General features: G+C 42.0%; 41 protein-coding genes. 18 read left to right on the top strand and 23 right to left on the bottom strand.

Features of this window, described 5'->3' with window-relative positions:
* Positions 1-210: 210 nt before the first annotated feature.
* Positions 211-807, bottom strand: a complete 597-nt coding sequence (locus HWQ42_RS27185; protein WP_094351107.1) for a glyoxalase-like domain protein — start codon at positions 805-807, stop codon at positions 211-213.
* Positions 808-1,003: 196 nt separating this feature from the next.
* On the opposite strand from HWQ42_RS27185, the gene HWQ42_RS27180 reads away from it, so the two are divergent.
* Entirely contained in the window at positions 1,004-1,642 is a 639-nt protein-coding gene (locus HWQ42_RS27180; RefSeq protein WP_292817383.1) for a sigma-70 family RNA polymerase sigma factor, read from the top strand.
* Positions 1,643-1,730: 88 nt separating this feature from the next.
* A complete protein-coding gene (locus tag HWQ42_RS27175) occupies positions 1,731-2,810 on the top strand; it encodes a tetratricopeptide repeat protein (protein ID WP_292817381.1) in 1,080 nt (359 codons plus the stop codon).
* Between the two features lie 122 nt (positions 2,811-2,932).
* On the opposite strand, the gene HWQ42_RS27170 is transcribed toward HWQ42_RS27175, so the two are convergent.
* The 3 genes from HWQ42_RS27170 to hisG form a co-directional block, all read right to left on the bottom strand.
* Positions 2,933-3,649 (bottom strand): hypothetical protein, encoded by a 717-nt coding sequence (locus HWQ42_RS27170; protein ID WP_334954894.1) that lies wholly within the window; start codon positions 3,647-3,649, stop codon positions 2,933-2,935.
* A 429-nt stretch (positions 3,650-4,078) separates the two neighbouring features.
* Positions 4,079-5,533 carry a HAMP domain-containing sensor histidine kinase gene (locus HWQ42_RS27165; protein ID WP_292817379.1) on the bottom strand — a complete coding sequence of 485 codons (1,455 nt, stop codon included), beginning with the start codon at positions 5,531-5,533 and terminating at the stop codon, positions 4,079-4,081.
* Between the two features lie 472 nt (positions 5,534-6,005).
* Complete coding sequence (gene hisG / locus HWQ42_RS27160) at positions 6,006-6,650, bottom strand: ATP phosphoribosyltransferase (RefSeq protein WP_292817377.1); 645 nt, start codon at positions 6,648-6,650, stop codon at positions 6,006-6,008.
* A gap of 76 nt (positions 6,651-6,726) precedes the next feature.
* On the opposite strand from hisG, the gene rppA reads away from it, so the two are divergent.
* Complete coding sequence (gene rppA / locus HWQ42_RS27155; protein ID WP_292738486.1) at positions 6,727-7,434, top strand: two-component system response regulator RppA; 708 nt, start codon at positions 6,727-6,729, stop codon at positions 7,432-7,434.
* Between the two features lie 211 nt (positions 7,435-7,645).
* Here rppA and HWQ42_RS27150 read toward each other — a convergent pair whose 3' ends face one another.
* Positions 7,646-8,677: a lysophospholipid acyltransferase family protein gene (locus tag HWQ42_RS27150; protein WP_292817375.1), complete on the bottom strand. Its 1,032-nt coding sequence runs from the start codon at positions 8,675-8,677 to the stop codon at positions 7,646-7,648.
* 431 nt (positions 8,678-9,108) lie between these two features.
* Here HWQ42_RS27150 and HWQ42_RS27145 point away from each other — a divergent pair, with 431 nt between their 5' ends.
* The 5 genes from HWQ42_RS27145 to HWQ42_RS27125 all read left to right on the top strand — a co-directional run bounded on the left by HWQ42_RS27145 (position 9,109) and on the right by HWQ42_RS27125 (position 14,884).
* Positions 9,109-9,429, top strand: a complete 321-nt coding sequence (locus HWQ42_RS27145; RefSeq protein WP_334813010.1) for a helix-turn-helix transcriptional regulator — start codon at positions 9,109-9,111, stop codon at positions 9,427-9,429.
* A 1-nt stretch (position 9,430) separates the two neighbouring features.
* A complete protein-coding gene (locus tag HWQ42_RS27140) occupies positions 9,431-13,549 on the top strand; it encodes a PAS domain S-box protein (RefSeq protein ID WP_292817373.1) in 4,119 nt (1,372 codons plus the stop codon).
* A 406-nt stretch (positions 13,550-13,955) separates the two neighbouring features.
* Positions 13,956-14,174, top strand: coding sequence for a hypothetical protein (locus HWQ42_RS27135; RefSeq protein WP_292817371.1), 219 nt, complete (start codon positions 13,956-13,958; stop codon positions 14,172-14,174).
* Positions 14,171-14,440 (top strand): hypothetical protein, encoded by a 270-nt coding sequence (locus tag HWQ42_RS27130; protein WP_292817369.1) that lies wholly within the window; start codon positions 14,171-14,173, stop codon positions 14,438-14,440. Before HWQ42_RS27135 ends, HWQ42_RS27130 begins: the two co-directional genes overlap by 4 nt.
* 60 nt (positions 14,441-14,500) lie before the next feature.
* The gene (locus tag HWQ42_RS27125) at positions 14,501-14,884 is read left to right on the top strand and encodes a type II toxin-antitoxin system HicB family antitoxin (RefSeq protein ID WP_292817367.1); all 384 of its coding nucleotides are present in this window, start codon (positions 14,501-14,503) and stop codon (positions 14,882-14,884) included.
* A gap of 1 nt (position 14,885) precedes the next feature.
* On the opposite strand, the gene HWQ42_RS27120 is transcribed toward HWQ42_RS27125, so the two are convergent.
* From HWQ42_RS27120 to HWQ42_RS27110, 3 genes are all read right to left on the bottom strand, one after another.
* Complete coding sequence (locus HWQ42_RS27120) at positions 14,886-15,317, bottom strand: NUDIX domain-containing protein (protein WP_292817365.1); 432 nt, start codon at positions 15,315-15,317, stop codon at positions 14,886-14,888.
* 8 nt (positions 15,318-15,325) lie between these two features.
* Positions 15,326-15,778 carry a DUF3531 family protein gene (locus HWQ42_RS27115; protein WP_292738492.1) on the bottom strand — a complete coding sequence of 151 codons (453 nt, stop codon included), beginning with the start codon at positions 15,776-15,778 and terminating at the stop codon, positions 15,326-15,328.
* Positions 15,779-15,852: 74 nt separating this feature from the next.
* Positions 15,853-16,809 carry a Sll0314/Alr1548 family TPR repeat-containing protein gene (locus HWQ42_RS27110; RefSeq protein ID WP_292817363.1) on the bottom strand — a complete coding sequence of 319 codons (957 nt, stop codon included), beginning with the start codon at positions 16,807-16,809 and terminating at the stop codon, positions 15,853-15,855.
* A gap of 309 nt (positions 16,810-17,118) precedes the next feature.
* Here HWQ42_RS27110 and HWQ42_RS27105 point away from each other — a divergent pair, with 309 nt between their 5' ends.
* Positions 17,119-17,793: an ABC transporter ATP-binding protein gene (locus tag HWQ42_RS27105; RefSeq protein WP_292817361.1), complete on the top strand. Its 675-nt coding sequence runs from the start codon at positions 17,119-17,121 to the stop codon at positions 17,791-17,793.
* A 103-nt stretch (positions 17,794-17,896) separates the two neighbouring features.
* Positions 17,897-18,631, top strand: a complete 735-nt coding sequence (rsmG, locus tag HWQ42_RS27100) for a 16S rRNA (guanine(527)-N(7))-methyltransferase RsmG (RefSeq protein WP_292817359.1) — start codon at positions 17,897-17,899, stop codon at positions 18,629-18,631.
* A gap of 344 nt (positions 18,632-18,975) precedes the next feature.
* Here the strand turns inward: rsmG and HWQ42_RS27095 are convergent, their stop codons facing one another.
* From HWQ42_RS27095 to HWQ42_RS27075, 5 genes are all read right to left on the bottom strand, one after another.
* Complete coding sequence (locus tag HWQ42_RS27095) at positions 18,976-19,767, bottom strand: superoxide dismutase (RefSeq protein WP_292817357.1); 792 nt, start codon at positions 19,765-19,767, stop codon at positions 18,976-18,978.
* 111 nt (positions 19,768-19,878) lie between these two features.
* Positions 19,879-21,000 carry an ABC transporter ATP-binding protein gene (locus HWQ42_RS27090; protein WP_292738500.1) on the bottom strand — a complete coding sequence of 374 codons (1,122 nt, stop codon included), beginning with the start codon at positions 20,998-21,000 and terminating at the stop codon, positions 19,879-19,881.
* 57 nt (positions 21,001-21,057) lie between these two features.
* Positions 21,058-21,306: a hypothetical protein gene (locus HWQ42_RS27085; protein ID WP_292817355.1), complete on the bottom strand. Its 249-nt coding sequence runs from the start codon at positions 21,304-21,306 to the stop codon at positions 21,058-21,060.
* Between the two features lie 31 nt (positions 21,307-21,337).
* Positions 21,338-21,487: a type II toxin-antitoxin system HicB family antitoxin gene (locus HWQ42_RS27080; protein WP_292817353.1), complete on the bottom strand. Its 150-nt coding sequence runs from the start codon at positions 21,485-21,487 to the stop codon at positions 21,338-21,340.
* Between the two features lie 25 nt (positions 21,488-21,512).
* The gene (locus tag HWQ42_RS27075) at positions 21,513-22,241 is read right to left on the bottom strand and encodes a GUN4 domain-containing protein (protein WP_292817351.1); all 729 of its coding nucleotides are present in this window, start codon (positions 22,239-22,241) and stop codon (positions 21,513-21,515) included.
* 276 nt (positions 22,242-22,517) lie between these two features.
* Between HWQ42_RS27075 and HWQ42_RS27070 the strand changes: the two genes are divergently transcribed.
* Positions 22,518-23,939, top strand: a complete 1,422-nt coding sequence (locus HWQ42_RS27070; RefSeq protein WP_163939025.1) for an NADP-dependent isocitrate dehydrogenase — start codon at positions 22,518-22,520, stop codon at positions 23,937-23,939.
* Between the two features lie 858 nt (positions 23,940-24,797).
* Here HWQ42_RS27070 and mtnA read toward each other — a convergent pair.
* Entirely contained in the window at positions 24,798-25,877 is a 1,080-nt protein-coding gene (gene mtnA / locus HWQ42_RS27065; RefSeq protein ID WP_292817350.1) for an S-methyl-5-thioribose-1-phosphate isomerase, read from the bottom strand.
* A gap of 456 nt (positions 25,878-26,333) precedes the next feature.
* Between mtnA and HWQ42_RS27060 the strand changes: the two genes are divergently transcribed.
* The 3 genes from HWQ42_RS27060 (at position 26,334) to HWQ42_RS27050 (ending at position 30,600) form a co-directional block, all read left to right on the top strand.
* A complete protein-coding gene (locus HWQ42_RS27060) occupies positions 26,334-27,341 on the top strand; it encodes a DUF2235 domain-containing protein (RefSeq protein ID WP_292817349.1) in 1,008 nt (335 codons plus the stop codon).
* Between the two features lie 78 nt (positions 27,342-27,419).
* Positions 27,420-29,051 carry a peroxidase family protein gene (locus HWQ42_RS27055; RefSeq protein ID WP_292817348.1) on the top strand — a complete coding sequence of 544 codons (1,632 nt, stop codon included), beginning with the start codon at positions 27,420-27,422 and terminating at the stop codon, positions 29,049-29,051.
* A gap of 367 nt (positions 29,052-29,418) precedes the next feature.
* Positions 29,419-30,600: a catalase gene (locus HWQ42_RS27050; RefSeq protein WP_292817347.1), complete on the top strand. Its 1,182-nt coding sequence runs from the start codon at positions 29,419-29,421 to the stop codon at positions 30,598-30,600.
* 94 nt (positions 30,601-30,694) lie between these two features.
* Here HWQ42_RS27050 and dxs read toward each other — a convergent pair whose 3' ends face one another.
* From dxs to HWQ42_RS27035, 3 genes are all read right to left on the bottom strand, one after another.
* Positions 30,695-32,602: a 1-deoxy-D-xylulose-5-phosphate synthase gene (gene dxs / locus HWQ42_RS27045; protein ID WP_292817346.1), complete on the bottom strand. Its 1,908-nt coding sequence runs from the start codon at positions 32,600-32,602 to the stop codon at positions 30,695-30,697.
* Between the two features lie 935 nt (positions 32,603-33,537).
* Entirely contained in the window at positions 33,538-33,984 is a 447-nt protein-coding gene (locus HWQ42_RS27040; protein ID WP_292817344.1) for a hypothetical protein, read from the bottom strand.
* Between the two features lie 235 nt (positions 33,985-34,219).
* Positions 34,220-34,594, bottom strand: coding sequence for a hypothetical protein (locus HWQ42_RS27035; protein WP_292817342.1), 375 nt, complete (start codon positions 34,592-34,594; stop codon positions 34,220-34,222).
* A 125-nt stretch (positions 34,595-34,719) separates the two neighbouring features.
* Here HWQ42_RS27035 and HWQ42_RS27030 point away from each other — a divergent pair, with 125 nt between their 5' ends.
* Entirely contained in the window at positions 34,720-34,899 is a 180-nt protein-coding gene (locus HWQ42_RS27030) for a hypothetical protein (RefSeq protein WP_292817340.1), read from the top strand.
* A 45-nt stretch (positions 34,900-34,944) separates the two neighbouring features.
* On the opposite strand, the gene HWQ42_RS27025 is transcribed toward HWQ42_RS27030, so the two are convergent.
* The 5 genes from HWQ42_RS27025 to HWQ42_RS27005 all read right to left on the bottom strand — a co-directional run bounded on the left by HWQ42_RS27025 (position 34,945) and on the right by HWQ42_RS27005 (position 40,514).
* The gene (locus HWQ42_RS27025) at positions 34,945-35,907 is read right to left on the bottom strand and encodes an aldo/keto reductase (protein ID WP_292817338.1); all 963 of its coding nucleotides are present in this window, start codon (positions 35,905-35,907) and stop codon (positions 34,945-34,947) included.
* Positions 35,908-36,293: 386 nt separating this feature from the next.
* Entirely contained in the window at positions 36,294-36,599 is a 306-nt protein-coding gene (locus tag HWQ42_RS27020) for a DUF4090 family protein (protein WP_100898458.1), read from the bottom strand.
* Between the two features lie 137 nt (positions 36,600-36,736).
* Positions 36,737-36,991 (bottom strand): hypothetical protein, encoded by a 255-nt coding sequence (locus tag HWQ42_RS27015; RefSeq protein WP_292817336.1) that lies wholly within the window; start codon positions 36,989-36,991, stop codon positions 36,737-36,739.
* 79 nt (positions 36,992-37,070) lie between these two features.
* A complete protein-coding gene (locus HWQ42_RS27010; RefSeq protein ID WP_292817334.1) occupies positions 37,071-40,163 on the bottom strand; it encodes a phosphoenolpyruvate carboxylase in 3,093 nt (1,030 codons plus the stop codon).
* An 84-nt stretch (positions 40,164-40,247) separates the two neighbouring features.
* Positions 40,248-40,514 carry a hypothetical protein gene (locus HWQ42_RS27005; protein ID WP_292817332.1) on the bottom strand — a complete coding sequence of 89 codons (267 nt, stop codon included), beginning with the start codon at positions 40,512-40,514 and terminating at the stop codon, positions 40,248-40,250.
* Between the two features lie 445 nt (positions 40,515-40,959).
* Between HWQ42_RS27005 and HWQ42_RS27000 the strand changes: the two genes are divergently transcribed.
* From HWQ42_RS27000 to psbA, 3 genes are all read left to right on the top strand, one after another.
* Positions 40,960-43,977, top strand: coding sequence for a DUF1574 family protein (locus HWQ42_RS27000; RefSeq protein WP_292817330.1), 3,018 nt, complete (start codon positions 40,960-40,962; stop codon positions 43,975-43,977).
* A gap of 130 nt (positions 43,978-44,107) precedes the next feature.
* Positions 44,108-45,607, top strand: coding sequence for an MBOAT family protein (locus tag HWQ42_RS26995; protein WP_292817328.1), 1,500 nt, complete (start codon positions 44,108-44,110; stop codon positions 45,605-45,607).
* A gap of 352 nt (positions 45,608-45,959) precedes the next feature.
* Entirely contained in the window at positions 45,960-47,042 is a 1,083-nt protein-coding gene (gene psbA, locus HWQ42_RS26990; protein WP_292817326.1) for a photosystem II q(b) protein, read from the top strand.
* A gap of 62 nt (positions 47,043-47,104) precedes the next feature.
* Here the strand turns inward: psbA and HWQ42_RS26985 are convergent, their stop codons facing one another.
* Positions 47,105-48,238 carry a PepSY domain-containing protein gene (locus tag HWQ42_RS26985; RefSeq protein ID WP_292817324.1) on the bottom strand — a complete coding sequence of 378 codons (1,134 nt, stop codon included), beginning with the start codon at positions 48,236-48,238 and terminating at the stop codon, positions 47,105-47,107.
* Positions 48,239-48,440 lie beyond the last annotated feature (202 nt).

Genomic DNA, 48,440 nt, shown 5'->3' with positions numbered 1-48,440 from the left:
ACGACCTATATTCATCAATTCACTATTTTGTTATTCTGTCAATGCGTAAGTCCTATAGATTTGTAGGAATTTGCTCAATTGACTACTGCTGAGACATTGCGTCTTCTCCTCTGTCAATTACTAAAATAAAATCTAAAAATATTGGGTGGAGCGATGTCTACGGCGACAAGCTACGCTCCACCCAACCTAAAATAATCTAATCATTAACTGCTAATTCGCTACTTCAGCCACTTCGATAACGCGCCCTTCATAGTCCTTGACTAAAAAGTTCAGGGGTTTGTGATTACGAATCTTCAATTTCAAACCGCGCATTTCGACTCGCATTAAAATCATTTCCAGGCAGTCGTGGTCAAAACAAACGTGGCGTTGCTGATTTTTGCTACCTAAACTCGCACCAGTAATGACGTGTAGCTGGGTGTTTTTCTTCAATTGATACCACAGCCCATCATTGGCGTTATTCATCATTTTGCTAGACAAGCTTGGCCCAGTAGACATATATAACGGATCGATGCCAGTTGCGCCTATAGTTTGTTCGTAGTTGTAGTAGTAGTGCAATGGCACCTCAGCTGCTGGCAAATCTAGCAGTCCTTCATACAACTGTCGGGCAATCTCCAAATCTGACACCATTACAGTGTGTACTTTTGGGGCACTGGTGAGAAACATCCACATGGCACCAGCGTAAGCTGCTAGCAGCATTACCATAATGCCTTGGGTGGAGAACAGGCTATCTAAGGGCAAGGAAGGCAGAAAGGAGCCTAAAGTAAGGGGACTGAGCAGGAACGAGATCACACTAACTGCTATAACCATGAACAAATAAGGATTCTTTAAGAGAGTTGATTTTATGATTGTCGATTAAGACTAAAATTAAGTCCTTGTTTTTAGTTTATCAATACTCAACTAGTCTGAGTCTTATCTACAAACTGAGCAACACCAAGATATTATGCGATTAACTAGGGGAGTGCAATTCCCAAAACTATTTTAACAATTATCAACTCCAAGACTTGTGCAAATTCCTCATTTTCCCGAAGCTAATCACCCACTGGTGAAGTCGCTGTTCCATCACAGTGACCATGAACTACTGACTCTGTTTCAGCGCTATCCAGATGCCGGAAAGTACTTTACGGTGATTTTTTGCCGCTATAGCCCCATAGTCTACACCTTAATTCGGCATTCGGCGCGATCGCCTGTGCAAGCAGATTATCTGTTTGCCCTCACCTGGCGACATATCTATTACGAACTCGGTGGACTAAGGTTAACTGACTCTGAATCAGGTGAGGAAGCTTTAACCATGCAGAATTGGTTAATTAATATGACAGCTTTCTGTATAAATGAGATTAAACTACCACCCACAGAAGCAATTCATTATTCTCTGCAAGCGACTTCACCGCCGCTATGGTGCTATGTACAACAGGCGTTAGACCAACTGCCGCCAGTTTTACGATTAATTGTATTAATGGCGCAAACTTTCCACTGGAGTGAAACTAGAATCGCTGCTTATCTACAAGCTGAAGGAGAAGCGATCGCTCCTTATGAAGTAGCCAATTTTCTCCAGGAAGGCTATCGTATGCTAGAGGACAAATTGCCCACAGATATCCGCACCATATACTTTGGGGAAGATTTAGCTCAATCAGAACTTAAGTAGAAATGCGTATATTAGTTGTCTTCAATTTAAAACTTAAAACTTCTTCTTAGACCTTCTACTTAAACCCGCAACTTTACGGGTAATTCTTATGAAACAACGACTTGTATTTCCCTACCAAAAGGTAGGCTTAATTTGTGTCGGTGCGATTTATCGTCCCCAGGTTCTTTTACACAGCTTTTTACTGTTTGCTTTTTTGCTGAGTCCTGTAGCGGGTGCGGTTGATATTTCCGAACAACTCCATCGCCCTTTAAATAATTCCGTTGGGCGACAATCAAGAGATGAAGCAGACAGCTTGTTGCGTATTGGTCAACAAGAATACGCTTCAGGACATGCCGACAAAACAATTACGTCTTGTTTGCGAGCATTAGAACTATATCATTCCATTGGCGACCTGAAAGCACAAGGTCTGACGTACAATTTGCTTGCTAAGGCTTATGTGCAGCTTGGTAGTTCAAAAGAGGCAGAAGATGCTTTCAGGAGAGGATTAGCGATCGCTCGTGATACTAAAGACTTTCAATCTCAGATTTTTGTGCTGAATAATATTGGTACATTTCTGCTGCAAAAAGGCGAATTTGCTGCTGCTGGTAAAACAGTTGAAGATGCCCTTGCAATTGCTCACGGGGTGAAAAATATTGAAGGTGAAGGACTGTCTTTGAGTAATTTGGGCTTGGTAAGTGCCAGGTTGGGAGATTATAACAAGGCGATTAAACTGTACGAAAATGCTTTAACTTTCCGCCGTCAGACTGGCGATGCCATCGGTGAAGCAAATACCTTGAATAATTTAGGAGATGCTTATTTAGCATCTGGAAATTATCAAGATACCATTGCTACTTATGGTGAAGCAATGCGCACAGCTAAAACCAACCGCGATCGCACTAATGAATTACGGGCAATTGACGGTTTAGTTACGGCTCACACTGCTGTAGGACGTTACGAACGCGCCTTTGACTTACTAGAGCAGCGTTTAGCACTCGCTAAAGAATTACAAAATTTACACGAAGAATTAAAATCTTTTGAATCTTATGCCCAGCTATATAAGCAACAAGGTAACTACCTAACTGCCCGCAATTTTTACGAAAGGGCAATTATACTGGCGCGGACATTGCAAGATAGCAGGCAAGAAGTGCAATTGCGGGATCAATTAACTAAAATGCTTCAGCGAAAGTAGCAGTCAATTTTATATTACAAGGGATTACAAGGGCGGTTGGAAACCGCGTCTACACAGGCAAAACCCAACTACGTGGGTTATAAAAGTAGCCGCGAATTACCTTCGCCCTAGCTCTAAATTAATTAATTTAAGAACACTGAACCGTTTCGTTCAATTCTCATCGCACTTCTACCTTGTGCTGCATTGGTGGCTTCCTTAAATGTGACTTCCAAGCTTCCTGGTTCTGAAGAACCTTGTGGAGTCACTATTAATTGTCCGCCATCTTGTCGTTCAAATGTTACTGTTACTGGTGCTTTTAAAGCTTGCAGCGTTACATCTGACTTCCCTTCTAGGGAGCGCGGTGCCGTATCGCCAATCACTTGAAAAGTTATCTTAGCCGCAGTATTATTAACCAACCTGATATTAACCATCCCATTAGTGAGTGCGATCGTCGCACTGGGGGTTTGCCGTGGTTCTACCAGTGGTTGTTGGTCATTGGAAACCGCAGGTGGTGAAGGCTGTTGAGTTCGATCGCCAGGAATTGGGCGTAGTGGTCTAGCACCTGGTTGTGGTGGTAGGGGAGACACTTGCCCCTCAGCCGGAGGAACTGGTTGTGGTGGTACGGGAGACAGTTGCCCTTCAGTCGGCGGAACTGGGCGTGCTGGTCTAGCTCCTGGCTCTGGTGACACGGGAGCCTGAGAGCGGTTGTAGGGTGGTTCGCTAAAAATACTGGGTCTTGGGTTAACCTTGACAGTAGATTCTTGTGCTAATGCTTGAGGAATTGCTGGCAGACTAATTAGTAATCCCCCACAAAGAGCGCCAAATAATTTGCTAGACTTGCGAAAATTTTGAGACTTCATATTCATTCTTGACTCCTAGAAAAGCTTCATTTTTTTTCTTACTAAAGATTTCTCCAGCCGGAAATTAAATTAGGTTTTATAGGTCGTTGAGTACATCTAAACATTTAGCAAACTAATTGATTTGTCGCATCTAGCTAAGGATACGTAAATAATCTAAAAAACTTGAAATATCTCATTCTCAAGATTTACAATCTTAACCATTGTCATTAAGCAGATTTTTGTAACAGTCAAATTCAATATCCCGCTAGAAAATAAGTTTATTCACTAAGAATTAAAGTCCACTTGAATGGACTAGTACAGCAAGGCGGAATTAAAAATTAAAAATGAATACAGCATTAGGGTTTCGTTGATTTGGAATGATTGTTTTATTTCCGCCGTATTGTACTAGAATCTTACATCTATCACAGGAAATAAAAGTTTATTATCAAATTAAGACTCAAGAGTTATTGGTAAAGTGATAGTAAAGGTAGTGCCAATGCTTTGGGTACTTTCAACTTGAATATGACCGTGATGATGTTCGACAATAGCTTGAGCGATCGCTAATCCCAATCCTGAACCAGTAGCGCTGGCTGTAGCTGTATTCCCCGTCCTATGAGTACGTGCCGGATCTACTCGATAAAAGCGGTCAAACAAGCGTGGTAGTGCTTCCGCTGGAATTCCAACTCCGGTATCACTCACCTTAACTTGCAACTGGGAACTGGTGTTACGTAGTCCAGAAACACGGTTTATTCCTTCTATCCGCGCCAATTCCACTTTCACCCGTCCACCTGCTGGAGTGTAATGCAAAGCGTTAGCAATTAAATTTGTGAACAGCCGCACCAATTGATCCCAATTACCTAGAAGAGTAAACCAATTCTCCAGTAATTCGGGACTAGTTTCAGAGGCTGGAGGGTCAACTAAGTCTAGAGAAAGGGTGATTTCTTTTTCAGGGACTAACAATTGTTGTTCTTCAACCACCTCTATTAGCAAAGCATCCAGCGGACAAGGTGAAAAAGTATCTTTGCTAATACCACTATCCTGTCGTGCAAGAAAGAGTAAGTCATTGACTAACTTACCTAAACGCTGCGTTAACCGTTCCACTACCTTTAACTGTTGTCGATATTGCAAAGAACTAGTCGTTTCTGTCTCCGCTAAATCCAAGTCAGCAAGCGCAACTTGCACATTAGTTTGAATCAAAGTGATAGGACTTCTAAGTTCGTGGGAAGCATCAGCAGTGAATTGTTTAAGACGTTGATAAGATTCACCTACAGGTTCCATCGCTTTACCCGAAAGAAACCAACCACTCGCGCCTACGGAAAGCACCATTAACCCAATACCTAAAGCCAAATCAAATATTAACTGGCGACTAGGTTTAGTAACTTCAAACCAGGGATGACTAACGCGCAGATATCCTAATACTTGTCGTTTTACTTCTACTCGTTCGGTGACTTGTCGCAATAAGAGTGGGGAGTTAGGAATTTTAAATTTTGAATTTTCATTCTCTCTCTTGACTACGCGTACAGTTTCACCAGTGCGATTAGCACGAATGGGAATATTTAGTGGTTCAGATAGCGTTGACCAAAGTAATTTACCAGTTGGACTAAACCATTCTAGGTCAATGTGGTCATCTTCTACAGTGTCGCTATTATCGCCAAAACTGGCTTCTACGTTAATGCGAAATTTATCTGCATCAGCATTAATTGGCTCAAATATGAGCGTAGATGCACAACCACTGGTTGTCAGGCAACGCTCTACTATTTCTACTACATGGTTAAGGGTGTCATCAATCCGCTCAATCAACGTACTGCGGACGTATAAATAAACGCCACTGGCAAACATTAGTAGTAATACAGCAGTGACGGCAGTGTACCAAATTGCAAGACGGCGGCGAGTAGCTTGAAACATATTTCCACCTACTTCGTGTTAAGAATAATTGTAAAGTGCTTTTTATGATTAACAATTTTGCTCAAAACAATGCGAGTTTAGTTTTTTGCGATCGCATCAAATTTTAACGCTCAAAAAATAATATAAATATAACTTTGATTCCATTTACTGAAGGGTTAAATAAAAAATTCAATATTTGTATGCCGTGAGTTTCTACGCGTCTTATGCAACAAAGGGTAAAGGCTTTTAGAACCTAGTTTTTAACCAAAAGTTATACCAATTTGAAAAAAGAATGCAACAAATAGACCATTTGTAGAGACGCGATGAATCGCGTCTTTACCCAAGGATGTGTTGCAATCATTAATTGAATTGGTATAACAGTTGAGTATTTTTTATCTGCAAGTCACTTGAATACGAGACGCTGTACAAACGAATCGTGCAGCGTTAGTTAGGAACGAGCATCTGGAGAAGCGTTATTACGAATTACATGATATTAAACCTCTACCAAAACGGTCTCGCGCAGCTTGCTAATCACATCACTCAGATTACCCGTATTCAGGCGGTAACTTAGAGGATGGGCAATCAACCGCGCCGTGCTTTGATACAGACTAGCAATTTCAATCAAACCATTTTCGCGCAAAGTCCGCCCTGTAGAAACCAAGTCTACGATCGCTTCTGACATGCCAGTAATTGGGCCTAGCTCTACTGAACCATACAATGGCACTATTTCCACAGGTAAATCCAGACTATGGAAATATTCACGAGCGCAATTCACATATTTTGAAGCAACTCTACCATGCGGTGGTAAATCTAAAGGCGATCGGTAAGCACTTGATGCTTTTACCGCCACTGACATCCGACAATGCCCAAACTGTAAATCTACCAAGTGGGCAACTTGCGGCTGCTTCTCCCGCAACACATCGTAACCGACAATGCCCAGTTGTGCCTGACCATATTCCACATAAACGGGCACATCTTGCGCCCGCACCAGTAAAGCTTTCGCAACTCCCTTAGTGTCAGGAATTTGAAGTTGGCGAGTTCCTGAATCTAAAAAAGCACTAAAATCTAATCCGACAGCTTGTAGCAAGCGGATGCTATTTTTAAGTAGTTCCCCTTTTGGCAATGCAACAGTCAGCATTTTTTTTATTGGTATCCTTAGCGTCTTGGCAGTTGAATAATATTGAGAATATCTCTATATGCTTACCACAAGCAGCATGAGAATTTTATTAGTTGATGATGAAGTTGAACTGACTCAACCCTTGAGCCGCTTGTTAACTCGTGAGGGTTACGCTGTAGACGCTGTTTATGATGGGACATCTGGCAGCGAACTTGCACAAGCAGGCAGTTATGACCTACTTATTTTAGATTGGATGCTGCCGGGAAAAACGGGGTTAGAGATTTGTCAGGAATTGCGACGCCAAAGCAAAACCACTCCCGTTCTGTTTCTCACAGCTAAAGATACTCTCGATGACCGCGTACAAGGTTTAGATGCTGGTGCTGATGACTATTTGGTTAAACCTTTTGAACTGCGGGAGTTATTAGCAAGAGTCCGTGCTTTATTGCGTCGTTCCGGTTCTCAAATTTATGAAACCACCAGCGGACGTTTAACCGTTGCTGATTTAGAACTCGATTGTGAAAATCAAGTAGCCTATCGCCAAGGACGAATAATTGAGCTATCGCAAAAAGAAAGCCAGTTGTTGCAATACTTTATGGAACACACTGGACAACTTCTGACTCATGCTCAAATTATGCAAAATTTGTGGCAAGAGTCAGAACAACCCAGTAGTAATGTAATTGCGGCATTAATTCGTTTGCTGCGCCGTAAGATTGAGGTAGGTAGAGAAACTGCGCTGATTCACACAGTTTATGGCAAAGGCTATCGTTTCGGTGCTTCTTCAATGGAGTCAGTTACTAACGGATAAGCATTGGTAACGAAACAGGTTATGTTAGTAACAAACGGGCAATCTGTCGTTACTAACGAATAAGTGTTGGTAACAAAACAGGTTGTGTTGGTAAGAATGCATAAGTTGTCGTTACTAACGGATAAGCATTCGTAACAAAACAAGTTGTGTTGGTAACGAACGGGGATCTAAAACTTTTTGTTACCCAGAAGAGGACTTTTCAAACAACCTCTTAAGATTTACCCAAAAAATGATTAATTTGGAGTTGCAGTTTTTCTCGTAATTTTTGCGCCTGTTGATAGGCTACTGTACGCCCTTTCTTTGAGTGGTTGTCCAATTCTGCTGGTTGCAAAGGGCTAATAAAGTAACGCAAACGAGTTCTCATTGCCCAAACTCCCATTGAGGGAAACAGAAGTAAGGCAAACATCAAAGGCGACAAAGGTAAGAATGGTAGTTTAATTAATCGTTGTAATCTGGTGAAATTAACAGCCCAAGGATGCAAAGATTCACTGCCGATGCAAACTACTGGCAGAATGGGAATATGATAGCGATCGCTCAACTGAATAAAGCTCATATCAAACTTTTCTAGTTTATAGCGTCTTCTCCAACCTTTCAAAGGCCCGCGAATACCTTCGGGTGCATATAAGAGAATTTTACCTTGAGCGAGCGCACCCTCAAAATCATCTAATTCGGCTCGCACACCACCTAAAACCTGCGACCATTGAGGTGGTAGCCACCAAATCACCCAAGGATGCTCAAATAATGTTGGACTTGCTATGGGTTGGACTACCCATCCTTTGGCTTCACTTAATAAATAAGCCAAGGTTAAAAAGTCCCAAGGAAAACACATCCCGGCATGATTCATTGCCACAATCAATGGCCCTGTTGGCGGCAAGTTTTCAACTTGTTGCAACTCTCCCCGAAAATAGTATTTAACGATAGGGGCCAGAATTTCTTTGCCAAAAACTTGTTGATATTTAGGATCGAATTCACTAACTCCTTTTCGAGGTGAACGAAAACCCAGACGCAACCAGCGACTCAGCAACGCTAGATAAAATCCGCCAGGAATTAAAAATAATCCATATTCTAGCCAATTCCAACCATCTGGCTCTGGGTGATAGTGCTGCCAATGGCGATTGAATAAAATTAGCCACCCTGGAGGATACCAAAGACAAAACCAATCAAACCAGTTAAATATATAGCCTTCACCTGGTGCATTTTCTTGTTGACTGTTTAATAAATTTTCGGAGTGTTGATTAATCAAAACAGTTAAAGATTAGGATTAGGCAAAATTTCTATTAAATAGCGAATTGTAACTTGCTGGTTTTTTGAATGACATCCTACCATAGAAGTAAAACTAACTGCATATTTGGGAATCTATTTTATATTTAGTTGTTAAACTAACGATGCTTTAAAAGTTTTTATCAAAATATAGAGAGATGCTTTACTCTATATATAAAAAATTAATTTTCATATAAATAATTAAATTAAAACATCACACACCTCCAATTATTTGGTTGGGTGCGAGCGCTGATAATAATTAATTAAATTGCCTTAGATAATACTCTTGGGAATCTCATATCAGACAAAACTTAATGTTTATTTTAGATATAGCTTCGACAGCGAGCAGTAAGCGGTGAACACTGATAACTGAAATATTGGTGTTTCGCCAAAAGATGAAATTGATAACGACTGATGATTATTCAAATTCATCCTCAAGCTGGAGACGAATGGCGAGACATCTGTCCTACTCTTCGTACTATGGAACTAAGAATGCCACTCAAAATTTCAGATTTGATCCGTGAACTTCGGCAGCAACTCGATCTATCTCAAGAAAAGTTTGCAGCCAAGTTAGGAGTTTCCCTAAGAACAATCAATCGCTGGGAGAACGGATCTACAGTGCCTTCACCGATGGCACTAAAGCTGATTGAAGAAATGTTAGAGAAGATGGGCGAAGCAGACAAAAGATTAGTGAACGAGTATCTCCCAAAATCGGAGCAACGGGAGGACTCTTAGGATGACGGTGAAAGTACCTGAAAAAATTTTGATAATGCGTTATCGGTTCATAGCTTTTAGTGTGATGATTTTGGCAGTCATAACGGCACTACTTTTAACAAAAGTCTTACTGCCAGTTTTTGATCCGAGCGTATTCACTTTATTTTATGCTGCTGTGGCAGTCAGCGCTTGGTATGGCGGTATGAGGCTTGGAGTACTAGCGATCGCTTTATCTGTGACAACTGCGCTCTATTTTTTGATCGATCCAGTCTACTCTTTCGATTTCCTCAGCCTGAAAGTTCTGGTACGATTAACTACATTCTCACTAGTATCCTTCTTAATTACTGCGCTCTCTTCAGAGTTGCGAACTGCTAGACGCAAGGCAGAGACAAGCCTTAAGTTGTTGCAAAATAGCGAAATGCGGTTTAGCCGACTGGCAGAATCCAACATCATTGGGGTAATTGTAACTGATATGAACAACGGCTTCATTATCGAAGCCAATGATGCTTTTCTGAAGATGATCGGCTATACGCAAGAAGATTTCTCTGCTAACCAAATCAACTGGCGCCAGATTACTCCGCCTGAGTATCTTCTTTTGAGCGAACGTTCAGTGGAAGAAGTAAGAACTACTGGAATATGTAAGCCTTTTGAAAAAGAATACATTCGTAAAGATGGCGATCGCATTCCTGTTCTGCTCGGTTCTGTGATGCTGGGAGACACTCAAGAAACGGTCATTGCCTTTGTTATTGATTTGAGCCAACAGCAAGCAGCGCTACACGATCGCAAACAAGCAGAAGCGGCATTACAGCAAGCTAATCAGCGGAACACACGCACTCTAGAAAACATGAGTGATGCATTTATTACTCTAGACCGGGACTGGCGAATCATCTACCAAAATGCCGAAGCAGAGCGAATTAACGGTAAATCCCGGACAGAGGTCATTGGTAAGTCGCACTGGGAGGAGTGGCCTATATCATTAGGTACGAATGTCGAGCGTCAGTACCGACGGGCGATGGCAGAGCAAATTCCCGTCCATTTCGAGCATCACTACTACTTACCACCCAAGTATGACTTGTGGCTGGAGATTCACGCCTACCCTAGTGAAGATGGTCTTGACATTTTCTACCGCGACATCAGCGATCGCAAACAAATAGAACGAGCTTTGCGACAGAAAGAGGAACGTCTCAAGTTAGCTAACGAACGGTTTGAGTTAGCAGCATCTGCGGTCAACTGTCTGATTTATGACTGGAATATAAAACAGGATAGCGTTGAAAGAACTGATGGGTTAACCCGAATTTTGGGCTATTCCCTCCCAGAAGCTGAAGCAACTGGTAATTGGTGGTGTGAGCTTGTCCATCCAGAAGATTTGCCAAGCGTACAAGAGGCGATACTTGCTTTGGTAAATAGCGATCGCTATGCTGCCGAGTACCGAATTCGCCACAAAAATAATCAGTATATCTATGTATTAGATCAAGGGATAGTGGTGCAACGGGATGCTGATGGAAACCCGTTACGTTTAGTTGGCAGCACTACAGATATCAGCAAACGCAAACAGGCAGAGAAGGCAGTCCAAGCAAGTGAGGAACGGCTCAGGAGTTTTGTGAAAGCGAATATAGTTGGCATTCTCTTTGGTGATGTGAATGGTAGCATCACTGAAGCCAACGACGAGTTTTTGCGAATTGTCAGCTATACCCAAGAGGATATTCAAGCAGGTAGATTACGGTGGGCTGATATCACGCCATCGGAGTACCAATATTTAGACGAACTGGCTATTGCCGAGGCAACAGCGAAGGGAACCTGTACTCCTTACGAGAAGGAATTTATTCGCAAAGATGGTTCTAGCGTACCAGTTGTAGTTGGCTACTCACTTTTAGGAGAATCTCGGCACAAATCAGTTGCATTCATTCTGGATATTAGCGATCTCAAACAAGCTAAAAAAGCGCTGAGTCAGAGTCAAGAACAATTTCAAGCTTTTATGGACAATATTCCCGCTGCTGCATGGATTACGAATGCAGAGGGACGTGTACTTTACCTCAGTCCAACTTATTTCAGCACATTCAATGTGCCAATAAATAAAGCGATCAATAAAAACATTTTTGACTTATACCCAGTCCAAATTGCTCAACCCCTCTTGGATAACATTAGAATAGTTGCCGGGACTAATCAGGTTGTTCAAACGATTGAGTCTGCCTCACGCACAGATGGCACTCTTGGCGAATTTTTGGTCTATAAGTTTCCCATTGCCGATGCGTCTGGGCAATGCCTGGTAGGAGGGGTTGCAATTGACATTACCGAACGCGAACGCGCCCTTCGCGAACGTCAGCTTGCAGAACAAGCCTTACAAGAGCGCAGTGAAAGACTCAAACTACTTTCGGAAACGACTAGTGATTTGCTTTCAACCGAGCGCCCCTTGGATCTAATGAACAGCTTGTTTAGCAAACTCTCGGCGCAAATGGATTTACATTGTTACTTTCACTATTTAATCGATACACACGAAAATAAGCAGAAACTTCGATTAGTAGCTTGGAACGGCATTACTGATGAAGTATTTCAAGCAATTGAATACCTGGAATTTAATGAAGGGCTATGCGGACTAGTGGTACAAGAACGCCGTCAAATTGTCGTCAATAATCTGCCGCACTCTACCCATTCCCATGCTCACATCCTCCATGCTTTAGGAATTACAGCCTATGCAGGTCAACCGTTAATTGCTCAGGGAAAGCTGCTTGGTGTCCTCTCCTTTGCCAGTCGCACCCGTACCCATTTTACTTCTGGAGAAATAGCTTTATTACAAGCAACCTCCGATCAGGTAGCGGTTGCTCTAGAACGCGCTCAGTTAATGGCTTCGTTACAGCGACGGAAAGAAGAATTAATCCAAGCTAATCGAATCAAAGATGAGTTTTTGGCGGTGCTTTCCCACGAACTTCGCACGCCGCTAAACCCGATCTTGGGATGGTCGAAGTTACTGCAAACGAAAAAGTATGATGAAGCAACCACCACTCGCGCTCTCGAAACCATTGAGCGCAATGCCAAGCTGCAAACCCAATTAATCGAAGATTTACTGGATGTCTCTCGTATTCTGCAAGGTAAGCTGAGTCTGAATATTGCTACTGTGAATCTAGAAACTGCGATCGCCGCAGCAATAGAAACTGTACGTTTAGCCGCTGAAGCCAAATCTATCAATTTGCGATTTACGATTTTACACTTCGGCTTAGAAAATTCTCACAGAAATTTAGAATCTATCGATTTTGACAAGCAACCAGACAACCTCAAATCCCGAATTCAAGTTGCGCTAGAAGCGTACCAAAATAGCAACTCTAAATTTTTAGTAACAGGTGATTCTGGTCGCTTGCAGCAAGTTATTTGGAATTTAGTTTCCAATGCGATTAAGTTTACACCCCAAGGTGGACAGGTAGAAATTAGTTTAGAATCTGTTGGTTCTCAAGTTAAACTTCGAGTCAGTGATACAGGTAAGGGAATTAGCCCTGACTTTTTACCATTCGTCTTTGACTACTTTCGACAAGCTGATGGTGCAACCACTAGAAAATTCGGGGGACTGGGATTAGGATTAGCTATTGTGCGTCACATTGTCGAGCTACATGGCGGCACAGTGAAGGCAGAAAGTTTAGGTGAAGAACAGGGAGCAACCTTTACAGTCATGCTACCGCTGATCCAGGTAGATATAAATAGCCAGCAGATTACCTCTCTACCTGATGATTTGCCCGATTTCAATGGGTTGAAAGTTCTGCTTGTAGATGATGAGCGTGATACGCGAGAGTTAATTGCTTTCATTTTGGAGCAATCTGGTGCAGTAGTCATTCAGTCCGGATCTGCGATGGAAGCACTACGAATTATGCCTCAGTTTCAGCCAAATCTGCTGTTAAGCGACATTGGAATGCCAGAAGTAGATGGCTATATGCTGATTCGTCAAATTAGAGCGATGTCACCAGAACTGGGAGGGAAAATTCCTGCGATCGCCCTTACAGCTTATGCTGGTGAGGTTGATTATCAACAGGCAATTGCCGCCGGATTTGGGCAGCATATCACCAAACCAGTGGAGCCAGCTAAATTACTTCGAGCGATCGCTAACTTAATTTATAGTTCTAGCAATTTTTCCTCTAACCACAACATGGCTTATTAACAGTCTTGACTACCTCAGCCGAATTAACTGTAGCCACCAAAATCTTTTCGGGTGCTGTATCTCCCACTTAGACTGGCAGTCACCATATTTATGAAAACCCCGAAGTATAGAAAATCCTGTCAATTCCTGTTCACCGCAATCAAGATTTGAAAGTTGGAACCTTGAAAGGCTTGGTGAAAGCATTGGTATCTTTGGGTTTGTTTCAGGTACACCCATTAGGTTAGTTCAACCTCAACGTCTTTGCTTTTATTGTAGAACTGTCTCAAACTCTCTTAGTACTATTGAGAGAGATTACTTGCTCGTACTCAAACCTACTCTTCGGCTATGGAGTGATCGCACCCTAACAACCCCAACTAAGTGCAAGCAGAGATAATTTATAGTATGACTTTCGTAATAACTAACAACTATGACAGAGCTACTTGAACAAGCGATCGCTAAACTAAAAAACTTGCCTGCCAATGAACAAGATGCGATCGCGGCGATAATTTTGGAAGAACTAGAAGATGAACGCCGTTGGGATGAAGCTTTTGCCCGTTCTCCAGATATGCTTGCCAAACTTGCAACAGAGGCAATGGCTGAATACCGTGCAGGAAAAACTCAAGAGTTAGATCCAGATACATTGTGAAGTCACGTATAACCGCTCAGTTTCGTCAAGGGTTTGCTGATCTACCTGAGCAAGTTCAAGAGCAAACCCGTGAAGCATACCGCCTTTTCAAACAAGATCCGAGCCATCCAAGCTTGCGCTTCAAAAAAGTACATCCAGAACTACCAATTTATTCAGCACGGATTAGCAAAAATTATCGAGCGGTTGGACAGTTAGATGGAGATACTGTTATTTGGTTTTGGCTTGGTTCACACGCAGAGTATAACAAGTTGCTCTCTCAGTTGTAGCGACACAGTGCGATCGCGTACAGCAAATAGTTGAACTATTAAATTTAGAAGAGTGGATTGATGAAGACACTGAACCAGAAAAACCAGCAGATTGAGAAGCCGTCTTTAGAATATTATTTAAATCTTCAGTACCCTGTAACACTTTATCCCGACCCTGATGAAGGATATGTAGCTCAAATTAAAGATTTACCTGGATGTCTTACCCAAGGCGAAACCCTTGAAGAGACAATAGCAAATCTCAATGAGGCGCGAGAATTGTGGATTGAAACAGCTTATGAAGCTGGCGATGATATTCCTTTACCAAGTAGTAATGATAACTATAGTGGTAAACTCCTACTACGATTGCCGAAATCTTTACATCGACGTTTAGCTGAGACTTCTGAACGGGAAGGCGTTAGTCTCAACCAATATATTGTGTCTTTGTTGAGTGCGATTTCCAGATGATTTATAAATATTCAAAAAATACTTCAGGCACTAATTTGAATTCCCCAGATTTCAAGCGAGAGATATCTATCCATAACGCTCTATGTTTATGATGTGGTGATTCGGAAAAGACTAAACTTTCTAGTTGATAAAATTTTGAATCAGCAAAGTCACATTGATAAAGCTGAATAATTTCATGACCTTGCCTACCATTAAATGTAAACAGGTTCTCTATACAACCTAGATATTTAATATTTTTTAACTCTGCTTGAATTTCCTCTTGAAATTCCCGTTCTAAGGCGGCGTAGCTGGTTTCACCAAAATCAACACCACCGCCTAAAGCCCGATAAAATGTTTCTTGTTTTACGGGATCATAGCCTTCAGAAAGAAATATGCGATCGCCATTCCGAATTAGCCCCAATGCTATTACCCGAATTTCACCTGCTTTATTCATTTTGGTAACTAATTATCATAAATAGACTGAGGACGACTTTCGCTATCCTCAATAGGCCAATCTGGATTTTCACCACCAACGTACAATTCTTCAATGGTGACATATTCCTGACTTAGCTGGGTGAGAGCGTTGATTAAAATATCCAGAGCGATCGCATCACTGGTTCCTAAGTCAAACCAACAACGTCCCCACTGTCCCTCATATTCAAACTCACCGATGTTATGCATCAGTGCTAGTAGGCTTTTGTCATAGCCTTGCTCATCATAATTCATGTAGCTGATATCGAGTCCAGTGTCCTGCACCTGGAGATTTTCTGCATTAAATGCACCCAATTTACCTAAATAAAACCAGGAATTGAAAACTTCTTCTACATACTGCTTTTCACGCGCAGAAGGATTTGTACTGAATTTCAGCCAAATCCACATATCAAAAGGATTAATTTCGCGGAACTGAATCTCCATTTTGGTCTAATATCTCAAGTACTCTTCTGCAAATAAGCATATCAAAGTAGGGAGTGGAGAGTGGGGAATGAGGGTTAAGGATTCTTCAAGCTAACAGCACTTCTGCGTTCACGCTCAATTTGTTTGACTAAATCGCCTGGGAGTTGGGATTTTTTAGTTAATGCTTTGTCAAAATTAGCGATCGCTTCCTGGATTATCTGCTGGCTTTTTTCTTTTTGCCCCAGTTGTTTAAGGATTTGGGCTTTGAGATAATAAATTTCTGGATTATCCGATGTGGTTTTAATCGCCCGGTTGACATACTCTAGTGCCTGTGGATACCGTTTTAAATCCCGATAAGCAAGAGCAATACCCCGATCCACTAAATACCCAGGAGCAGCATTTTGTTCTAAACGCCGAATTGCCTGATCTGGGCTAGCAAAAGGCAAATTAACCGCCAATAATAAATCCATATAACCCTTGATTAAATTCAGTTCTGGATCGTTGGCAGAAATTACTTCAGCTTTGTCTAAATATTCATAAACTTGCCGCAGCCGGCCCAAGGCTTGGGGTACACCGTTGACTGTACCTTGACGGGTAATAACTACTGCACCTTCTAAAAAATGACCAACAGCAGTGTATAAATTACCACGCAATGGATCGGTAGGAATCAGTTTTTGTCCTGTTTCTAGAGTTTTCTGACTGTATGTATCGAGTTTAGCCCAATCCTTATTTCCGTATGCTAAAGATGCTTTCATAGCATAAGCTAGAGGTTCATTTGGCTCTTTGGATAGTGCTTGTTCCAGATAACGATCTGCTGCTGGATAGTTGCCCTGTTGGAAAATTGCTTTAAAAGCTGCTTCTGTTTGGTCGCCAATTTGATGAGGTTCGCGATCGCGAAACGGATCGCCAGCCAGGGAGGGATTTACCCAGACATTAAGTGCGATTGCCCAAGGGGCAACGCCAAAGGCGAAGGCAACTGCAAAAGCAGTCTGAGCAAAGGCAGTGAGTTTAGCAGACACTACTAATCGAGGCGAAGAAAACCTTTTAGTCATTTTAACCCTCAGAATAATTGCGGTTGAAATAGTTGTATGTGTTACTTAGAATGCAAAAATGGTTAATTTCAACTTGCCTCTGCTTCAACCAAAATTTTTTTATATATTGGTAATCTTTCCATGTTTTCAGGCTTGCTCTAGCCATTATTTCAGGCTTAGTCTGCCACAATGGAGAAAAAGTGGATAATTCTTGCTGCTAAATTAAGGTGTTAATCCAGGTAAGGCGCTATAAATTGTTTTTCCAGAATTTTCCAGACATTCTCAGTGTAAGTAATCAGTAATTTGCTGACTTTTTGGTAATCTTAACAAATGCTTTATCTCCGAAATGTAAATTATCATCCTACAGCGTGCCCAACAGCGATTCTCAAATCGATCAATTTAGAATTAGCACCCCAGCAGCTAGGTCTGATTATTGGCCCAAGTGGTTCGGGTAAAAGTACCTTACTAGAAATTTTGTCGGGACTAGCCGAACCCACTACTGGCGCACTCTTCTGGCGAGAACAAGAACTTCTAGCCGAACAGCTACAACAATTAGCCGGGTTAGTATTTCAGTTTCCAGAGCGACACTTTTGTGGTGGTTCGATTTTAGAAGAATTACGTTTAGGACATCCTGAGTTAGGGTCAGAACGAGTCAGACAGGCCCTAAGTGAGGTGGGATTAGAGCATTTATCGCTTTCCGCTGCCCCTCATGCTTTGAGTGGTGGTCAGCAACGACGTTTAGCTTTGGCAGTGCAATTAATTCGCCAGCCAAATTTACTGTTATTAGATGAACCCACAGCTGGTTTAGATTGGTCAATGCGTCGGCAACTGGTAAATTTATTAGCGAAACTGAAACAAGATTGGACATTGTTAATAGTGACACACGATGCTGGGGATCTGTTAGCGATCGCAGACCGTTGCTGGACACTCAATCACGGCGAACTAGAATCAGTAGACCCAAAGACACTAGAATCCAAAGCTAAAGAACCTCTACCAACGGTGTGAGAGGAGAGCAGGGGGAGCAGGGGAGCAGGGGGAGAAGGAGAATAACTATGCTCAATGCCCCATGACAAATGACAAATGACAAATGACAAATGACAAATGACAAATGACAAACCTATTGCCTGAAATGGCAGAAATCTGGCAGCAAACTCTTAATTGGCAACCAACTGTCCAACAGCAAGCGCAATTCCAAAAGCTTTATGAGTTAATCCTAGAAGGTAATCGCCAACTCAATTTAACTCGGATCGTTGATCCCCAAGAGTTTTGGGAAAAACATCTCTGGGATTCTCTACGAGGAATTGCACCTCTGTTATCAGCAAATTTCTCGTCTGCTTCCCCTGCTCTCATCGATATTGGTACAGGTGCGGGTTTTCCGGGTGTTCCCGTAGCAATTACTGTAACTAATTGCCCAATTACTCTTCTCGATTCCACTCGGAAAAAAATTACTTTTATCGACAATATATTAAGTGAACTTGCCCTTACCAATGCCAAAACTTTTGTTGGTAGAGCGGAAGAAATCGGTCAGCACCGCCAACATCGACTAGCTTATGATATTGCATTGATCCGTGCTGTAGGGGCAGTTTCTGTCTGTGCAGAATACACCCTACCACTTCTCAAACAGGGAGGTTTAGCTATAATTTATCGCGGTAATTGGACTGAGGATGAAACAGCTGCTTTGCAGAATGCTGTGAAGCAGTTGGGTGGCGTTATTGAATCAATCGAAAAATTTACGACACCCCTGAGTCACAGCATCCGCCACTGTGTGTATTTGCGTAAGGTAGCTACCACTCCAGCTAATTTTCCTCGTGCTGTAGGTGTACCGACTCAAAAGCCTCTTTGAGGGGTAAGTGCCAATACGGTTCAGTTAAGGCTAAAACTCTTTGTCAAAGTCAATTTTTTTTACGAACCACAGAGGCGCAGAGGGCACTGAGAGAAGAAAGCAATGCTTAACTGAACTGTATTGGGGTAAGTGCGGGAAAAAGGACAAAATAATCCAAGCGATTAGAAATCGCGGCTACACAAACTCTCGTCCACCAGCGCGGACTAACGCCAAAATAGGGTTTCAAATTTAATCTGACCAGAGTAATAAAAGAGCGTTAGATTATCACATCATAAAACTGGCAACAGAAACAATATTCTGTCGCCAATTTTTAAGCACCTATAACTCTAAATTATTGTCTGGTTTCAGGCAAGTTTACTTGCTGCTGCAAACCGCTTGTTTATCTCATCCCAATTAAGCACGTTCCACCAAGCATCTAAATAATCGGCGCGGCGATTCTGGTAATTGAGATAATATGCATGTTCCCATACATCATTACCCAGGATGGGATATTTACCTGCACTTAAGGGAGTATCTTGATTAGCTGTAGTTGTCACTTCTAACTTGCCACCTTTGTTACGTACTAGCCAAACCCAGCCACTACCAAAACGACCAGCACCAGCTTCATTAAACTGTTTTTTGAAAGCTGTAAAAGAGCCAAAACTTTGATTAATTGCGGAGGCTATATTTCCTGTTGGTTCTCCACCACCTTTCGGCTTCATAATTTGCCAGAACATTGAGTGGTTGACATGACCGCCGCCATTATTGCGTACTGTTCTACGAATATCTGGTGGCACATTGTCAAGTTTTTGCAACAGTTCTTCAATAGTTTTACCTTTGAGTTCTGGATGTTTTTCTAAGGCTGCATTCAGATTTTTCACATAAGTTGCGTGGTGTTTGTCGTGGTGAAATTGCATCGTTTTAGCATCGATGTGTGGTTCCAGTGCTTCGTAGGCATAAGGTAAAGGCGGTAGTTGGATAGCTCCTGTTGTATTTGGAGTTGTATTTGGAGTTGTATTTGCTGTTACGTTGGGAGTTACGTTGAGAGTTGCAGTGTTTCCATTAGGAGATTTCTCTGCCAATGCACAAGCATCTAATGCAAAAGCACCCGCACCTGATGTAAGTAAAAACAAGAAATGGCGTCGATTAATAGTCATATAACTTTTTGCAGCTAATCCATTAAGTCTCTATTGCAGTTTTTATTTTCTTAGATTCTGGCTACAAAAAATTGGAAGTTGACGATTATTTCTGGCAGTTTAAGAAACTCTTTATAAGATTCTGTCCCCAGTTTTGGGATCAAATACAAACAACTGATTTAAATCGAGCTGTAGAGAAAGGCGATCGCCTGGACGAAGACGCACATCACCGCCTACCTGAATATTCAACATCACCGCCGAACCAGGTAAACCAGCGCGAATCAAAGTTTCTCTTCCCAAAGGTTCTACAACTTTCACTTCAACTAATAATAATTCTGAGTTTTGAGTGCTGTTATCGGTAGCGGGGCGTTCAGCCTGTTCTGAGTCAGTGTTTATGTTTATATGCTCTGGACGAATCCCCAAATCATAACTGTGTCCTTGACGTAACTGTAATTTTTCTTTCACGTCTGCTGGAATTGCTAATAACTGCCCACTCACATCAAAACTATTATTTTGATAAATTGCAGGCAAAATATTCATTGGTGGACTGCCTAAAAAAGTTGCCACCATCTGATTAGCAGGACTTGCATAAATAGTTTGGGGATCGCCGATTTGTTGAATCCGCCCGCGATTTAGTACGACAATTTTATCAGCCAAAGTCATCGCTTCAACTTGATCGTGGGTGACATAAATAGTTGTAATGCCTAATTCTTGATGTAACTGTTTCAATTCTGCCCTGGTATCATCGCGCAGTTGGGCATCTAAATTAGATAAAGGTTCATCAAGTAAAAACACTTGGGGTTCACGAGCGATCGCTCTTCCTAATGCTACTCGTTGCTGCTGTCCCCCAGAAAGTTGTTTGGGCTTACGATCTAGCAGATGATCCAGAGAAAGCGATCGCGCCACATTCATCACTCGTTCTTGAATGATTTTTCGGTCAACCTTCCGCATTTCCAAGCCAAAGCCGATGTTTTGCGCCACACTCATGTGAGGATAGAGAGCGTAGTTTTGGAACACCATCGCTACATCCCGTTGTCTGGCTGGGATATTATTCACCAAGCGATCGCCAATAAAGAGTTTGCCAGATGTAGCGGTTTCTAAACCCGCGATCGTTCGCAAAATTGTAGATTTACCACAACCCGATGGCCCAACTAAAACCCAAAATTCGCCATCAGGAATTTCAAAGGTAATGTCCTCAATAGCGGTAACGTTATTGAATCTACGCTTAATATCTTCTAGACGAACGTTTGCCATTATCTAATTTGATATTTTCAGTTTGGGATCTGCGGTTAAGTAACCTCCAATTCAGCACTAGGGGATTTTATCAGCCCCTTTAGAGGAACTGTGAGGCTGCTTTGTAAGTGCAGAAACTTGGTTGTCCTGCACAACTCTAATCAGAAATCTTAGAGCCTCATTCACGGCATCGGTATTAGGAAAAACCTCTGCAACATAAGGTTCTAAACAAATTGTTGTCTTACCAAAGCTATTTCGTTCAGGGCCGAACTTTCTCACTTTTAGGTTCTTTAAGTCATACTCCGATCGCAGACTACAGCATGACATTTCTGACTTCTCAGACATCCTCTAAACAAAGTTAAATTACTTCTTTCATATTAGCCATCAACTCATCAATTGTTTCTCCTTGACTGTAACAGGCTTGTAGCTGAGGTACTTCTCCGACATAGTAGCCATCTTCATCCCGTTCAATGATGACGTAGAATTCTCGGTTCGTGGGATTGATCATAATCTATTTGTCCGTAGACTTAAAATCATTTTTCTGGATTCTTCGACCAAGCTGGGTGAGAAAGTAAAGAAGCAAAAACTCGTACTCCCCGAAGTTGATTAGAAAGGGGTAAGTGACCTTTAGGCGCACTCAAATCCCAGGTAAACTCGTTAGGGTATCGCGTCCAAGTATTACCTGCTTTCCAGCCAATTTTCGGCCAGAAATTCTCCCAATTTTTACCCAAACTTAGCCAGATTTCTCGCTGCACTGAAAAACCAAATTTACCTTCGGAGTGAACTAACCAGAGGTTGTTAATGGTTTGCAAGTCAACAGCCGAGGTATTTTCTACTTCAGTAAAATACAACCATTTTCGTTGTACAGCCGTTGGCCCTGATAGTTCGCACATTTTTTCGATGGTGACGCGATCGGCTGCTTGAAAGTCTTGAACAGCCAATAGCTGTTGCAAAGAATTGTAGTTAATCCCGCACTCTGATTTTAGAGGTACAATTCCTTCAGGAAAAGAGGAGCGCAGAAATTCTTTGACTTGAGGTGCGTCAGAGTTGTATAGGACTTGATAAGCTTTGCCATCAACCCAAGTCGCTGCGTTTTCACGTCGTTTCAGTAAAAATTCCATCAACACGTCTAATCCCTCATTACCCAACTCAGCTAACTGTGGGATTATCTGTTGTTGGACTTTTTCAGACCCAGCGATTAACGGTTGTCGGAGGGAGTCGATGTCATTTGCAGGGCCTGATAAAATCATTGGGTCTGTCATGCCATTCTTGTGTTAACGGTCAGTGAAAGAGCGGTAAGCTATCGGGCATTCTCTAAAGTGAAGCATTGATAGCGAAAAGTAGTTTACTATTTTTGATCGTACAAAATTGCGATCGCTTCACTGAAATCCCACACTTAATCCCCAAATAATGTACAAGGGGAATAGGGGGAAAATCTGTGCCTTATGGCTTGGTGAACAAAAGACATAGCAAAATATACAAGCCTGCCACATAAAGATTTTTTGAATAGCAGCGTATCGATTAGGAGTGTGTGAACGATGTACGAAAAGATTACCCCCCCCGCAGCCGGAGCCAAAATCACCTTCAAAAATGGTGAACCAATCGTACCGGACAATCCAATTATCCCCTTTATTCGTGGCGACGGCACAGGTATAGACATTTGGCCTGCTACCCAAAAAGTTCTCGATGCTGCGGTAGCCAAAGCATATAAGGGTCAGCGTCAAATTAGCTGGTTCAAGGTTTACGCTGGTGATGAAGCTTGTGATTTATACGGAACTTACCAGTATTTACCTCAAGACACTCTCACAGCAATTGAAGAATATGGTGTAGCTATTAAAGGGCCTTTGACTACTCCCATTGGGGGAGGAATTCGTTCTTTAAATGTGGCATTACGGCAAATTTTTGACTTGTATGCTTGCGTGCGTCCTTGCCGTTACTATGCAGGTACGCCCTCACCCCACAAAAATCCCGAAAAGCTGGATGTAATTGTTTATCGGGAAAATACAGAAGATATTTATTTAGGCATTGAGTGGCGACAAGGTAGCGAAATCGGCGATCGCTTAATTAAAATTCTCAATGAAGAATTAATCCCCGCCACCCCAGAACATGGGAAAAAACGCATTCCTCTTGATTCTGGTATTGGCATCAAACCCATCAGCAAAACTGGTTCCCAGCGCCTAGTTAGACGTGCCATCAAACACGCCTTGCTATTGCCCAAAAACAAGCAACAAGTGACTTTGGTGCATAAGGGCAACATCATGAAGTACACCGAAGGGGCTTTCCGCGACTGGGGTTATGAACTAGCAACCAGCGAATTTCGCCAAGAAACTGTCACTGAACAGGAATCTTGGATTTTGAGTAACAAGGAAAAAAATCCCAATATTTCCTTGGAAGAAAACGCCCGCCAGATTGAGCCTGGGTTTGATAATCTTACCCCAGACAAAAAAGCGCAAGTTGTCAAGGAAGTTGAAACTGTTCTTAACACAATTTGGGCAACCCACGGTGATGGCAAATGGAAAGAGAAAGTTTTGGTGAACGACCGGATTGCTGACAGTATTTTTCAACAAATCCAAACTAGACCGGATGAGTATTCGATTTTGGCGACGATGAACTTGAACGGCGATTACTTGTCTGATGCCGCCGCCGCCATTGTTGGGGGATTGGGAATGGGACCAGGGGCAAATATTGGTGATTCTAGTGCCATATTTGAAGCTACCCACGGCACTGCACCCAAACACGCTGGCTTAGATCGGATTAATCCGGGTTCAGTGATTTTGTCTGGTGTGATGATGCTGGAATTTATGGGCTGGCAAGAAGCCGCAGACCTAATTAAGAAAGGTTTAAGCGATGCGATCGCAAATAGTCAAGTCACCTACGATTTAGCCCGGTTGCTAGAACCGCCAGTTGAACCCTTAAAATGTTCTGAATTTGCCGACGCAATTATTCAACATTTTGGTTAATTCTATTAGGGTTAATTAGTCACAATTCGAATTACCCCACCCTAACCCTCCCCGTATGTATTGGGGAGGGAACTGGATTTCTTGTTTCCCCCCTTTGCATCAGGGGGATTAAGGGGGGTAATTTGACTTGTCTATACAACAACCCTAGCTTTTTTAGAGGGGTTAGGGGGGATCAACAAATATTTAATACTTCTCAGACATCCTCTGATAAATCTAGAACTAGCCCTTTCAAGGTGAGTAAAAATTTTGCTCAAAAAATTCCTCTTTAATCTCTTAACTCTGTGTTCTCTGCGTCTCTGTGGTTAAATAAATTACTTTTAAACCGCAGAGGCACAGAGAGCGCAGAGAGAAAAATAGAGATTTTACGAGTCACTTTGAAAGGGCTGGTTCTAAAATCAACCATTTTAAACTAGCGAAATAGCATTTTATTTGCAAAAACACCAAAATCAGAAAGCAAACTGGGGTTTGAGAAAGCAAAAGCTTATTTTGAGAAAGTAATTGCGGATTTTGCTTATTGAATTTAGTCAAAATATGAAGTTTAGATAAAATTATTGAAAAAATTGCTGATAAATTTTGAACCGTCAGATTTTAATACGGTTTGGATAAGGTTTTTTGATGACACGCCCTAGATCGCAAAGACGCGATAAATCGCCGTCTTTACAAGAATCAGTCCTTTGTAGAGACGGCGATTTATCGCGTCTCTTGCCTTAACCAAACCGTATTGCGTCAGATTTAAAACTAGTAAAAAAACAAAATCCCCGGCTTTTCTAAAAAGTCGGAGATTTTTTTGGGGCAATCTCCTATAAAGTTTCCCTTATTCGGATTTAGAGTGATCGAGAACTTGGCGCAAGTTCTCGATTAATTCGGATTTAACCCAATCGTTAATTGCTTTAACTGTGATTTTGCTAATTTATCAGGTGCGATCGCTCCATTCTCTGTAATGATGGCTGTAATTAACTCAGCCGGAGTCACATCAAAAGCTGGGTTGTAAAAATCTACACCTTCAGGTGTGAGAATAGTATCGCCAACTTGATAAATTTCTGTTGGTTCGCGTTCTTCAATGGGAATTTGGCTGCCATCGGCTAATTCAAAATCAACGGTGGAAAGGGGTGCAGCGACAAAGAAAGGGATATTATGAGCTTTAGCTGCGATCGCCACACTATACGTACCAATTTTATTAGCAGTGTCGCCATTAGCAGCAATTCGATCAGCACCCACAACTACAGCATGAATCAAACCCTGTTTCATGCAATGGGCTGCCATATTATCAGTAATTAATGTCACTGGAATACCTTCTTGCACACATTCCCAAGTGGTGAGTTTTGCGCCTTGTAAGCGAGGACGGGTTTCATCGGCAAATAAACGTTCTAAACGTCCTTCCCTCCAAGCAGAACGCACCACACCTAAAGCTGTGCCATATCCAGCAGTAGCTAGCGCCCCAGCGTTGCAGTGAGTAAGCAAAGTTAGCTTTTCTGGGGTAGACGGTAAAACAGCCAAACCATGATCACCAATTGCTTGACAGGTTTGCAAATCTTCAGAGTTGATTGCTTGGGCTGTTTGGAAAAGGGTTTGCTTAATCTCTTCTACCGTTCCCAGCGTTTCGTAGGCGGCTTTTAGCATCCGGCTAATTGCCCAAAATAAATTTACTGCCGTCGGACGAGTAGAACGCAACAACTGGGCTACTTTATCCAAGTGTTGCAAAAATTCGGTGCGATCGCTTGTTTTAATTTCCCTTGCACCAAGATACATTCCATAAGCCGCAGCCACTCCAATTGCTGGCGCACCTCGCACAATCATGGTTTTAATCGCCCGCGCCATATCTTCACTGCGGTGAATTTCCACAAATGTATATTCATTCGGTAAGCGTGTTTGGTCAATTAGTGAAACTGAGTCATTGTGCCAAATAACGGGATAAACCTGGTTTGTGGAAGGTGTCATAGAAAAAGGTCGTTAGTAAAGGGTCAATATTTTTTACTTTAATGCACTTAGATGATTTCATTTTAAAAAACAAAATTCAATTAAGGGATTTCCAAGAAATAAATTATCCAAATAAACTAACCACAGAGACGCAGAGAACACAGAGAGAAGAGAAATAGAGAGAATTTTTGCGTCAGGTTTGGGATATTGTTTTATTTGGAAGTCCCTAACTATTTTTAGCTATTGATAATTTTGCGGCGTGGGTGATTACTTAATATTTATTTATTTAATTTCCTGCTTAACTGTCTTAACTGTCCTTGCATTCTCGTTAGAAAAGTGAGAGGATATTTCGCTAAAGCATTTATCAAATATCAGCGTTTCTGAGTTGATATATAAAATGCTTTTGTCCTAACTAAATGGCAAATTTACACTTTGATAAAAGTTTAACTAATTATTCAAAGCCTTTGAAATAAAACTATGAAACGTCTTGTTATTTGCTGTGATGGAACTTGGCAACAGTTAACCAGTCGTTATCCAAGCAATGTGGTAAAGCTAGCTCAATCTGTGAAATCGATTGCCAGTGACGGGGTTACACAAATCGTCTTTTATGACGAGGGCATTGGAACCGAGGGTCAAAAGGTTTTAGGCGGAGCTACCGGACTAGGAATCGATAGAAATATAGAAGATTGCTACCGATTTCTTAGTCTCAATTATGTTTCTGGTGACGAAATCTATTTGTTCGGCTTCAGTCGTGGTGCTTACACAGTTAGAAGTTTAGCGGGCATGATCTATTGCTCTGGTCTTCTAGATCGGCCCCATGTTACTAAAGCCCATGAAGCCTACGAGCTTTACCGTAACCGAAATATTAAACCCAAAGATAATCTAGCAGTAGAATACCGACAAGCTTATGGCGATCGCGTCCCTATCACCTTACTCGGTTGTTTTGACACCGTTGGTGCTCTTGGTATTCCTGGGATACCAGCCTTTAGTAGGTTAAGCAAACAGCTTAATATGCGCTACAGATTTCATGACACTACTTTAAACAAATGTGTTCAGAATGCATTGCACGCAATGGCGATTGACGAAATCCGTGAAATCTTTGATGTCACTCCCATGAAAAAGCATCCTGATGCTGAAAACCAGCGGGTGATTCAAAAGTGGTTTCCAGGCGTACACGGTTGCGTTGGTGGTGGAACCGAAGAACACAGTGGGTTATCAGATGCTGCCTTACAGTGGATGATTGATTCCATCAGTGTACTCGAATTAGGGCTTGACTTAGATCCAAATGTGATTCCGACAGGCATCAACCCTAATTATGAATGTGACTTTAAGAACGATGCTGGATTCTTTAAATTAGCAGGAATTAAGTTTCGTGAGGTCAGCGATGTCATTGAAGACCTTCATGAAAGTGCGATCTACCGTTTGAAAAGTCGCAAGGACTATCGACCAAAAAATTTACAAAAGATTATTTCAAAACTGAAATAAGTTGAATGAATTTGGCTAATCGAAGCAGAGAAAATTCGAGTGCATTGAATCCAAAACTGAAAAAAAGTAAAAACAATTATGGCTGGAAAAAGAGATACATCTAAAGACGGGTTAGGTAACAAAATTCAAACATTAGTTTTAACAAACTTTAAACCGATTTGGAAACTTCTACAAAGTAACGAATCTATAAAGCGTAAAGTTAACAAAACTCTACTCAATAGTCTCATCTACAAAATTCCGACTCGTCCTAATGCCTACAGCATGATGACTCTAGATGAGTATATTCCTGATACTAAAATTCCTAAGAAAACTGATGCTTATACTTCCTGGGAATCACTCAACGATCGCACTTATACCGGACGACATCTACCACCCGATCCCAAGTTAAATGCTGAGGGCAACTTACCAAAAGTAGAAGACCTAGCTATTTTATTTCGTAAAAGAGATGGTAAAACCATTTATTCTACCAAATCAACTATGCTGTTTCCCTATTGGGTGCAGTGGTTTACTGATAGTTTTCTCCGCCTCGATCACTATAATAAATTAAAAAATACTTCCAACCATGAGATTGATTTGTGTAATGTTTATGGTTTAACCAGAAAACAAACACACCTTTTAAGAAGCTTTGAAGGAGGTAAACTAAAATCTCAAAAACTTAAGCGCCAAGATGGTGTAGAAGAAGAATATCCCTTGTTTTATTATGCCGATCCAGCGCAGGGTAAAGTTGACGCTCAATTTGAGGGTCTTTATGAACCTGTCAATGATGAAAAAAGGCAACCCGTAGAAAAAAAACAATATCTGTTTGCGATGGGAGTAGAACGAGCAAATGTGCAAATTGGCTATGTCATGCTCAATACTCTATGTTTTCGGGAGCATAATCGTCTTTGCGATGAATTAGCAAGCAATTATCCAGATTGGGATGATGAACGCCTCTTCCAAACCGCGAGAAATATTCTCATGGCGATTATTCTCAAAATCATTATGGAGGAGTACATTAACCACATAACTCCTTATCACTTTAAGTTGTTTGCCGATCCTGAAGCTTTTACTAAGGAAAGTTGGCATCGTCCTAATTACATGGCAATTGAGTTTGACTTTGTTTATCGCTGGCATAGCGCGATTCCAGAAACTTTTAAATATAACGGGAAACCGACCCATATTGCTGCATCTCTCTGGAACAACAAGATGTTCATCGATCAAGGTTTGGGCGCATTGATGGAGGAAACTTGTTCTCAAGCAGGTACAAAAATTGGTTTATTCAACACGCCTGATATATTGGTTGAGTTAACCGAGTTACCCGCGATTAAACTAGGACGGCAACTGCAATTAGCAAGCTACAACGATTATCGCCAATTGTGTGGTTTCCCCAGAGTGACGAGATTTGAGCAAATTAGCGGCGATGAATTTGTTCAAGAGAAACTCAAAGAATTATATGGTCATGTTGATAATATTGAATTCTTTGTGGGGCTTTACGCCGAGGATGGGCGGAAAAATTCAACTATTCCTTCCCTAGTAGCACGCTTAATTGGGATTGATGCCTTTTCTCAAGCGCTAACTAATCCTTTACTATCACCCAATATCTTCAATGAAAAGACTTTTTCTCCTGTGGGTTGGGAAATAATTCAAAATACCAACACAGTTTCAGATTTAGTTAATCGCAACGTCCCTCGCTCAGACAGAAAGTACAAAGTTACTTTTGACCTTCAATAAACATTGGCTTTGAGTGCGATCGCTTTACCCCTAAGTAGGTAGACATAATTAAATATAAAATAAACTCCTAGTTTGTAGTGAGCGATTTATCGCTCAGAGCAAGGATTATCAGGACTAAAGTCCTTACTACAAACAATAAATTTATTTATGCCTAGATACTTACTATTAAGCAAGCTATGCGTAGCGTCTTGTATGGTGGAGCGATCGCTCTTAACAATACCTTTATCACTCCGTCACCAAAACTTTCGCAATTTCAACATAATTATCGAAACTGATTAGAAAATAACTGCAAGCGATGCTTACGGCGGGATGCGCCTATGTACTTTGTAATAAACTCAATTGATTAACTAATTCTAAGTTTAAAAAAATGAAACTATTTACCGAATACCCAGAAAAAGACGAAGCCAAATATTGCGCTCTCATGAGTGAGCTAGTCAAAAAGAATATGGAAAATCTTTACGGAGGTGAGAAGAAAAAAACTGCAAAGAGAGATACCCACTCTAAAACCAACGCTGCTGTACAAGGAACTCTAGAAATCTTTGACTTTGATGAAGCAGCAATTAAACAGGAATTGAGCAAACGCACCTCATTAACTGAAGCTCAACTTCAAGCCATTTCCCTAAAACAAGGTTTATTTGCAAATCCCAAACAATATCCGGTTTGGCTACGATTTGCAAATGGAGCGTTTTCAGTAAAGAATGATTATGAAGGGGATACGCGCTCCATGTCCGTAAAGGTGATAGGGGTAGAAGGAGAAAGACTACCGCAAAGTCACGAGTTAAAAACCCAAGATATTATTGTCCACAATACCGAATTCTTTTTTGTTAGAACCATCAAAGACTTCCATAGCTTTTTTGTGGCGGTTTATCGAGCAGGGCTGTTTCCGCTTTTTAAGCTATTGGTGCTTTTATGGCTAAAGTTACATCCCTACGAATCCACTCTTTTACAAACTAGTTTCAAACGGTTTCCCAAGAGTTTGCTTACAGAACGCTATTGGAGTGCTTCAGCATATTCTTTGGGACTCAAATCTGATTTTGATCCCTATAAACCAGGTCGAGTTCCTGTGGAATATCCGGTTGTAATTAAATATGCATTTACTCCAGTTTCCAGTCAACCACCTCATCAACAACTTCCTCTCGAATCTAGACCAGAAAGTGAGCTTCAGCGTGCCAAAGCCGCAGGTTCAGAGGACAACTACTACCGAGAGGATATTATTCAAGCTTTAGCAAAGCCTGATGCTGAATATAGTTGGGACTTTCAAATTCAATTTCAAACTAGCCCAGAAATGTCTATTGATGATACTACTATTGTTTGGAATGAAGAGGAATCACCCTTTATTACAGTTGGTCGTCTAACAGTTAAGCATCAGAAAGTTAATTCTGCCAAAGAAAATGACTTTGGGGAAAATCTCAGTTTTTCTCCTGGAAATGGTCTAGCAGTGCATCGTCCTGTCGGTGCGATTAATCGGTTACGCAGCATTGTTTATCCTATTGTTGCTAATGACCGTCATCAAAAACGAGGAGTCAAATACCATGAACCAACTGTGTAAACTGCTATAAATTTCAGAGGGGTTTCCAGTATCTTCATGAAAATAACCCCAAAATTTGGGGTTATTTTTATCAAACTATTCTGACTTAAATTAACTAGACGACAGCCGATACTTGCTGCTTAAAGAAAGCTTGCAACACTCTCTCTGCTATTTGATGGCTAGTTAAACCTAGTTCTGCCTTTGATTCATTGGGTTCAGCGTGATCTACTAACACATCTGGTACACCAAATCGCTTGACAGGAACGAGAATATCTGCATCTAGTAAAGCTTCCGCGATCGCAGAACCAAAGCCACCCATCACACAGCCTTCTTCTAAGGTGACAACACGGCCGATTTTCTTCGCTAAAGGTAAAATCAACTCGGTATCCAAAGGCTTAACGAAACGGGCATTAATTACAGTTGCTTCAATGCCGTGTTCGCTGAGAATTTCAGACGCTTGCATCCCCGGATAGACCATTGTACCATAAGCAACGATTAACACATCATCGCCTGTACGCAGAATCTCGCCTTTGCCGATTTCCAAAGGTTCCCAACCTTCTTCCATCAAGGGAACGCCGTAGCCATTGCCACGAGGGTAGCGCATCGCAATCGGGCCACTGGTATGCTCAACGCCAGTTACTACCATGCTTTGCAGTTCGGCTTCGTCTTTGGGTGCCATGATTACGATGTTGGGAATACAACGCAGATAGGCAATATCATACATACCTTGGTGGGTGGGGCCATCAGATCCCACGATTCCGGCCCGATCCAAGCAGAAGAATACTGGCAGGTTTTGGATGCAGACATCATGAATTATCTGGTCGTAGGCGCGTTGCAAGAAGGTGGAATAAATAGCCGCAACGGGGCGCATACCTTCGGTTGCAAGTCCTGCTGCTAGAGTGATTGCGTGTTGTTCCGCAATGCCTACATCTATATACTGATTCGGCAGTTTTGCCTGAAGTTTATCTAAACCTGTCCCCGTTGCCATCGCCGCAGTAATGCCGACGATTTTCGGGTTTTGTTCGGCAAGTTTTACCAAAGTGTGAGAAAAGACTTTGGCATAAGCTGGGGGTTTGGGTTTATTAGAAGGAATCGCTTTGCCAGTTGCTACGTTAAAGGGGCTTTGGGCGTGGTAGCCAACTTGATCTAGTTCGGCAATTTCATAACCTTTGCCTTTGATTGTCGCCACATGTACCAAAACTGGGCCTGGTATCTGATGTGCTTGTTGGAAGGTGGCAATCAATTCTTCGAGATTATGCCCATCCACTGGCCCAATGTAGGTAAAGCCGAGTTCTTCAAAAACTGCACCTACCTTCGGAACAGCCAAGCGCTTCATACCTTCTTTGATGCGTCCGAGTTCGGGTGACAGGGATTCACCCACGAAGGGAATTTGCTTAAATTGTTCTTCAAGATTATCTTTAATAAATTGCACCGGTTGGCTGAGGCGCATTTTGTTGAGATAGCGAGGAATCGCGCCGACGTTGCGAGATATGGACATGTCGTTGTCGTTGAGAACAACCAACAGGTTAGTTTTCGGCATGTGTCCGGCATGGTTGATGGCTTCTAAAGCCATACCGCCAGTGAGTGCCCCATCGCCAATCACAGCAACGGCTTTAAATTTTTCCCCTTTCAAGTCTCGCGCTAAAGCCATGCCCAATGCTGCTGAAATACTTGTAGAAGCGTGTCCAGCCCCAAAGTGGTCAAACTTGTTTTCACCCCGCTTAAGATAACCTGCTACTCCGTCCTTTTGTCTAAGGCTGTGGAAGCGATCGTAACGTCCTGTAAGCAGTTTGTGGGGATAAGCCTGGTGTCCTACATCCCAAATCACTTTATCCCGATCTAAGTCCAGTGTTTGGTAAAGTCCTAGTGTTAATTCAACAACACCCAACCCTGGCCCCAAGTGTCCACCATTAACTGCTACTGTTTGAAGATGCTTATCTCGAATCTGACGGGCAATCTGTTGCAGTTGGCGAACAGATAAACCGTGCAACTGATTAGGATGGGTGATTTCGCTCAGATGCATATTATAAGGTTTTCCTCTCTAACTTCGAGTTTCGGTATTTTGATTTTCCCACGGTCGGGTTGTTCACAGAATCAAAGTCTTACATTGTTACTAAGTTGTAGCGGAAAGTATAATTTCGTAATTGATAATGGTGAAAAGTTTGTTAACCATTAACAATTCGTCAAATAAGGTTGCAATCAGTTAAAGTTATAGCACATTTTTACATGAGTAATGCTACTTAATAATTTTCTTTAATCCGTATAGAAAAACGAATTTTTTAGATGTATTTTGCGGAAATACCCTAATCAGATTACTCAGTTTTGCTTTGTTAAGTTAGTACGAAAGAAAGTCAAAAATTTTATTTCTAACTATATATCTAGCATAATTGCTGGTAAATATTTAACAATAATTTCTTATCGTCTTCGGTAAGAACAGCTAATTTTATCAGCGATCGCTTGTTCATATAGGTATGAAAAATATGTATCTAAAGCTACTCGATTATTTTATCTAACTTCATTTATTTAGCAAATATTTCTATGTCTCGTTAAGAGTTTCCGCCTGGAAAGGAGGTTTTAACTAAAATTACCTATAGGGGCGCAGAGCTAGCTGTGCTACCGTACCAGAATGGTTTAGCTACCTATAAATCAATACGCTTGGGTTAAGGCTAAAACTCTGCTATCCAAGTCAATTTTTTAACGAACCGCCTTCTCTACGAGAGGCTTCCGCCAACGCGTAGCGTCTCGTAGAGAAGGCGCAGAGGACACAGAGAGAAGAAAGAGAAGGAAAAAAATTGCTTAACTGAACTGTATTAACCTATAAATTGCTGTAATCATATTGACGTAAACTTAGAATTTCCGAAATTATTCGTAAACGACAAGATTTCCGACTTCTTTAAGAAGACGGAAATCTAAAGCTTGGGATTTTCACAAATCCAATAGGATTGCTATGTCTATTCTCTATTTACCAAAAGCATCTTTGATGCTATCAACAGTACGTTCAACAACATTCTTGGTGTTGTCTACTGCTTCTTTAGTCCGAGATGCATCTTCATTTGCTCTTTTCTGAATTGTAGCGGCATCTTTCTTGGCTTTGCGTTCAGCAAAACTACCATTCTCTGTTGATTGGTCAACTTTACTGGCATTGCTCTTGGCAGCGTCTTTAACTTTATCTGCCGTATCATCAATGAAATTTTTGGTTCGTCCAGCATCTCTACTGGCTTTATCTTGAGCGCGATCGCCTGCGTCTGATGATGCAATCAAGGTTGCTGCGGGATCAGCCATTGCTGAGGTGTTTGAGAAAAATGCACCTTGCCAAACGAAAGCGATCGCTAACATACAAAACAGCGCTGTGGCCATCCAGCGTTTTACGGTGGAAAGCTGTTTTGCAACATAATTGGATTTCATACAATACAATCTCATGTGATTTAGTATACTATTTCTACTTCATTTAGCTTATTAGTCATATCGATCCCTAGATAGAAGTTCTCGCATCAATAGTTATGAAATGAATTCACTACTTTGATAGATTGAATTTTTGGTAAAGATTATTTCCTGGTAATTAAAGATCGAATTCAACAGTTTACAGTTTTTCGATATGGGCGATTGCACTGAGAGAAAAGTTAGATCGCCCTTTAGTTAATTAACTTGCGATCGCAACTGACTTTTTACGATTGGGGCGTTTACGTTCTGATTTTTTCTTCAGTCCAACTGCTTGAGCTTGATCGCTATCTGAGCCATATTGCCCACGAATTACTTCTTTCATGGCTAATACAGCATTATGAAATTCCCATTCTGCTAATCGCGCAGCATCGGCAGCAGAACGGTATAAAGTTAGTTTCTCGGTTTCGGATTGTTGCTGCGCCAACATAGTCTGATAAGCTTCCTGTAATTTTTCTACAGAAGCATCGGTACGGGTTGTGTTGTATGTGCTGATGGTTTGCAAACCGTGCAATGAGTTTATATCTTGACTAATTGACTGAGAAGGCAGACGGCGGGTTTTATCTTGGGCGGGCATATAAGCATACTAGTATAGGGTATAGCTTTAATGTGCCCATTGGAACAAAGATTCTAACAGTAAAGTGAGTTTTTTAGATTGAACAAGGTTAAAAAAGCGTGAGTTAATTTTTGTAAGTCGAAACAATGGCATTGCAAGTTGGAACAATGGCATTGTCAGCTACAACAATGGCATTGCAAGTTGAAACAATGGCATTGTCAGCCACAACAATGCTATTGCAAGTTAGAACAATGGCATTGTCATCCACAACAATGGCATTGCAGGAGGTTACATTCAATAGCGTGGCGATCGCAATTACAATCTAAGGAGTTTGCAATAAGTTTTGGGAATCATTAAAACAATACAATCCATCACGCTGACATTAATTGCTGAATGCGCTCTGGCTCCTCTCCTAGCAAATCTGGATTTTGGGCAGTGTTGTCGAAAATTGATGAGGTTTTGAAAGGTTCGAACTCGCCGCGTGATGCTGCTTCTGCCGTTTTTGCTAAGAGCGATCGCACTTGCTCGTCATTCATTGGCTGGAACGTCCGCACTGCTTCAAAAGCTTGCTCTAGAATCTCCATGCTGTCAATTCCGGTAATCACAACCGATGTCGGCAGATTCAAAGCATAGTGTAAACACTCAATTGGTGTTACAGTCTTTGACCGTAAAAGAATACCGTTTGCCAAGCTTTTCATCCCCAAAACACCGATATTTTGTTTCACAAGTTCTGGCACAACCAGCTTTGCAAAGCTCCGGTAGTGGGCATCCATGACATTCAACGGCATCTGCACTGCATCAAATTTGAACCCATTAGCAGCTGCAACTTCCAGCGTATGTAAATGAATATGGGGATCTTTGTGCCCAGTGAAGCCAATGTATCGGATTTTTCCAGCTTCTCGCGCTTCAATTAAAGCAGCATTTGCCCCTTCTGGATCGAAAATTCGATGGGGATCTTCGTATCGAATCATTTCATGATGCTGAACAAGATCGATGCAATCAACTTGCAGGCGTTGGAGTGATTCGTCTAATTGTTTTGCGGCTTCCTTCTTAGAGCGACCATCGATTTTCGTCATCAGAAACACTTTATCTCGATAGCGATCGCGCAGCGCTTTTCCCATACGAATTTCGCTGGCTCCATCGTTGTAATCCCAACTGTTATCCATAAAAGTGATGCCGCGATCGATGGCTGTTCTCACAATATGGATTGCCAGTTGCTCATCAACGTGCTTCAAAGAAATATGCCAACCACCCAAGCCGATGGCGGAAACTTTCTCCCCTGTACTACCGAGTACTCGATATTGCATTTCTGAATTTGACGTAGTTCCTGACATGTGTTCTCCAAGTCTTTCAGCTATTACTCAAGTACATATAGCCACCTGCCAATTCAAACACAAGGCAAAGTTGACAATATCTTGCTGAAGATACACTTTTCAACCCAATCAGGAAAAGAATCAAGAAGCCAAAATACCGATGGCAATTTAAGATATGTGAGCTAAAGAATTGAGGGCACAAATACGGTTCGGTTAAGGTTTTTTGATGAAAATTCGAGTTCACCAAGACGCGATAAATCGTCATTAAAACGAAAGACTGATTATTGTAGAGAGGGCGATTCATCGCGTCTCTTGCCTTAACCGCACAGTATTGAAGGCACAGCATTGCTGTGCCCCTAAAACATATTTGGTTCAAATAAATGAAAATTGTTGTAAAACATCAACAATTATTTACCGCTATAGAAAAAGGCAATTTCTTTTTCTTTTAGAGGTGCAAAACCAGCATCTACAAGTAATTGATCGAGTTCTGCTTGGGGAATGTGTTTTGCGCCAATTCGCACAATGCGCGATCGCATCGTATTAGATACACCACTGCGCTGTCTATTGCCTTCTAGCGCCATGACTTTACCATAAAGTTCTAGCTTGGCAGGTGGAATGGGAGAACCATCAAAATCAATTCCCTGTGCGATCGCTTCATCAATCGCATCAGCCCCTGTAGTAGTTTGATTCCCTGGATTAGTTTCGGTAGGCATGGTGATTTTCTCTTCTTCGCTATGGGTAGATTTTACCAGCCTTGCTGACACCAAAGTTGCCCGAACTCATGTTTCAGAAGTTTTCATGTATTTGAACCACATCTGTTTTAGGGGCGCAATGCCTTGCGCCCCTACGGCTAATCACGAGTTTGTCGCGTCACCACACCACCAACAAACGCCCCTAAAATAGTGCCTGTCCAAAGTCCTGTTGTGCTACCTTGCCACATTGCCCCTGGCGTCATCCAAGCGTTGCACATCTCCTTTAAACCCCAAGGTTGGTTTTGGCACTTTTGGCTATGCAGCATCATTGTGATTTGCCCACTGGTGTAAGCGCCAAAAAAACCTGATGACAGTGCCAAGAAAGTGCAAATTAAAATTCTGTTTTTTGTCATTGGTCATTTGTCATTGGTCATTTGTCATTGGTCATTGGTCATTATGCCCCATGCCCAATGCCCAATTCCCAATTCCCAATCAACCTGTATTTCTCATCCCAGCAGCAATGCCATTAATAGTTAACAATGCTCCTCGCAGTAACTCACCTTTGCTGTAACGAGAATGAATTACTCCAGAAGTCGCAGTAGTATTTTGGGACTGCCGTAGACGCTTGAGTAGTGAAACTTGGATAAAGCCCAAGGGGACAATTGTCCCATTACGTAACTGAACAGATCGTTGCAATACCGGATCGCCATCTAACAGTCGATTGTGATCGGTGATTTTTAACACCAAATCTCTTGTCAGATAGAACTCGCTGGCAATTTGGTCAAACACCTTGGCAAAGCGAAGTTGATCTTCTGGTTTTGAGAGTTCTTGGACGTAGTGGTGTGCCATTTGCATATCTACTTTTGCCAAAGTCATCTCGGCCTTCGAAATCACCATCTTGAAAAAGGGCCACTTAACGTAAAAGTAGCGCAGTAATTTCAAGTGTTCTTCTGGTTCTGCATTCAAGAATTCTTGTAATGCTGTGCCAACGCCATACCAGGAAGGAAGTAAAAAGCGAGTTTGCGTCCAGCTAAATACCCAAGGAATAGCTCGCAGACTGCTTAAATCTTTCTTACCAGATGGACGGCGGGCTGGACGGGAACTAATTTGCAGTTGGCTAATTTCTTCAATGGGGGTTACTTCGTGGAAGAAATCAACAAAATCAGGCTGTTCGTAGATTAAAGCACGATAATGTTGACGCGATCGCGCTGCCAATTCTTCCATAATCTCATTCCAGGGTTCGATATCATCAAACCCTGTTCGCAACAGGCTGGCTTGAATCACAGCAGTGGTGATGGTTTCCATGTGGTACAAAGCCAAGTCCACCAAGGAATATTTGGAAGCTAAAACTTCTCCTTGTTCGGTAATCTTGATTCGCCCATTGATACTATGACCTGGTTGAGCCAAAATCGCTTCGTAAGCTGGGCCACCACCCCGTCCCACCGAACCGCCGCGTCCGTGGAAAATCCGCAAATTCAGATCGTAGTTTTCTGCTATTTGTTGCAGTGATTTTTGGGCTTTATGAATTTCCCAGTTGCTACTTAAAAAACCAGAGTCTTTGTTGCTGTCAGAATACCCCAGCATTACTTCTTGTAAGTTGGGGGTGACGGAGGAGGTGGAGGCAGGGAAGGAGGGCAGCAGGGGAGCAGGGGGGGATGAATTTTCATCTGCACCTTCTGCTTTTGTCTGTTCGTAACCGCCGGCTAATAAAGCGCGATATAACGGCAGTTCAAACAGGTTCCGCATGACGCTTCTGGAGCGTTGTAAATCTTCTACTGTCTCAAATAGGGGGACTACTTGAATAGTTCCGACGGCAATGGCGGGGTCAAAAAGTCTGGCTTCTTTGGCTAACAGTAGTACTTCCAGCACGTCGCTCACGTCGCGGCACATACTGATAATGTAAGTTTGGCAGATGTTGAGACCAAATTCTTGTTGGAGCGATCGCACGACGCGAAAGGTTTCAATTACATCGTTGGTTTTTTCCGAAAATGGCAATTCTGCCGGAATTAATGGCCGACGGGTTTGTAGTTCTCCTGTGAGCCAAGCAACTCTTTGCTCTTCGGATAGTTCGTTGTAAGGTTGAGGTAATATTTGCAGGTATTCCAGGATCTCATTCAGCGCATCGGCGTGGCGAGATGATTCTTGGCGGATATCTAACTGTGTCAAGTTAAAACCAAAAATTTCTACCTGACAGATGAGATTTTCTAATTCTCGACAACTTAAACCTGTTTCTGTCAAGTTGCGCTGAATCATCCGCAGTTCTGCTAAAAAATCGGCTCCTGAACGATACAGGGGGCTATCTTGATTTGTTGGCGTTTCCCGATTGTACAAAGCTAGATTGCGATCGCGAGTATTTTCCAGCCGTTTCAGCACATAAGCCAGTTTGAGCCGATAAGGTTCTTGTCGATAACGCAGTGCCAGTGCGTCATATACCTCACTCAACTGGGACTGATCCAATTCTAGAGATTCCAGTAAGTCTGGTAAAACATCACTCCAGTGCATCGACACACTCAACAATTCAATCAGATTTTTCACTGACTGAATATATCTCCCCAGCACCATTTTGCGCTGATAGCAAGCTGTTTTCCAGGTTATTTCAGGTGTGACTGATGGGTTTCCATCTCTGTCTGAGCCTACCCAAGAGCCAAAAGAGCAAAAGTTTTTACTCGGTGGTTCTAGCCAAGGAAAGGTATTGGATAGAGTGTGTTTGAAACGTTTATACAGTTGCGGAATGCCATCAAATAAAACTTCTTGGAAGTAGTGCAGGGCATAATCTACTTCATCTAGCACTGTGGGTTTGAACTGGTGAAGTTCGTCTGTACGCCACCACAGGCGAATCTCTTCGAGCAATTGTTCGCGGACATCTACTGCTTCCCAAGGATATGCTCCTGGCGTAGTCCCAGAGTGATTTTCCAAGGTATCCAGTTTTTGCAAAAGTTGTACCACCTGTCGCTGCTTATCGCGGATGGTATGACGAACAATTTCCGTCGGATGCGCTGTAAAAACTAACCGCACATCCAGATGTGCAATTAGACGTTGAATTTGCTGGGGTGGGACATTCAGTTTGAATAAATAGGGAAACAATGCAGCAAAAGTCCCTTTTGGTTTGACTTGCGCCTTTTCGAGATAATTCTTTTTGAGGAAGGCTGCTGCTATTCCCTTGCTAACGGGCGCATCATCTTCTGTTTGATTGGAGGAATAGTTAACATTAGAAGGTGTTTCCGGCTCTATTTCCTCTGTTTCGGCTTCATAACGGCTCAATTGCTGCCGCTGTTCGTATTCCTGCTCTATGATGTTAATCAGCTGAAAATACAGAGCGAAAGCACGAGCCGCGCGAATTGCTTCGTTGATATTTAGTTGTTCAATTAATTTGACGGCTGAGGATGCTTGGTCATTTGTTGCTTGCCCTTCTGGCGAACATAAATCGCGCAACTGACGCAACAAGTCTACCATATTTTGACCACATTCTTGCCGGAGAACTGACTCCCACAATTCTTCCACTACCTGGAGACGATGGCGCAAAAATAATTCCGACACCGGGTATATATCAGCAGTTTGAGACGAAGAGTATAAAAGGGAACCCATATTCTCTATTCTTGTAAAGCTAATTACTGTTTACGGTTCTAGGTTTTGCACTTAATGCTCACCGGGTTGTTCCTGAGCAAATAATTATTTGGTGTATATCTTCTCATCTTGATTGATTTCGTGTTCGTCTGGGAAGTCTAATGGGAAGTCTAAATTGGGTAGGCGATCGCCTCGAAATAATTCTTCACTAGCTTCTCCTATGGCTTCTAGTGCTCTTACTGTAGTTTTTCCAGCGATCAGCAGCAGTAATATAGACGCTGTACCTATTTGTAAAAGGAACGATTGAGGAATGGGAAACAAATCCAGATTGGATGAGGGTTTAGTTGAAGACTGTTGGTTGGTAGGAGGCATTGCTAATTTTTGGTTATGGGAAGCATGAGTAAGAAGGAGTTAGGAGTTATGAGTCAGGAGTTAGGAGTTAAGATGACTCCAACGATAAAGGGAGGGAGTTTAATGAGATAAGCTTATTGTTTGTTTCGCCCATCAGGGGCATTAGGGCAGTGGGGCGCAAATCCAGCTTTCAAAGGAAAAGTTATCAACCAGTCATATAGAATTATTCTGACTCCTGGCTCCTAACTCCTAACTTCTGATTTTTGACTCCCTATTAGTAAAATAAACGCAAAACTCAACATTAGTCAGACTTGCAACCTATACAAGACTATCTTGTCCGATTTTGTGAGCTACGAAGGTAACAAAATTGTTAAAAAAAACCGTCAGAGTGTGATAGACCTATGGTTCTAGTTTACAAGTGCAGGCACTATCCCCCAACCATCGCTTCCTGTAAAGTTAACTGAGCATGAAAACAGTAGTACCAGATCGCCAGCAATCCTTAGTGCAATGGGTGAGCCAAGCAACAGGGATCAACACTTTCGGAGTGAAAGTCCGGTTGCGGGGAAATGACCTCCATATTCTTTGTGAAGGTACAGAATGTCCGCAGCGTTGGCGTACTTTGTCTGATTTGCTGCAAGCACTACAGCAAACAAACTTAGATATTCTCACAAGCAGCGAACAAACCTCAATATATCAAGTATTTGTCTATGGCCGCAGAAAAGGGGAACAGCGTCCCTCATGGTGCCATCGAGTTCACTTGAATCAAATAGATAAGCATCTCGATCAGGTGCAACAAGCGCTACTAGCAGACTCGGAAAAATCAAAACAACCGGCTGGGGCGCTAATTGTCTCTAACGAAAGTTTGGCACGCCAAGGGAATCCAGAAGCGATCGCTCGATATCTGAGCGAAACTCTGAGTACGCTAGGTGTATCGATACAGGTAAAGATTAAGCTATATAAGCCCAAGAATTCTCAGTCAGAAGAAAATCGCCTGTGGATATTTTGCCAGTCAAGCTATAGCCCTGATGCATCGTTGCTTGCCGAACCCATAGCACAAAAGTTGCGTTATCTCAAGCTTTCCGGCTACCAAGATGCCATAATTGTTTCTCAGGTGAGCGGCGAAACTGCCCCTGATTGGCTGCTCCGGATAGATTTGACACCGCCAGAGGTGATGCTGAAGGAGTGGGCGCGTTGGGGGGATGTCCAAGCGATCGCTCGATTATTAGCTGAAGTACTATCAGGATTAAAAGTTGGTGTCCAAGTTTCTCTGAAAGAATCAACGCTACATATATTTTGTATCCCAGCTTTCGATCCTTTAGGAACTGCCCCGATCCCAGACAAGGTAGTGTGCTTAGAGGCGATTTTACCGCAGCTAGAAGCGATCGCTCCTCAAGGCATTCTCGCTGCCACCATCTACGGGCAAAAAGCAGGCGACAAGGAACCCACTTGGATTGATTGGCTGGCTTTACCCGCAGCAAACCATCCCGCCTTTGCCATATCACCACTTGATTTGGCAAATACTGGTGATGAACCAGCGATCATATTTTTACTAGAGCGCTTACTCAATCCTGATTTGGATTGGCGACTATTGACAGGTGGGACTCGCGTACTTCTACTGAACAAAAATGGTTTATTGCACATTATGTGTGATGCACCTGTTTGTCCACAGCGGCAACAAGTAGCAAGTAAAATTACGCAGTTTATCCGTCAGTTCAAAATTTCCGGTATTATAGGAGTACGTATCTACGGTCGCCGTGCTGGGAATAAAGAACCTTTTTGGCATTATGGCGTCGATCTTGAACATCGCCAACGTTTAGTACCAGAAGCAACCCCAGAATTTGCTGCTACTTCTATATACATTAACGATTTAGTAACATCTGAGACTAGTGAGCCAATTTTGCGCCCAGACTTAACGACAGAAGAAGTTCAAAATTTTGTAACCGAAGTAGCGCGAGATTGGATAGCAACGGCGAGTTCAACTGCGAGAAAATTTCTGTTGAAAAGCCAGCTATTTACCGAAAGCAACGAGTCAGCGGAACGTAACCATGATCTTCAAGGAATTAAAGTTGCTCTAGTTTGGGGAACACTGGGATTATTGCTCACCCTCCAAACTGATTGGGTATTGGGTCGAATTATTGCACTTAATACGCCCAGTTCGCCAAAAGTTGCTAGTGCCACCCTCCCATCTTCATCTTCCGAGCCAAAGGCATCTTTGACATCTGGGAAAAATCAGACTGAGAAAACGACATTTTTTAGTAGCACTTCCAAGACAAAATCTCCTCCAAATCAGAGTTCTGTATTTAACGCTTCGGAATTTACCCAAAGTGATGATACCCCAAAAAATAATTTGGCAGCCGCACCACTGAAGGAAAAAGCAACCGCAACAGCTATTCTTTTAGCAGCGCGATCGCAGATGCCAAGTTTTAATGTCAGGCAATTAGACGAGCAACTAGCCCTGTATAAACAGCGTTTAGCAAGAACTGGTAGTCCCCCAGATGTCTTGATTATTGGCTCCTCCCGCGCCCTCAGAGGAGTAGATCCCGCAGCACTTTCTAAAGCTTTAGCAACTCAAGGCTATCCAAATATTGACGTATTTAATTTTGGAATTAACGGTGCTACGGCACAAGTTGTAGACTTTGTAATTCGTCACGTTCTAGAACCATCAGAACTACCCAAAATAATTATCTGGGCAGATGGTGCGCGTGCTTTCAACGGTGGGCGTGATGATATTACCTTTAAATCGCTTGCAGCATCCGTTGGTTATAAGCAAGTATTCCAAAAAACAGCAACCACTGCAAATAGCAATGATTTGCCAGAGAATACAGTAAATTCAAAAGAGCAAAAGACAAACGAAGAAAAACAGGAGATTAGTACTTATGAAGCTGTCAATCAGTCATTAAATCAGGCTCTAGCATCTGTTTCGGCTACCTATCAAAACCGCGACCAAATTAAAAGTTTACTGCAAAAACAACTGCTCTTATTTGGTAATAACCAGACAGTTGCATCACAAAAACAGTTGACAGACGGTACTTCAGATGAAAGTATTTCTCAGCAAGCGGTTGACTTTGATGGCTTTCTACCCTTGTCTATTCGCTTTAATCCCACGAGATACTATCAAAAACATTCTAGAGTTCCTGGAAATTATGACAACGACTATAGATCCTTCCAAGTAGAAGGGCAGCAAGATACTGCTTTTCAAGAAGTGCTTCAGTTTACCCAGTCTCAAAAAATCTCCTTAGTGTTTGTCAACATGCCTCTGACGGGAGATTATTTAGATCCAGTACGTAGACAATATGAGCAACAATTTCAACAATATATGTTGCGTTTGGCTACTAATCCCAACTTTATTTATCGTGATTTGAGCCAACAGTGGACAAAAGTAAATGATTTCTTTTCCGATCCTAGCCACCTCAACCGCTTTGGTGCATACGAAGTCTCGAAAAAGCTAGCTAACGATCCGATGATTCCTTGGCCAGTAAAGTAGGGAGTGGAGAGTGCGGAATGGGATGAGGAAGTAGGAGAAGAGTTATTGATTAATGACCAATACTTCTCTACCAGAGACTGCGCAAACGCTCAGTACAAGTGCCCAATGACAAATGACAAATGACTAAAAAATGAACTTTATATCAATTTTCTATGGGCTGTTCCTGTTGAGTGTGTTAGGAATTTACTGGTCTTTAGCACAACATAAATTGCGATTGTGGACTCTGCTAATTGCTAGTTTGGTTTTCTATGCATCTTTGCACATCCAATACATACCATTACTATTAGCATTGGCGTTTATTAATTTCCGTGTAGGGCTGGAAATTGGTAACAACACATCACCAGGAAAACATTCTCTTGATTGGCAAATTTCTAATGAAGAATGGCAATTTGCTCAAGTTGATTGGAATCGTCGCCGTCTAAAGGTTTTGTGGCTGGGTATAAGTCTAAATGTTTTACTGCTATTAGCTTTTAAGTATTTTACCCCTTTATTCAAGTTTGTTTTTCATGTCCAAACAAACTCACCAGATAGCTCTTTTAAATTAATTGCACCCTTGGGAATTTCATTTTTCACCTTTGAATGTATTGCTTATTTAATAGATGTCTATCGCGGTGCCCCTGCTACTGATAATTTTCTCAAGTTTGCTACATACAAATTATTCTTCGCCAAAATGATTTCAGGGCCGATTACGCGCTATCACAACTTAGCAAATCAATTTAATACACTAGAATTACCCAATACCAATAGAGTAGCTGAGGCGTTGTGGTTGATTGCTAGGGGTGCAGTCAAAAAAGGTATTTTTGCAGACCATTTGGGAATTTTCGTCGATTTATGTTTCGGTAATTTGCAACGGGCGGGTAGTACCGATTTATGGTTAGCTATATTCGCTTATGGCTTGCAGTTATATCTAGATTTCAACGGTTACGTAGACATTGCCCGTGGTAGTGCTATGCTTTTCGGCTTGGTTCTACCTGAAAATTTCGACTTTCCTTATTTCAGCACCAATATTTCCGAATTTTGGCGGCGCTGGCATATAACTCTGGGAGATTGGCTACGTAACTATGTCTACTTTCCGTTGGGTGGTTCCCGTCGGGGTTTAGTCCGTACCTGCTGGAATTTATTTATTGTGATGCTAATTGCTGGTATCTGGCACGGTGCTGCTTTGGGTTATGTCGTTTGGGGTATACTCCACGGATTAGCTTTGGTGGTTCATCGACTTACAGATTCTATAAGCGATCGCTTTGAAAATCTAGAACAATTCTGGCAAAATCCTCTGGGTATCTTTGTCGCTTGGTTCTTAACTCAATTGATGGTTTTTACCTCTTGGATTTGGTTCCGTCTACCTAATCTCCAAGACTCTTCTTTAGTAATTCGACATCTTTGGGGTTATCCGGCTGACGCCCAGTTTGCTGAAAAGGTCTATGTGGAAGCCTTAAATATGAGCCAATCCCAACTCTCTTGGGTACTTCTAGGTTTAGCTGCCCTTATGGCTGTAGTTTATGCCTTCAATCGAATGCTGAAGTTAGAGTTTAACTGGCCTATTAAGCTTGTCTTCGTCCCCCTATGTTTTTACGCTGTTTGGCTATTAGCTCCTGAAGGCAGTTTGCCCTACATCTACTTTGATTTTTAACTGAAACATTCAGACAATATAGAGCTTATTATTTCGTTACAAATCGACAAGACTTAAAATATTTCGAATTGATTCATTGTAAAGAAGTGTAAAGGTAAATAACTAGGCGATCGCATCATTGAAATGATAGCTAGCTTGTTGTTAAAGTGGCTTCAAAAGCCTCATTTTACTACTTTGTATCGCTTCCTTTGTAGTAGGAAAACTTTACAGTTCGATGAACTTGTTAAACAATTCTGTTACAGAATATTAAGTCACAGATCGCGTCCAAGTAAATTCATGTAGACTATATTTCAACAGGCGAAAATAAACTCCGCTTGTTCCATATTTAACAACCCATTGCACTTATAAAACAATGACCACAACCTTACAACGGCGCTCTGACGCTAATGTATGGGATCGCTTTTGCGAGTGGATCACCAGCACCGACAACCGTATATACATCGGTTGGTTTGGTGTACTCATGATCCCAACCCTACTAGCTGCTACAACCTGCTTCGTAATTGCTTTCATCGCTGCTCCTCCTGTGGACATCGATGGTATCCGCGAACCAGTTGCAGGTTCTTTGATCTACGGAAACAACATCATCTCTGGTGCAGTTGTTCCTTCTTCAAACGCCATCGGTTTGCACTTCTACCCAATCTGGGAAGCAGCTTCTCTTGATGAGTGGTTGTACAACGGTGGCCCTTACCAGTTGGTAGTTTTCCACTTCTTGATCGGTTGCGCTGCCTACCTCGGTCGTCAGTGGGAACTTTCTTTCCGCTTAGGTATGCGTCCTTGGATCTGCGTAGCTTACAGCGCACCTTTGGCTTCCGCTACCGCAGTATTCTTGATCTACCCAATTGGTCAAGGTTCTTTCTCTGATGGTATGCCTTTGGGTATCTCTGGAACCTTCAACTTCATGATTGTGTTCCAAGCAGAACACAACATCTTGATGCACCCCTTCCACATGTTAGGTGTGGCTGGTGTATTCGGCGGTTCATTGTTCTCAGCAATGCATGGTTCTCTAGTAACTTCTTCCTTGGTGCGTGAAACCACCGAAACCGAATCTCTTAACTACGGTTATAAGTTCGGTCAAGAAGAAGAAACCTACAACATCGTTGCAGCCCACGGCTACTTCGGTCGTCTAATCTTCCAATACGCTTCCTTCAACAACAGCCGTTCACTGCACTTCTTCTTAGCAGCTTGGCCTGTCGTCGGTATCTGGTTCACCGCTTTGGGTATCAGCACGATGGCATTCAACCTAAACGGTTTCAACTTCAACCAATCAATCATTGATTCCCAAGGTCGCGTCATCAGCACCTGGGCAGACGTAATCAACCGCGCTAACTTGGGTATGGAAGTAATGCACGAGCGTAATGCTCACAACTTCCCCCTAGATTTGGCTGCTGGTGAAATTACTCCTGTAGCAATGACTGCTCCTGCTATCAACGGTTAATTCTGAAGATTTAGCTAAATAAAAAGCGCCCTCTAGAAATGGGGGGCGCTTTTTTGTTGTAATTATTTTAAAACGGAGCGTTTAATAAATCCTGTAGTAGATTTTGTTCTATAGCGACGCTTCCACATCACGAAGCCAGTAACGAATAAAATTAACGGTGCAAGTCCGATAAAAACGTAGAAAATCTGAGATGGAAGTCCCCAAAAAGTGCCGTAGTGCAGAGGAGTGAAAGAGTTGAGGACGCGATCGGCTAATGGCATCTTTAAAGCATTATCAACTCGCAAAACCTTACCCGTATATTGGTCAAGATAAACATTACTATTCCCATACTCTTCATTTTCCTGTGGTAGCTTCATGCGAATTTGTAGAGCCTCTTCTGCTTTACTGGGAAAATAAATGCTCTTGGTAACAGCACCAGGTAAGGTAGCATCAGCAATTTTGAGTTGTTCTGTCAATCCTAATGTTGATTTACTAGGAATTGGCTTGGATACTGGCTCAGATGGTTTTGAGGTGAATGTGACAGCGTAAATGATCGGCTCAGTCAAATCGTAGAAGTTCCAGCAAAAGCCCGTAAAGCCAGTAAAGAATAAAAAAACCACAGTGATAATGCCAGCCACTTTGTGAATGTCAAAATTCACCCGCTTGGGATGAGCATCAAACTTGATTTTGAAGCCTGTAATCAATTTGCGCCAACCAGGCCAGAGAACTAAACCTGTGATGGTAAGTATACACATTAAAAAGGCAGCAATGCCAACAATTACAGTTCCGGTTTCGCCCACCATCAAGCTGTAGTGTAAATTAAGTGTTAGACCAATTAGGGTTTTATCCGTTATCCGCTCACCGATAATTTTGCCTGTATAAGGGTTGACAAAAACCTCTTTCCTTTCCACATCAGTTGATGACAACTGCCCCACATAGGGAGAAGAAGGAGTATCTGGCAAATAAATCCGAAAAAGATGGAAATCACCTCGTGCGGGATACTTCGCCTCAATTGTATTCACCACAGACTCTGGAGATAACTGCACCTGTTGGGGAGTAATGTGTCCATATTGTTGACTAATCATAAAGTGGTCAAAATCTTGCTCGAACACTAACAGGCTACCTGTCAAGCCAACGACAATTAACAACAGTCCAACACAAAAACCGATAGAGCGGTGCAGGTAAAAAACGATATCACGTAGTTTTTTCCGGTTCATAATCGCCACGAAAGTAAGTTGGATTTTTTACCTCTCTCAATCCTCCCGATGCATTGGGGGAAGAATTAGACTCATCCACAAATGGCAAATGCTCACGGGGACTGGATTTGAGAAACTTGGGTACAATAGGCGATCACTAAAAGGAGCTACGAAAAAATAAGTATTTGAGAGCATTCAGAGGCAAAAAATTAAAATTAGGGTG

The organism is Nostoc sp. JL23 (genome assembly GCF_017115065.1).
In the GTDB taxonomy this organism is placed as follows: Bacteria; Cyanobacteriota; Cyanobacteriia; order Cyanobacteriales; family Nostocaceae; genus Nostoc; species Nostoc punctiforme_A.
Note: the sequence above shows the minus strand (reverse complement) of the source record. Positions and strands in the feature narration are given on the sequence as shown.

What these genes read in the sequence shown, in the direction of transcription:
- HWQ42_RS27185 (WP_094351107.1), bottom strand. Translation starts at nt 807, where the DNA reads ATGGTTATAGCAGTTAGTGTGATCTCGTTCCTGCTCAGTCCCCTTACT.
- HWQ42_RS27175 (WP_292817381.1), top strand. Translation starts at nt 1,731, where the DNA reads ATGAAACAACGACTTGTATTTCCCTACCAAAAGGTAGGCTTAATTTGT.
- HWQ42_RS27170 (WP_334954894.1), bottom strand. Translation starts at nt 3,649, where the DNA reads ATGAAGTCTCAAAATTTTCGCAAGTCTAGCAAATTATTTGGCGCTCTT.
- HWQ42_RS27165 (WP_292817379.1), bottom strand. Translation starts at nt 5,533, where the DNA reads ATGTTTCAAGCTACTCGCCGCCGTCTTGCAATTTGGTACACTGCCGTC.
- hisG (WP_292817377.1), bottom strand. Translation starts at nt 6,650, where the DNA reads ATGCTGACTGTTGCATTGCCAAAAGGGGAACTACTTAAAAATAGCATC.
- rppA (WP_292738486.1), top strand. Translation starts at nt 6,727, where the DNA reads ATGAGAATTTTATTAGTTGATGATGAAGTTGAACTGACTCAACCCTTG.
- HWQ42_RS27145 (WP_334813010.1), top strand. Translation starts at nt 9,109, where the DNA reads ATGATTATTCAAATTCATCCTCAAGCTGGAGACGAATGGCGAGACATC.
- HWQ42_RS27140 (WP_292817373.1), top strand. Translation starts at nt 9,431, where the DNA reads ATGACGGTGAAAGTACCTGAAAAAATTTTGATAATGCGTTATCGGTTC.
- HWQ42_RS27135 (WP_292817371.1), top strand. Translation starts at nt 13,956, where the DNA reads ATGACAGAGCTACTTGAACAAGCGATCGCTAAACTAAAAAACTTGCCT.
- HWQ42_RS27125 (WP_292817367.1), top strand. Translation starts at nt 14,501, where the DNA reads ATGAAGACACTGAACCAGAAAAACCAGCAGATTGAGAAGCCGTCTTTA.
- HWQ42_RS27120 (WP_292817365.1), bottom strand. Translation starts at nt 15,317, where the DNA reads ATGAATAAAGCAGGTGAAATTCGGGTAATAGCATTGGGGCTAATTCGG.
- HWQ42_RS27115 (WP_292738492.1), bottom strand. Translation starts at nt 15,778, where the DNA reads ATGGAGATTCAGTTCCGCGAAATTAATCCTTTTGATATGTGGATTTGG.
- HWQ42_RS27110 (WP_292817363.1), bottom strand. Translation starts at nt 16,809, where the DNA reads ATGACTAAAAGGTTTTCTTCGCCTCGATTAGTAGTGTCTGCTAAACTC.
- HWQ42_RS27105 (WP_292817361.1), top strand. Translation starts at nt 17,119, where the DNA reads ATGCTTTATCTCCGAAATGTAAATTATCATCCTACAGCGTGCCCAACA.
- rsmG (WP_292817359.1), top strand. Translation starts at nt 17,897, where the DNA reads ATGACAAACCTATTGCCTGAAATGGCAGAAATCTGGCAGCAAACTCTT.
- HWQ42_RS27095 (WP_292817357.1), bottom strand. Translation starts at nt 19,767, where the DNA reads ATGACTATTAATCGACGCCATTTCTTGTTTTTACTTACATCAGGTGCG.
- HWQ42_RS27090 (WP_292738500.1), bottom strand. Translation starts at nt 21,000, where the DNA reads ATGGCAAACGTTCGTCTAGAAGATATTAAGCGTAGATTCAATAACGTT.
- HWQ42_RS27085 (WP_292817355.1), bottom strand. Translation starts at nt 21,306, where the DNA reads ATGTCATGCTGTAGTCTGCGATCGGAGTATGACTTAAAGAACCTAAAA.
- HWQ42_RS27080 (WP_292817353.1), bottom strand. Translation starts at nt 21,487, where the DNA reads ATGATCAATCCCACGAACCGAGAATTCTACGTCATCATTGAACGGGAT.
- HWQ42_RS27075 (WP_292817351.1), bottom strand. Translation starts at nt 22,241, where the DNA reads ATGACAGACCCAATGATTTTATCAGGCCCTGCAAATGACATCGACTCC.
- HWQ42_RS27070 (WP_163939025.1), top strand. Translation starts at nt 22,518, where the DNA reads ATGTACGAAAAGATTACCCCCCCCGCAGCCGGAGCCAAAATCACCTTC.
- mtnA (WP_292817350.1), bottom strand. Translation starts at nt 25,877, where the DNA reads ATGACACCTTCCACAAACCAGGTTTATCCCGTTATTTGGCACAATGAC.
- HWQ42_RS27060 (WP_292817349.1), top strand. Translation starts at nt 26,334, where the DNA reads ATGAAACGTCTTGTTATTTGCTGTGATGGAACTTGGCAACAGTTAACC.
- HWQ42_RS27055 (WP_292817348.1), top strand. Translation starts at nt 27,420, where the DNA reads ATGGCTGGAAAAAGAGATACATCTAAAGACGGGTTAGGTAACAAAATT.
- HWQ42_RS27050 (WP_292817347.1), top strand. Translation starts at nt 29,419, where the DNA reads ATGAAACTATTTACCGAATACCCAGAAAAAGACGAAGCCAAATATTGC.
- dxs (WP_292817346.1), bottom strand. Translation starts at nt 32,602, where the DNA reads ATGCATCTGAGCGAAATCACCCATCCTAATCAGTTGCACGGTTTATCT.
- HWQ42_RS27040 (WP_292817344.1), bottom strand. Translation starts at nt 33,984, where the DNA reads ATGAAATCCAATTATGTTGCAAAACAGCTTTCCACCGTAAAACGCTGG.
- HWQ42_RS27035 (WP_292817342.1), bottom strand. Translation starts at nt 34,594, where the DNA reads ATGCCCGCCCAAGATAAAACCCGCCGTCTGCCTTCTCAGTCAATTAGT.
- HWQ42_RS27030 (WP_292817340.1), top strand. Translation starts at nt 34,720, where the DNA reads ATGGCATTGCAAGTTGGAACAATGGCATTGTCAGCTACAACAATGGCA.
- HWQ42_RS27025 (WP_292817338.1), bottom strand. Translation starts at nt 35,907, where the DNA reads ATGTCAGGAACTACGTCAAATTCAGAAATGCAATATCGAGTACTCGGT.
- HWQ42_RS27020 (WP_100898458.1), bottom strand. Translation starts at nt 36,599, where the DNA reads ATGCCTACCGAAACTAATCCAGGGAATCAAACTACTACAGGGGCTGAT.
- HWQ42_RS27015 (WP_292817336.1), bottom strand. Translation starts at nt 36,991, where the DNA reads ATGACAAAAAACAGAATTTTAATTTGCACTTTCTTGGCACTGTCATCA.
- HWQ42_RS27010 (WP_292817334.1), bottom strand. Translation starts at nt 40,163, where the DNA reads ATGGGTTCCCTTTTATACTCTTCGTCTCAAACTGCTGATATATACCCG.
- HWQ42_RS27005 (WP_292817332.1), bottom strand. Translation starts at nt 40,514, where the DNA reads ATGCCTCCTACCAACCAACAGTCTTCAACTAAACCCTCATCCAATCTG.
- HWQ42_RS27000 (WP_292817330.1), top strand. Translation starts at nt 40,960, where the DNA reads ATGAAAACAGTAGTACCAGATCGCCAGCAATCCTTAGTGCAATGGGTG.
- HWQ42_RS26995 (WP_292817328.1), top strand. Translation starts at nt 44,108, where the DNA reads ATGAACTTTATATCAATTTTCTATGGGCTGTTCCTGTTGAGTGTGTTA.
- psbA (WP_292817326.1), top strand. Translation starts at nt 45,960, where the DNA reads ATGACCACAACCTTACAACGGCGCTCTGACGCTAATGTATGGGATCGC.
- HWQ42_RS26985 (WP_292817324.1), bottom strand. Translation starts at nt 48,238, where the DNA reads ATGAACCGGAAAAAACTACGTGATATCGTTTTTTACCTGCACCGCTCT.